Annotated in this window: 38 protein-coding genes (1 of these 38 cut by a window edge); 12 read left to right on the top strand and 26 right to left on the bottom strand. The window is 34.4% G+C overall.

What is annotated here, in order from left to right:
- Positions 1–387: 387 nt before the first annotated feature.
- Positions 388–774 carry a hypothetical protein gene (locus IC221_RS11080; RefSeq protein WP_188169032.1) on the bottom strand — a complete coding sequence of 129 codons (387 nt, stop codon included), beginning with the start codon at positions 772–774 and terminating at the stop codon, positions 388–390.
- A 320-nt stretch (positions 775–1,094) separates the two neighbouring features.
- On the opposite strand from IC221_RS11080, the gene IC221_RS11075 reads away from it, so the two are divergent.
- Positions 1,095–2,072, top strand: coding sequence for a calcium/sodium antiporter (locus tag IC221_RS11075; protein WP_188169031.1), 978 nt, complete (start codon positions 1,095–1,097; stop codon positions 2,070–2,072).
- Positions 2,073–2,200: 128 nt separating this feature from the next.
- On the opposite strand, the gene IC221_RS11070 is transcribed toward IC221_RS11075, so the two are convergent.
- The 3 genes from IC221_RS11070 to IC221_RS11060 all read right to left on the bottom strand — a co-directional run bounded on the left by IC221_RS11070 (position 2,201) and on the right by IC221_RS11060 (position 4,587).
- Complete coding sequence (locus IC221_RS11070; protein ID WP_188169030.1) at positions 2,201–3,049, bottom strand: AraC family transcriptional regulator; 849 nt, start codon at positions 3,047–3,049, stop codon at positions 2,201–2,203.
- A gap of 9 nt (positions 3,050–3,058) precedes the next feature.
- The gene (locus IC221_RS11065) at positions 3,059–3,637 is read right to left on the bottom strand and encodes an SRPBCC family protein (protein ID WP_188169029.1); all 579 of its coding nucleotides are present in this window, start codon (positions 3,635–3,637) and stop codon (positions 3,059–3,061) included.
- 101 nt (positions 3,638–3,738) lie between these two features.
- Positions 3,739–4,587, bottom strand: a complete 849-nt coding sequence (locus IC221_RS11060; protein ID WP_188169028.1) for an AraC family transcriptional regulator — start codon at positions 4,585–4,587, stop codon at positions 3,739–3,741.
- A 244-nt stretch (positions 4,588–4,831) separates the two neighbouring features.
- Between IC221_RS11060 and IC221_RS11055 the strand changes: the two genes are divergently transcribed.
- Both IC221_RS11055 and IC221_RS11050 read left to right on the top strand, forming a co-directional pair.
- A complete protein-coding gene (locus IC221_RS11055; RefSeq protein WP_044201123.1) occupies positions 4,832–5,563 on the top strand; it encodes an ABC transporter permease in 732 nt (243 codons plus the stop codon).
- Positions 5,564–5,566: 3 nt separating this feature from the next.
- Entirely contained in the window at positions 5,567–6,316 is a 750-nt protein-coding gene (locus tag IC221_RS11050) for an ABC transporter ATP-binding protein (protein WP_188169027.1), read from the top strand.
- Positions 6,317–6,486: 170 nt separating this feature from the next.
- Here the strand turns inward: IC221_RS11050 and IC221_RS11045 are convergent, their stop codons facing one another.
- The 5 genes from IC221_RS11045 to IC221_RS11025 form a co-directional block, all read right to left on the bottom strand.
- The gene (locus IC221_RS11045; protein ID WP_188169026.1) at positions 6,487–7,332 is read right to left on the bottom strand and encodes a hypothetical protein; all 846 of its coding nucleotides are present in this window, start codon (positions 7,330–7,332) and stop codon (positions 6,487–6,489) included.
- 105 nt (positions 7,333–7,437) lie between these two features.
- Positions 7,438–8,175, bottom strand: a complete 738-nt coding sequence (locus IC221_RS11040) for an endonuclease V (protein WP_188169025.1) — start codon at positions 8,173–8,175, stop codon at positions 7,438–7,440.
- A gap of 3 nt (positions 8,176–8,178) precedes the next feature.
- Positions 8,179–9,234, bottom strand: coding sequence for an endolytic transglycosylase MltG (gene mltG / locus IC221_RS11035; protein ID WP_188169024.1), 1,056 nt, complete (start codon positions 9,232–9,234; stop codon positions 8,179–8,181).
- 28 nt (positions 9,235–9,262) lie between these two features.
- A complete protein-coding gene (locus tag IC221_RS11030) occupies positions 9,263–10,522 on the bottom strand; it encodes a pitrilysin family protein (RefSeq protein ID WP_188169023.1) in 1,260 nt (419 codons plus the stop codon).
- Positions 10,523–10,865: 343 nt separating this feature from the next.
- The gene (locus IC221_RS11025; RefSeq protein WP_188169022.1) at positions 10,866–11,840 is read right to left on the bottom strand and encodes an AraC family transcriptional regulator; all 975 of its coding nucleotides are present in this window, start codon (positions 11,838–11,840) and stop codon (positions 10,866–10,868) included.
- A gap of 227 nt (positions 11,841–12,067) precedes the next feature.
- Between IC221_RS11025 and IC221_RS11020 the strand changes: the two genes are divergently transcribed.
- From IC221_RS11020 to IC221_RS11010, 3 genes are all read left to right on the top strand, one after another.
- On the top strand, positions 12,068–13,315 hold the full coding sequence (locus IC221_RS11020) for a C45 family peptidase (protein WP_188169021.1): 1,248 nt from the start codon (positions 12,068–12,070) through the stop codon (positions 13,313–13,315).
- 522 nt (positions 13,316–13,837) lie between these two features.
- Positions 13,838–14,983 carry a C45 family peptidase gene (locus tag IC221_RS11015; RefSeq protein ID WP_188169020.1) on the top strand — a complete coding sequence of 382 codons (1,146 nt, stop codon included), beginning with the start codon at positions 13,838–13,840 and terminating at the stop codon, positions 14,981–14,983.
- Positions 14,984–15,208: 225 nt separating this feature from the next.
- Positions 15,209–16,327 carry a porin gene (locus IC221_RS11010; RefSeq protein WP_188169019.1) on the top strand — a complete coding sequence of 373 codons (1,119 nt, stop codon included), beginning with the start codon at positions 15,209–15,211 and terminating at the stop codon, positions 16,325–16,327.
- Positions 16,328–16,378: 51 nt separating this feature from the next.
- On the opposite strand, the gene IC221_RS11005 is transcribed toward IC221_RS11010, so the two are convergent.
- The 6 genes from IC221_RS11005 to IC221_RS10980 form a co-directional block, all read right to left on the bottom strand.
- Positions 16,379–16,711 (bottom strand): septum formation initiator family protein, encoded by a 333-nt coding sequence (locus tag IC221_RS11005; protein WP_188169018.1) that lies wholly within the window; start codon positions 16,709–16,711, stop codon positions 16,379–16,381.
- Between the two features lie 12 nt (positions 16,712–16,723).
- Positions 16,724–18,568 carry a M1 family metallopeptidase gene (locus IC221_RS11000; RefSeq protein ID WP_044201104.1) on the bottom strand — a complete coding sequence of 615 codons (1,845 nt, stop codon included), beginning with the start codon at positions 18,566–18,568 and terminating at the stop codon, positions 16,724–16,726.
- A 120-nt stretch (positions 18,569–18,688) separates the two neighbouring features.
- Positions 18,689–20,023 (bottom strand): carboxypeptidase-like regulatory domain-containing protein, encoded by a 1,335-nt coding sequence (locus tag IC221_RS10995; protein WP_188169017.1) that lies wholly within the window; start codon positions 20,021–20,023, stop codon positions 18,689–18,691.
- Positions 20,024–20,150: 127 nt separating this feature from the next.
- Entirely contained in the window at positions 20,151–21,863 is a 1,713-nt protein-coding gene (locus IC221_RS10990) for a hypothetical protein (RefSeq protein ID WP_188169016.1), read from the bottom strand.
- A gap of 12 nt (positions 21,864–21,875) precedes the next feature.
- Positions 21,876–23,498 carry a glycoside hydrolase family 31 protein gene (locus IC221_RS10985; RefSeq protein ID WP_188169015.1) on the bottom strand — a complete coding sequence of 541 codons (1,623 nt, stop codon included), beginning with the start codon at positions 23,496–23,498 and terminating at the stop codon, positions 21,876–21,878.
- 105 nt (positions 23,499–23,603) lie between these two features.
- The gene (locus tag IC221_RS10980; RefSeq protein WP_188169014.1) at positions 23,604–25,484 is read right to left on the bottom strand and encodes an alpha-galactosidase; all 1,881 of its coding nucleotides are present in this window, start codon (positions 25,482–25,484) and stop codon (positions 23,604–23,606) included.
- Between the two features lie 649 nt (positions 25,485–26,133).
- Here IC221_RS10980 and IC221_RS10975 point away from each other — a divergent pair.
- Positions 26,134–29,031 carry an MBG domain-containing protein gene (locus IC221_RS10975; RefSeq protein WP_188169013.1) on the top strand — a complete coding sequence of 966 codons (2,898 nt, stop codon included), beginning with the start codon at positions 26,134–26,136 and terminating at the stop codon, positions 29,029–29,031.
- Between the two features lie 378 nt (positions 29,032–29,409).
- On the opposite strand, the gene IC221_RS10970 is transcribed toward IC221_RS10975, so the two are convergent.
- The 4 genes from IC221_RS10970 to IC221_RS10955 form a co-directional block, all read right to left on the bottom strand.
- The gene (locus tag IC221_RS10970) at positions 29,410–30,966 is read right to left on the bottom strand and encodes an arylsulfatase (RefSeq protein WP_188169012.1); all 1,557 of its coding nucleotides are present in this window, start codon (positions 30,964–30,966) and stop codon (positions 29,410–29,412) included.
- A gap of 42 nt (positions 30,967–31,008) precedes the next feature.
- Positions 31,009–32,100, bottom strand: a complete 1,092-nt coding sequence (locus IC221_RS10965) for an aldose epimerase family protein (protein ID WP_188169011.1) — start codon at positions 32,098–32,100, stop codon at positions 31,009–31,011.
- A 4-nt stretch (positions 32,101–32,104) separates the two neighbouring features.
- Positions 32,105–35,098: a two-component regulator propeller domain-containing protein gene (locus IC221_RS10960; protein ID WP_188169010.1), complete on the bottom strand. Its 2,994-nt coding sequence runs from the start codon at positions 35,096–35,098 to the stop codon at positions 32,105–32,107.
- A 107-nt stretch (positions 35,099–35,205) separates the two neighbouring features.
- Complete coding sequence (locus tag IC221_RS10955) at positions 35,206–36,771, bottom strand: sulfatase (protein WP_188169009.1); 1,566 nt, start codon at positions 36,769–36,771, stop codon at positions 35,206–35,208.
- Positions 36,772–37,550: 779 nt separating this feature from the next.
- Between IC221_RS10955 and IC221_RS10950 the strand changes: the two genes are divergently transcribed.
- The 3 genes from IC221_RS10950 to IC221_RS10940 are packed head-to-tail and all read left to right on the top strand — an operon-like array spanning position 37,551 to position 44,353.
- Positions 37,551–40,721: a TonB-dependent receptor gene (locus IC221_RS10950; RefSeq protein WP_188169008.1), complete on the top strand. Its 3,171-nt coding sequence runs from the start codon at positions 37,551–37,553 to the stop codon at positions 40,719–40,721.
- Between the two features lie 26 nt (positions 40,722–40,747).
- Entirely contained in the window at positions 40,748–42,391 is a 1,644-nt protein-coding gene (locus tag IC221_RS10945) for a RagB/SusD family nutrient uptake outer membrane protein (RefSeq protein ID WP_188169007.1), read from the top strand.
- Between the two features lie 18 nt (positions 42,392–42,409).
- Positions 42,410–44,353: a hypothetical protein gene (locus tag IC221_RS10940; protein WP_188169006.1), complete on the top strand. Its 1,944-nt coding sequence runs from the start codon at positions 42,410–42,412 to the stop codon at positions 44,351–44,353.
- 501 nt (positions 44,354–44,854) lie between these two features.
- Here the strand turns inward: IC221_RS10940 and IC221_RS10935 are convergent.
- Entirely contained in the window at positions 44,855–47,920 is a 3,066-nt protein-coding gene (locus IC221_RS10935; protein ID WP_188169005.1) for an InlB B-repeat-containing protein, read from the bottom strand.
- A gap of 359 nt (positions 47,921–48,279) precedes the next feature.
- Between IC221_RS10935 and IC221_RS10930 the strand changes: the two genes are divergently transcribed.
- Positions 48,280–49,155 carry a DUF6624 domain-containing protein gene (locus IC221_RS10930; RefSeq protein ID WP_188169004.1) on the top strand — a complete coding sequence of 292 codons (876 nt, stop codon included), beginning with the start codon at positions 48,280–48,282 and terminating at the stop codon, positions 49,153–49,155.
- Between the two features lie 31 nt (positions 49,156–49,186).
- Here the strand turns inward: IC221_RS10930 and IC221_RS10925 are convergent, their stop codons facing one another.
- The 5 genes from IC221_RS10925 to IC221_RS10905 form a co-directional block, all read right to left on the bottom strand.
- Complete coding sequence (locus tag IC221_RS10925) at positions 49,187–49,576, bottom strand: hypothetical protein (RefSeq protein WP_188169003.1); 390 nt, start codon at positions 49,574–49,576, stop codon at positions 49,187–49,189.
- Positions 49,577–49,585: 9 nt separating this feature from the next.
- Positions 49,586–49,975 carry a GtrA family protein gene (locus IC221_RS10920; RefSeq protein WP_044201099.1) on the bottom strand — a complete coding sequence of 130 codons (390 nt, stop codon included), beginning with the start codon at positions 49,973–49,975 and terminating at the stop codon, positions 49,586–49,588.
- 98 nt (positions 49,976–50,073) lie between these two features.
- Positions 50,074–51,879 (bottom strand): DEAD/DEAH box helicase, encoded by a 1,806-nt coding sequence (locus tag IC221_RS10915; protein ID WP_188169002.1) that lies wholly within the window; start codon positions 51,877–51,879, stop codon positions 50,074–50,076.
- Between the two features lie 314 nt (positions 51,880–52,193).
- Positions 52,194–52,769, bottom strand: coding sequence for a hypothetical protein (locus tag IC221_RS10910; RefSeq protein ID WP_188169001.1), 576 nt, complete (start codon positions 52,767–52,769; stop codon positions 52,194–52,196).
- 84 nt (positions 52,770–52,853) lie between these two features.
- Positions 52,854–54,395: a S8 family serine peptidase gene (locus IC221_RS10905; protein ID WP_188169000.1), complete on the bottom strand. Its 1,542-nt coding sequence runs from the start codon at positions 54,393–54,395 to the stop codon at positions 52,854–52,856.
- Positions 54,396–54,513: 118 nt separating this feature from the next.
- Between IC221_RS10905 and IC221_RS10900 the strand changes: the two genes are divergently transcribed.
- A complete protein-coding gene (locus IC221_RS10900; protein ID WP_188168999.1) occupies positions 54,514–55,806 on the top strand; it encodes an aminopeptidase P family protein in 1,293 nt (430 codons plus the stop codon).
- Positions 55,807–56,099: 293 nt separating this feature from the next.
- Here IC221_RS10900 and IC221_RS10895 read toward each other — a convergent pair whose 3' ends face one another.
- Positions 56,100–56,130 carry the final stretch of a hypothetical protein gene (locus tag IC221_RS10895; protein WP_188168998.1) on the bottom strand. The gene runs 512 nt beyond the window's last position, so 31 of the gene's 543 nt are visible here — the last part of the coding sequence; its start codon lies beyond the right edge, outside the window; the stop codon is at positions 56,100–56,102.

The raw sequence follows: 56,130 nt of genomic DNA, 5'->3' as shown, positions 1-56,130 counted from the left end.
GTAATTAAATATCTCCTTTCAGACTTTTATTTCTAAATGCAATACGAAATATTAAGATCTATTTTTAAATAGCTTCTTAGTAATACTTTTTTCATTGTTCTATTTGAATTGATTAATAATGTTTGAATTCTATGAAGAATTTCATCCTAAACATCATGTAGTTACTTAAAGAAGCATTTTGTGTTTCATTCTACAAGCTTTTGTAACGCTATTGAAATTCAAAAAGTTACATCAAAATATTATTTTAACTTACTTTAGTAGTCGTGAATTTTAGACATAAAAAAAAGCCTTCAGAAAAGGCTTCTACAAATAATGGTATTATCATGATGGTTGGGGTCGTAAAAATTAATGAGTTAATGTGCTCCTCATGTAATTAAAAAGGTTAATTTATTTTTTCTCGATTTGGGAAACAATCACTGGAATCACTTCATTAAATGACTTTCCACTTAGTTTAGCCATTGTAGTACACATATCAAAGATATCTTTACCTCTCTGACTTTTCATCAATTCAAGTGCCGAGACATAATCGTAATGCTCATTTTCTTGAGCAAGGTTTAATACAATACGACTAAATTTCATCAATTTTGTCTCTTCAAAACCTCCTTCAAACTCTGGAATTTCTTGCAGAATTGTACTGATCATCAACAGGTCATAATTATCTGGTATAGACTGTTCATATCCTCGCATTGTCTTTTTGTATTCATCATGCAATTCTTTATTGACACGAATAGACGAAGATTGATTTTTTAAACTTCCTTTATTTTTACTGGCCATACTTTTCTATGATTAATGCAACACGAAAATACTAAATTGTAATCACCTACAAAAGATAAAAAGCTGTTCACTCCCTCAAATTTATGATAGTAAAGACAATAATTGCGATTGAAAATACATTTTAAATAAAGGAACGCAGCACTACATTATGAAATGTTGTTGTATATTACTTGGTAAGTGCAAGGGTCAAAATTTATAACGACTATCGTACATTCATTTTGATTGCACCTATCTTATTTTTTAATAGTCTATCTTTTGAGTCGACGTCTCAACTTAAAAAATTTTTAATAGTCTGAAGTGCTATACACGCAGTTATTATTATGGAAAATAAACTAATAATTAATATCCTAGAACTTATTGGTGGTCTTATTGTCTTGATTGGTGGAGGGGAATTTCTTGTAAATGGTGCAACAAACATTGCATTACGTTTAAAAATACCTGCCATCATTGTAGGACTTACCATTGTTGCCTTTGGCACTTCTGCCCCAGAACTTTTTATTAGTTTACATTCTGCCTTATCAGGAAATGCTGACTTGGCTATAGGAAATGTGGTTGGTTCAAATATCTGCAACCTCGGAATGGTGTTAGGAATTACGGCAATCATTTATCCTATTAAAGTTAGTGACACAACACTAAAATTTGATTGGCCCGTAGCAATGGGGGCTTCACTCCTGTTATTCTTACTTACTTTTGACAATGTGATTTCGTCTAGAGAAGGTGCTGTATTTTTTGGATTATTAGTCATCTATCTGTTTGTCCTCTTTAGAAGAACAAAATCAGACATTGAGCTTCAAAAAACGACGAATGAAGAATTTCAATTAGATGAAAGTGAAAAAGGAAAAAGCTCAACTTCACTTTGGGTGAAAGATATTGCGTTTTTAGTCACTGGTATAGTTGCTTTAAAGTTTGGTGCAGAGTGGTTTATTGATGGTGCCAAATCTATTTGTCTGGAGCAATTAGGGTTAAATGAAAGAATTGTAGGGATTTTGGTTTTAGCCATTGGAACTAGTTTACCTGAATTAGTAACCTCATCTGTTGCAGCTTTTAAGAAAGAAACAGACCTCGCATTAGGGAACCTGATGGGATCAAATATCTTTAATGTGCTATCTATTTTAGGTATTACGAGTATGGTCATCCCTATTAATGTCAGTAAAATTATGCATGGTTATGATATGGTTTGGATGCTGGGAATTACACTTCTTACTATTCCTTTAATGATATTAGGAAGGGATTTAAACCGATATGAAGGTATGTTGCTACTCATTACATATTGCTATTACATATACACCATTTTCTAACGAAATAAACAAAAAACTTCTACTCAAAAAGTAGAAGTTTTTTACTTTCTCAATAAATATTCTGTATTCTCTAATAATACTATTGTGTTCTCTCCTATTAACTAATTACAAACTGTATTTCGCTCGCTTTAAATCATTTCTTTTTTTCTGAAACTTGACGGGGAAAAACCATAATGTTGATGGAATACTTTAGAGAAATATCCCACATCATTAAACCCACAATCATAACAAATTTCAGAGATTCTATTGTTGGTTTGAATTAATAGCTCCGATGCTTTTTGAATCCTCTTTTTGTTGATGTACTGCTTAGGACTTTCATCAAAAGTCTGTCTAAACTTCCTTTTAAAAGTAGACAAGCTCAAACCAGTCAGAATTGCAATGTCATCTATTGATAAATCTTCATATAAATGGCTATGGATAATTTTCTTGAATTGCGTTTCTTCTGGTTGAAATAATGAACTCAATAATGCTTTGATATTATTTCCTTCTTTGGCATTGGAAAGCAATAAAACCAACTCTTTGACTTTCAATTTTATTAATTCCTCATTGACCATTGATGGATTATTGAAATAAAATAAAAGGCTATCGATATAAGTTGTGATCATTTCGTCTAATGGAATTTTCTCCACATTGTAACTCACTTTTCTAGGATACTTCAACACTTCAGGCAACCCCTCATCATAGACATATTTTAAAGTATCTGGGTAAAAATGAATCAGAATGGCCTCATAAGATTGTTCTTCTTGTTGCTCAACCCAATGATTAACATAGTTACCGCATTTCATCAAAAAGCTATCTGAAGAAGTGAAAGTGTACTGTTCATTGGTTGCATAAAGCATTGCTTTTCCATGAAGTACATGTATAAAGCAAGCTTCATTGTTCATTGTTGCATCCCTTTTTAATGGAGGTTTAAAACTTGCTTTTTCAAAGACAGGTTTTCCATTTAACCGAAAATGATCATAACTTAAAAAACTCATAGAAAAACCTTATCTCGTTTCGTATTGTTTCTTGATTTCATCAAAATTATCCGCATTGATTTCTTCGCCTGTTGTGACATAGTGCTCCACGGCCAACATATAATTACTCAATTGTTTTCTGAACTTCCCTTTGGCTAGGCCTCCCATAAATGCCGGTTTAGTTCTATAGTTAAATTCAAAAACCAACTTGCTTGTATTGGCATCAAGTGGAACTACTTTATAAATGGCATAAGAGTATTCGGGTACTAATGGGATCCCTTGTGTAGTAGTGATTTGCACCTTAAAAGAGTAATTTTCAGGATCATAATCCACCTGCGTTTCTTTGACGTATTTTGATCCATCTAAGTTGAGGTTGCAAACTCTCTCTGCTCCTTCACAACCTTTGTGCTGGTCATTTGTATAACTAGAACTAACGACAAGAGGGTGTGATTTATGAATATCTCCGAACTCTTCTCCGACTACTTTCCAAACTGCAGCTGCAGGTGCTTTAATGGTTCTTTCTACCGAAATAAATTGTGTTTTCTTTTGAGCAAAAAGACTTGCTGAAAACAGTAAAAAATAGAATGTGAAATAGACCGTATTTTTCATAGTGTAATGTATTTAAAAGCTATAATTGTTTTTGTTGACATTACAAATATGGCAGGTCTATAAATGGTTTATAGCGACAAAAAGTTCAATGATTTGGAAAATCAGACCAATGACTTTTTATAGTCAGAGGGAGAAACCTGATAAGTAGATTTAAAGAGTTTGGAGAAGTAGCCAATATCATTGAAACCACAATCATAAGCAATTTCGGAGATACGTTGATCAGTTGTTTGAAGTAAACTAATGGCTTTTTCTAATCTTTTTGACTTGATATATTGTGTTGGGCTGGTATTGAAAACTGTTTTGAATTTTCTTTTAAAAGTAGATAAACTGAGCCCTGTAAAAAAGGCCAAATCTTGTAAACTTAGGTCTTCATACAGATGAGCATGGATGATCTCCTTAAAATCATAGGCATTGGCTTTAAACAGATCACTAAACATATTCTTGATAACACCGGTATGGTCTGAATTCAGCATTACTTGAATCAATTCTCTTACTTTTAATTTGATTAATTCATCATTCATTAAAGAAGGGTTTTGAAAATAAAACTCCAAGCTTTTCATATAATTTACCAACATTTCATTGGTCTTCAACTTCGCAACAGGACCATGAGGTTTTACATCAGAAGATTTAAAAACTTCTGGAATATTATTGTCATAAATATGCTTCAATACATCTGGATAAAAATGCATCACCATCACCTGACTTTTATCCTCATCTTCATTTTTCTTCCAAACGTTAACAAAGTTGTCACATTTCATCAGAAAGCAATCTGATGTTTCTAAAGAAAGCGTATCGTTGGGTACATATAAATTGGATTGTCCTTTAATGATAAATACAAAACGTGCTTCATCTACAAAAGACGAATTAGCCTTAAAAGGAGGTTCAAAAACTGCTTTTCCAAAAATAGGTTTATCTAGAAGTTCAAAATGAGTAAGATCAAAAGATGACATAAAATAAGAAAGGTGTTTAACTTCTGAGCGAAGTAGATTTTCATTTAAAAAATTGCGAATCTATCCTCAAAATAGTGAATGATCAACAACCTAATTAATTAATTTTTATGAAAATGAACAAATAAACCGAAATTGCTCTTTAGTTAATGCTAAAAAAATATGTAATGACAAGAAGATCTTTATCTTTGTAGGGTGGAAATCTGATATAAGGTTTCTAATTTTTTTTAGAAATAAGACTAATCACATGAGACGCTTAGGCGAATATATTCTCTTTTTGAAAAAGATGTTCTCCAACAGGGAGCCTCTTACCACTTACGTTCGTTTATTTTTTCAGGAGTGTATCAACATCGGTATCAATTCCCTCTTTTTAGTAGGCTTCGTCTCTCTTTTTGTGGGAGCCGTAATTGCATTACAAATGGCTTACAATATTGTTAGTCCATTATTACCAAAGTACATTATTGGCTTAGCCACAAGAGAAATGATGATTTTGGAAATGGCACCCACATTATCAGCTATTGTATTTGCTGGTAAGGTAGGTTCGCAGATTGCCGGTGGAATTGGTACTATGCGTATCACTGAGCAGATAGATGCTTTAGAAGTGATGGGTATTAATTCAGCTTCTTACTTGGTTCTCCCTAAAATTATTGCAGGCATGGCTATGCTTCCTTTGTTAGCAATTTTGTCAGCGGCATTGGGTATTTGGGGTGGATATCTCGCTACAATTTTTGGCAACTTATCTCCTACGGAAGATTATATATATGGTATTCAAAATACATTTGTTTCTTTTGAGGTACCTTTTGCCATTATCAAAGCATTTGTTTTCGGTTTTATCGTCACTTCTATTTCTGCTTTCAAAGGCTACAATGTGAAAGGTGGAGCTTTGGAAGTAGGTAAGGCAAGTACTGATGCAGTAACAGCTTCATGTATTGCTATACTTGCAGCAGACTTTATTCTAGCAGACACTTTACTTTCGTAGACAATGATTGAGATTAAAAATGTAGGGAAATCTTTCCAAGGAAAAGAAGTACTAATGGGTATTAGTGCCACTTTTGAGAAAGGCAAAACAAATATGATCATCGGTGCCAGTGGTACAGGTAAGAGTGTTTTGCTGAAAACAATTGTAGGTCTCTTCTCTCCTGACAAAGGTTCGGTGTTATATGACGGAAGAGATTTCCATGCTTCGACAATTAGAGAACAAAAGATTATTCGTGGAGAAATCGGTATGCTTTTCCAAGGTAGTGCATTGTTTGACTCACTTACCGTAGCAGAAAATGTTCGTTTCCCTTTAAATATTCACTCTGATATGTCAGAAAGTGAAAAGGACGATAAGGTCAATTTTTATTTGAAACGAGTAGGTTTGGAAAATGCCGCACACAAAATGCCTTCTGAGATCAGTGGTGGTATGCAAAAAAGGGTGGGTATTGCCAGAGCCATTGTGATGAACTCTCAATATCTATTCTGTGATGAACCTAACTCTGGTCTTGATCCTCAAACAGCGTGGATGATTGATCAGTTAATTCATGAAATTACGCAAGAATATAATCTTACAACAGTTATCGTATCACATGATATGAACTCTGTAATGGAAATTGGAGAGTACATCATGTTTATGTATAAAGGTCTTAAAATTTGGGAAGGTACTAAAGATGAAATTTTAGATGCTGAACCTAAAGAATTAAAGGATTTCTTATTCTCAAATAAATTAGTGAGGACATTTAAAGGAATTTAGTGAGGAAAGAATGCTGAGGGGAGTAAATCTCTTTCAATTTATCTTTTCCCAAAAAATATACAACGAGCATCAAGATTGATTTTTCTTGATGCTCGTTTTTTTTAAGGGAAGTACTAAATATCTTTGAGTACTTATTTTTTGCGTGAACACGTAGCAAAGGCTGCAGGAGATCACATCTTAATCGCTTTTTTACTCTCCGTTTCCACTCCGAAAGACTCTAAAAGTAAGTCATTCATCGCATCACTGTTTATAATAGTATTAATTTTACCTTCCACATCTATCGGATGAATTTCTTCACCGTACCATTTCACTTGTATTTTGGCTTTTTTTCCATCTAAATACTTCTTCCCTTCTTCCATATCTCTACGTTTTTGGGGTTTCAATAATTGATAAGGAAAACCATAGGTATATTCTTCATATACATAGGTTTGTTTTTCTGAAATAGAAGCTTCTAAGGCTTGTTTAAATCGACCTGGCGTAGCAGAATCTCTCGTATCTCTTGACATTCTTACTGCTATTTGTACACTATCCACACCTTTGATAGGGACATTGTGAATCGTAATACGTTCATATTTTTCAGTACTTTTATTAGTGGTATAAGAAGACATAAACAAAGAAATACTGAATACTAAAGTCAGCAATTTTGCTCCGATAATCAAGGATTTACTATTTCTATGATTGCTTTCTAAAACCACCTGATCTACTTGAAAACCATTTCTATCTACTTTATGAACTGCCAACTTTTTATCAGGTATTGAATAAGGCAACAACAAGGATAGTACTACCATAAATAGTATTGTGAAATAGAAAGGTTCTTTGTAGCCAATGGTCTGATTAAATGTCACTTCCAAGGTTCCATTTAACAATAAAGCGAAGCCTACAATCAAAAAAGTATACACCACTGACAATATAAAAGGGCGATACTTAAATGGGATATTAGAAACAGTTTTATGGACTAAATTTGATTTACCTTTATCTTCTCTGTTATATGTAGAGTTAGTCGTGACTTTAAACATAATTCAATCTTTCTTTCGGGTTTATCTAATTTAATATCAAACAAATATACGTATAGACCTCCCAAAGGATTATGAATTATCGTTAATTGTATTTAATGACCTTTCTCAAGTAATCAATTCAAAATCGCCACTTTCGCCCTTTGAAGCTCTTCTGACCGCTTGATCTGCTCTACGGACTGGCTCAAAGATTCTGTACTCTCCATGGTACTTTTTAATAATATGAATCGTGTTTTCGATACTAATTAAGTGACCTGGACTGATAAAAATGGGCTTCACACCTGTATTACTTCTCAGTGCAACACCTACCACTTCATCTTCCAAAAGCATCGGGGAGATACTTCCTTTTTGTTTTCCGAGCTCTCTTTCATATTTGACTAGTGGCTTTTTTGCACACCCAATTGTAGGAATGTTCAACTTTAAACCAAGCCAACTTGCAATTCCAAATCTTCTTGGATGAGCAATTCCATGGCCATCCACAATGACTAATGCAGGTTTTAATTTTAGTTCTAAAGCTAGTTGCTCTAAGCATTCTACCAAAAGAGGCCCCTCATAATAAGCAAAATACCCTGAAGTATAAGGAGTGGTTGGCAGCGGATGAATGGTCACAAAAGTGTTGACCCACTCCCCTGTTTTCCCTCTCATGATATCACAAGAAACAAATGCACAATCATCCGTATAGGCTACGTCCATTGTACACACTGCATCTTCCAGTCCTAGTTGTAATCGGGGAGTATCATCAGGGTAAATGATGACTTTTTTTGCTAACTCCTCTTGCTCTTTATCTTTTATTTTATCCATAAATGGAATCAAAAAAGACGTTACAATACCATTGTAACGTCTCATTTATTATCTATATACTCGTTTTTTATTCAAAGCATTTTGATAGATTCTCGCATATCTATTGTGCTCTGTCAATGTCTTAGAGAAGTGATGGTAACCTGAAAAATCAGCATCTGCTACCATATACATGTATTTGTGCTTCTCTGCATTCAACACCGCATTAATGGCTGTAGTTGATGGTATTCTGATGGGTCCTGGAGGCAAACCAGAATACTTATATGTATTATAAGGAGAATCTACTTCCAAGTGCTTGTTCAACACTCTTTTTACGTCAGTAAATTCTTTGACCATTCCCACTTCTACTGCGGCATATACTACAGTAGGATCAGATTGTAAAGCCCAATTTCTATTTAAACGGTTTACATACAGACCCGCTACTTTGGGCATCTCATCAGATTTAATGGTCTCCGATTCCACAATTGAAGCTAAAGTAGACACTTGATAAGGTGTCAATCCAATCGCTTCCGCTTTTGATTTGCGGTCTGTATTCCAGAAACGATCGTATTCTTTTTTCAACCTTCTCATTAATTGTTTTGGAGAAATTGTCCAATACACTTCATAAGTATTAGGTAAAAAAAGTGCTTTAACTGTCAATGAATCAAGTCCCAACTCTTTCAACAATTCTGCATCTGTTGCCGCTTCATAGAATTGCTCCGATGTCATTTCTAAACGTGGAGTAATTCTATCTGCCACATCTTGAATTGTTCTAGCGTTGTTGAAAGTGATTTTGATAGGTGTCTGAGCTCCTGATCTTAAGAAACGTACGGCCTCCAAGTTGGTCATATCAGGTTGTAATACATACAAACCGGGCTTTACGTTCTCATTATATTTTAATGCTTTACTTACAAAACGGAAAGGCACTAACTCTGAAAGAATATCGTACTTCATTAAAGTATCCGATACGTTTTCAATCGTTGCACCGTGAGGAACTCTGATTACTGAAGGTTCCTTGTCAACTTGTATGTTAGGCGTATAAAAAACTTGATAGATATAAACTAATATCGATATTGTAAAGACTGAAAATCCTACAAATAAAAAAATACGTAAGTTACTTTTTACCATTGTTATTTAGTTTTGGCACTTCAAAGATTTAGGTGTTCTTAGAGTGACTTTTTAATTCTGGATGGTAAATTAAAGTACTCATCCTTTCTTCTGCAAACATTTCATTGGCAACTTCAAGTAAATCTTCGGCGCTGATCGCTTTGATTTGCTGGAAGACCTCCTCTATTGTTTCAAACTTCTCTTTGTCTAGCAGTGCTTTACCCATCCCTAACATTATAGACAAGTTGCTTTCACCTGACATGGCAATTTGACCCATTATTTGTTGCTTCACGCTTCGAAGTTGTTGTACCCCAAGCTTCTTCTCTCTCAGCTTTGATAACTCTCCGTGTACCAACTTCAAGCATTTATTCAAGCTTTTATCTTCTGTAGCAAAATATATACTGAACTGTCCGCTATCTAAATAAGAAGTTGACCCTGCCGAAATATCATATACATAACCGTACTTCTCTCTGATCCCCAAGTTCAATCTTGAATTCATAGCTGGGCCTCCTAATAGATTGGTCAGCAAGAAAAAAGTCAAACGTTTAGGGTGGTGCATCTCAAAAGCATCTGAACCAATCATTACATGTGCTGAATTGATGGGTTTATATCTTTCGATAAATTGTGGCTTATACCCTGTAAAAATTTCTCTTTTACGGTCTTTCTTTGCCTCTTTAACACCTCCAAAGTACTTCTCCACCAATTTCACCACCTTTTCAAAAGACAAATTTGAAATAGATGAAATGACTACTTGATGTGTATCAACGTTCTGCTCTAAGAAATCAAAAAAATCCTTCTGCTGAAAGCTATTCACACTTTCTACCGTACCTAAAATATTTCTTCCTAGCGGGTGATTCGGGAAAATAATTTCATCAAACTCATCGCCAATTGCATCCGTAGGATCATCTTTATACATAGACATCTCCTCCAGAATTACCGAACGTTCTTTCTCTATTTCTTTTTCTGGGAAATTGGAATTGAAAGTTAGATCTGAAAGAACATCAACCGATTTTTCAAAATGTTCTACTAATGTGGAAGTATAAAAAGTGATTTTTTCCTTGGATGTATAAGCGTTTAACTCCCCTCCTACAGAATCAATGCTATTAAGGATATGGTACGTTTTTCTTTTGTTCGTCCCCTTAAAAGCCATATGTTCCCAGAAGTGAGCAATGCCCTGCTGTTCTAGCGTTTCGTCCCTGCTACCTACATTCAAAACAACACCGCAGTGTGCTAGTTTAGTTGTTTTTACTTGCCTGTGTATTAGTCGAATTCCGTTATCTAAACGGTGAATCTGATAATTTTTATCCATTGACTATTTATTTCCCACAAAATTGACCTCATTTTCTCACAAAAATGAGCCTGCAAATTTACTGATTATCATCCACTCTTTTATCTAATGCTCTCAAAAAAAAAGGCCCTTAGATAGATTTATTAATAAAAAGAGATAAAATGATGAATTTCAAGCAAGGACGAGTATTAATTTAATAAATGATGAAAGTATAATTTCGTTCAACTTGTTACTCTAAAATGACCAAATAAGTAGGAAGTAATGAATGAAATATACCAAAAAACCTTAAAATAAAAAATTGCGGTTATCCGGTATATTTAAATTTTAAAAAATTGATTTTCAATGATTTACTATTAATATACAGTTATTTTTTATTCTTATCTCTTAACTCAGAAGGAGCGTAACCATAGTATTTTTTAAAGACTTTACTCATATGAGCGATATGACTAAAGTTTAAATCGAAAGAAATTTCAGTAAGTGTTTTATCAGTATAAGTGATTTGTCTGAAAACCTCCTCTACCTTCTGCTGATTGTAGAACTGTAAAATAGGTTGATCAAATATAGACTTAAAAATACGGTTCAATTTAGAAACACTCATACCATACTCTTCACTTAGCTCTGTAAGATTAGGTTGTTCTGAAAAATCAGATAGATAGGTATCCTTTAATTGCATCATCGCTTTTAGGTCCTCGGGATGTATGTTTGTCTTCACCTTAGAAGATAAAGCTTCCATCTTTTCCACAATCACCCCCATGATATCTGCAGATTTACTAAAGAAGGCAATGTGTCTTCGTTTGTCTCTATCTACATTAGCAATAATGGTTTTGACATAATTCTCAATTTCAACATCGAGAGAAAAATACTGAAACCAAGGGGATTTATCATCAAAAAGGGTTTTCAGTTTAAAATCAGGATTTGCGGAATTAAAACTATTGAAAAGTTCTAATGAAAATCGAATAGTAACCCATTCGCATGTTTCACCATAAGGAAATTCTATCTCAAAATGTTGATTAGAGTTATAGATAAATACTCCTAGGTTATTGAAGTTCTTAGATTCATTTTTACTAAAAAAAGAACCTGTAAAACCTATCCTAACAATAATATAATGTTTATCGTCACTTGGAATGTACTTTGCCACAATAGGCTTCTTTGCATGCATTTTGAAAATATCTACATACATATCATTCAAAAAGCATATTGAGGATAACTTTAGATCACACCAACTATTATTGACTACTAACTCTTCTCCATTCCATGTCCCTCCATTATCTTTTGCAAATTGTACGTACCCTTGTTGGTGATCTGTTTCACTCGTCTCTATTATGTATTTATCTTCCATATTATTTATATCCAATCCTATATCTAATATACAATTCTATCTTTCTAAATCATATCACAAGCTCTTTTTTTGAATTGACGATAATTGACAACCGCTTAAATAAAACGTACAAATCATTGCCTTGAAAAACCTAGACATTTGTAATGTAATCAATCGGGAAACACGCTTAAAACATTACTCCTGAAGACATTACTAAATTATTTTATCATTGTTAAAAGAAATAGAAAATGAAAAATTTAAAAAACTACTTGTCAATCATTTTAGGGTTTATCTTTTCAGTAAATGCTCTTGCTCAAAATGAAATTAATATTGAAGATAACCTTTCAAACTTAAACTTAAAGAAAGAATATAAGGGCGGTAAACTTTATGAAGCTAATGGATTTTTGATTCCTGTTATTGAAGGTTCAAATGAAGAAATGGGCGAACAATATGGTGCATTGATGAAAGAGGAAATGCAAAAAGCCTATGATTTCTTAATCAAACCAGAATTAAAAGAAGGAAAATTGGATCAAGAAACGATTCAGTTTTGGGTAAACAGAGCTTACGGTACAGGATCATTAAGAACGAAACAATTCTATAATGGTGTTGCAAAAGGAGCCGGTTGGTCATTGAATGATGTTGTTTTCCTAGATCAAGTGATGGAATATGGTATCTACTATGGTAAACTTCACTCTTTTGCAGGTTGTACATCAATCGCATCTTGGGGTGAGCAATCAAAAGACGGTGAAATGTACATCGGTCGTAACATGGACTGGAGTGAAGCGTTCTTAAACTTCCCAACAGTTTTAACAGTAAGAAAACCAAATGACGGTTCTTTTAAAATGGCGACTACAGGATGGCCTGGTATGTTCTGTGCATTCACTGCCATGAACGAAGAAGGGGTTTACATTGACTTACACGACGGTACTAGTATGGGCGGTTCTTTGGTATTCTTAGAAAGACCTTCATTGATCAACACTTTGACTGACTTCATGAGTGAGTCTCCAAACTTAGACGCTTTAAAAGCAAGATTCAACGGCATGAACAACAGTACTTCTACCATCTTCACAATTGCGGATAGCAAAAGTGCTGCATCAATGGAATGTTCTTCATTGAACGGTAACAGAGTTCGTTTGCCAAAAGGTGATGCGATCACAGTTGTGAACTCATTCTTAGTAGATGATTGGGGATTAGGAAAAAGAGAAACAGTAAGTAACTCTTTAAGAAGATACTCTAACATGGAAGAGCGCTTAGCTGAAAATAAAGGTAAAGTTGATGCTCAATTAACAAAAGATTTAATGGACATCAGAATCTTCAACGAAGATGGTTCTTTCAAAGAAAACGGTGGTTGTACTAAACCAGCTTTACAAGACGCTGACTTAACAGTTTACCAAACAGTTTTCGATATTCACAATCAAAAAGTATACATGAAAGTTCCAGTTCCAGAATACTACGCTGATTGGACTGAAATCAACTTGAATGAGTTGTGGAAATAAGTCTTTGAGAGGAAAGAATTAAAAAGGAAGAGGGATGGGCAAATTTTGTTCATCCCTCTTTTCTATTTCATTTATAATGAAGAATATAAGTTGACGATATTACATAACTAGATGATCAAATCATATAACTACTTCTCTATTAAAAACAAGATATTTGTAAGGTAATCAAAAGGGAAATGATGATACCTTTCTTTTGATTACAAAACAGATTGCTATTCATTCACTTTCTTTCATTTATTGTTTGAATACAATCTGAAGATGATTTAAAAAATAATAGTTTTTGATTTATTACATAAAGCGGATTCCAGTTTGGGATCCGTTTTTTTATTGTACAGATAAAAAAACTCCATTTTAAAATGAAATTCTAAACTGACGATAATTGACAACCGCTTAAAGAATTCGTACAAATATTTGCCTCAAAATACCGCGACATTTGTAATGTAATCAATCGGGAATAACAATTAAATCTCTTCACCTGAGGACATTACATTAATTATTTTATCATTGTAAAATTCAAAGAAAATGAAATTAGTAAAAGAATTCAAAGCGGGTAAACTTTATACAGAAAATAACTTTTTAGTTCCAGTGTTAGAAGGTTCTAACCTTGAAATGGGGGAACAATATGGTGCGCTTATGTTGGACTCTATGCAGCAAACATTTGACTTAGTGGTTAAACATGAAATAGAAAGTGGAAGTTTAGACCAAGAAGCGATTGACCTTTGGGTGAATAGAGCTTACGGTACGGGATCTATTAGAACAAAAGAATTTTATCAAGGTGTTGCATTAGGAACAGGATGGACATTGGAAAATGTGGTATTGCTGGACCAAATCATGGAATACGGTATTTATAAAGAGAAATTACACTCATTTGCAGGTTGTACTTCTATCGCTTCATTTGGTGATCAATCAAAAGATGGCGGAATGTACATCGGTCGTAACTTAGACTGGAGCCCAGCTTTCAATAAATTCCCTACGGTATTTACAGTAAGAAAACCCAATGATGGTTCTTACAAAATTGCTACTGCTGGATGGCCTGGTATGTACTGTGCATTTACTGCGATGAACGAGCACGGTGTTTACCTTGATGTTCATGATGGTACAAGTATGGGAGGTTCTATTGTATTCTTAGAAAGACCTTCATTATTGAATACTTTAACGGACCTATTGAGTGAAACTGCAGATCTTAGATCGATCAAAAGTAGATTCAATGGTATGTTGAATAGCCTTTCAATCATCTTCACTTTAGCGGATAAAAATGAGGCAGTATCTGTAGAGGGTTCTTCATTAGGAGGTAATAGAATTCGTAAAGCTACGGATGACGCTTTAGTGGTTGCCAACTCATTCTTCAATGAGGATTGGGGATTAGGTAAAAGAGAAACAGTAAGTAATTCATTAAGACGTTTCTCCAACATGACAGAGCGTTTAGCGGAAAACCGTGGCGAGGTAGATGCACAATTGACTCGTGATTTAATGGATCTTAGAATCTTCAATGAAGACGGTTCTTTCAAAGAAAATGGTGGTTGTACTAAACCGGCATTACAAGATGCTGACCTTACCAACTATCAAACTGTATTTGATATCAATGATCAAAAAGTATGGATCAAAATTCCAGTGCCAGAATACTTCGCGGACTGGACTGAGATCAACTTAAAAGAGTTATGGAAATAATAACAATGAGATAATAATTAAATGGGAAGAGGGAAACTTCTTCCCTATTTCTTTTATAAAGAAAAATAGAAGTTGACGATAATCGATAAACGCTTGCCTTATTCTTACAAAGCCTTGAGAAAGATAAAATGGATATTTGTAAAGCATTAGAATCTATGTAATCAAAAGGGAATTGAGGAAAACTTTTGAAAACTTGAATTTCACACTCCACTAAATCTATTCAAAATGAAAAAGCTTATTCTATTCTACATCACTTTATTACTGTCTAGTCTTACAGTTTTTGCAACGGATAATGATCCTAATCAAAACAAAGAAGATAGTTTAATACAGAAGAAATCAGAATTACATAAAAACTTAAGTTTTACTTTAGATAGTCGTTTGGATTTCAGACATATTGGTTATAAAAATCAATCCAATGATTATGCGAATGATCAACGTTTTCAATTTTCTGATTTTAGAATCGGTTTAGAAGGAAACTTCAATAACAGTTTAGGTTTTGAATTTTTATACTCTCCTTATGATTCAAGAATTGCAGTCAATAAAATCTCCGGAAACATATTGAAGGCAAATGTAACCTACCGAACACAAGATAATCGTTGGTTTTTTCAGGCGGGTAGAAACTTTGTAAAAGTAGGTACAATTGAACAAACCTATAATCCTAATGATGTTTATACCTATTCGATTATTGGGAACAAATTAGATATATTCAAAACAGGTATTACAACTCAATATACAACTTTGAGTGGGCAACAATTCGGTTTACAAATTGTCAATGCAAACGAGGACTCATTAGGAAATCAACTCAATTTGCAATACAATTTTTATTGGTATGGATTCATTGTGAAGGATAAGATCAAAACGTATGTTAGTTATACTTACATCAATGATCAATCTGGTTTATCTTCTAGTACACCTTATGCTATTAACATTGGTATTCAATGGAAATATAGACAATGGATTATTGATACGGATTATGCCTACACTTTAAATATGCCGAATTTTCAAGACAACGCTTATTATAAATCCGTCCCCATAAAAGTGATGTATAACGGCTCAAAATTCAAACCTTATATCAAATATATCTATGACCAAATCAGTGTGTTAGAAAATACAATAGGTGATGAAGTCATTGATCCGAAGACTACCAAAGCACATACTTTTGAATTAGCATTACAGTATTACCCTATTCCTGATAAAAACCTCAGACTGCATTTAGTAAGTAGTTATTCATCAGACGGTAATTTCAATAATAGTAGTCCTACGCATGGAGATGAGCGTTATTTTAATAAAATGACGATTATGGCTGGTGTAAGAGTTGGGTTTGATATTTTGAAAGGGTGGTAAAGAAAAAACCTCTATCTGAAAATAAATCAAATAGAGGTCTTTTTATATATTTTAATCTTCTTTCGAAAGATCTTTAATCACGTAGACGTCTTCTCCTTTTTTGTGGAAAAGATATTTTTCTCGTGAAAATTTCTCCAACTCTTGGTTGTTGGTATGCAACTCTCTCATTTTTTCTTGAAGGTCAACAATTTCCTTTTCATAAAATGCTTGCTGACTTTTCAGTTCAAACTCCTTCTCTCTTTGGTTCTTTCTTCTTAAAAAATTGTCGCTATCAAAAAACAACATCCATACTAAGAATAATGTACCAACGAGGACATAAAAATTTTTGAAATAATTAAGCCAGTTCGGATAATTTGTTGAATTAAGTTGCTTATTCTCTCTCATCACTTAAAAATTCTATAAACCTGCTCCTTTCTCAACAAGGTAAGATACTTCAAGAATGTTATTTGTTCTATCAATATCAGCCACCTTACCAGAAGGATCGATTTCTACTTTCTTCAATTTAGCATCTTTTGTTGGAATAGCAATGGTATAAGTCGGGTGTGTCCAAGGCCAATCTTCCAACTGTACCCACTTCCCTTCAATTTCAGACTTTTTGGCTCCACGCATCACACGTAAAGGCATATAATAAGTCGTTTCATCACCATTACTCAACGTTATTTTCACTTCCGTAGGCATTGGCATTTTACCCACTCGCTCTATGGTCACATAAGTTGTATCACCTTCGATGAAAGTGTTTTTCACACCATAATCAATGGTTTTAATGGAATTGACAAAGTATTGCTTATACCATTGTAATTGCAACCCTGATTCTTTTTCCATTACACGCATGAAGTCATTCACATTAGGGTGTTTGAATTTCCATTCCTCATAATATCTTTTGAATGCTTTATCAAATGTTTCCTGCCCCATAATGTAGCTTAATTGATGAAGGAAAACAGCACCTTTAGAATAAGAGGCGATAGAGTAAGCTGCATTTTTTTCGAAATGATCCGCATGCGTACTCAATGGTTCTTCGATACCTCTTTTTACTACATAAAAATAAGAATTGTAAGATCCTCCGTGAGCATCTGCTTTTCCGTTGACATGCGCTTCAATTTCGTTACCAATATAAGAATTGAACCCTTCGTCCATCCAAGCATATAAACTCTCGTTCGTTGCAAGAACAAATTGGAACCAGCTATGTAGCATTTCATGAACCGTTACGCCTACTAAACTATTCAAGCTTCTTTTACCTGTAATCAAAGTAAGCATGCCGTATTCCATACCGCCATCACCACCTTGTACTACATTGTAAACTTTATAAGGATATTTCCCTACTCTTTTATTCGTATATAAAATGGCTTGTTCTAAGTAAGCAGGAAGTTTATTCCATACTTCATCAATACCTTGATCTTTTTTCCAGAAGAAATGAAGCTCAGGCCCCTCTTTCATCGGTACAATTTTGTGTTGGAAATCAGGATCTGCAGCAAATGTGAAATCATGTACATTAGGAGCTACAAAGTGCCAAGTTAGTTTACCATCTTTAGGTTGTCCTTTCTTGATACCCTCATAGCCATATCCTACTTCTTTTGCATTTTGGATATAACCTGTAGCAGCCACTACATACTTTTCATCGAGTGTAAGCTTTACATCAAAATCACCCCAAATACCATAAAATTCTCTTCCTACATAAGGATCTGGATGCCATCCCTCATAATCATATTCAGCTAATTTAGGATACCACTGCGCCATAGAATAAGCTACACCTTCTTTGTTATCTCTACCTGTTCTTCTGATTTGAATAGGAACTTGTGCATCAAACTCCATTGCAAATACAGTTTTTGTATTTGGGAGAATCGGTTTATTCAGTTCTACTTCCAAAATAGTACCCACTGTTTTATACTTCAGCGACTTACCATTTTGTTTCAATGACAATACCTTTTGATATCCGATTTCGTTCGGCTGTAATTTAGAAATTCTATCTTTTACTCTTCCGTCAGGATCTTCAATTGTTCTTGAACGTACATCCATCATACTTCCCGGTTGGAAAGCATTGAGGTATAAATGATAGTATACATTGTGAAGTGTATCTGGAGAATTGTTGTAATACACCAATCGTTGTGTCCCTCCGAACTTGTGTGTTTTCACATCAAGCTCAACCTCCATCTCGTAATCTGCTTTTTGTTGCCACCTATCAGATTGTGCAAATGTACCCAAAGCAAAAAGGCACATCGACAACATTAGAAAATACGTTTTCATTAAAAAGATCCTCACTGTTTGTTCTATACTGTGTCTACTATGATCTCGCAAATTACAAAAGAATTAGATTGAAAGTCGACTTTCATCTTAAAAAATAAGAGCACTAAATCTGAAGAAAAGTTAATTCAACTGTTGTACATCACTCAGAACTTCCTCAGAGGCAGGAATTAAAGGATATGTCGTCCAAAAAGGATCATCAAAAGCATCACTTAGTTCCACCAAAGAATCTTCTTTTTTCAGCCTGTTTTCCTCTTCAATTTCCTGTATATCTTCAGTGGTTACGTCTGTAATAAAGAAATCCGCCTTAATGCCAATATCCGTTGCAATATCAATCTCCTCTCTAGGATATCTTACTTTTAAGAAAAATGAAAAATCACCGTTTTTATATTTAGGATACCACTTATTATCTACAAACTGATACGATTCACTTCCTCTGATATGATTAATATGAAAATTGAATGATAACCCTCCAAAAATCTTCAACGCACCAATCAACAACCCCTTTCCTATACCTCTAAGGGGAATGATGTATTTCAAATAAGGTTTAGGAACATTATAATCCACATGACAAAAAGCCTTTGTATCTTCATCCAAAATGATTCTTCCTTCAAACATACCAAGATCCATTTTCCATCTTGGTTTATAGTCAATGACCATGGCAGAACGCCCTTGATAAGTGGTCATCTCCACAAATTCAAATGTGTAATAATCCATCGTTTTCTCGTTGAGGAACATTACAAACCTTGAGGTCATCTCTTCATCATCTCCAAACAAATTGCCATTATCCTTTACCAAATCAGACTCTAACATTTCATGTGCCATCCCTGTCATATCCATGTCCATATCCATGGAATCATCATCAAACTGAAAGCTTTCCCAAGCAGTGGAATCCGTCAAACTCCTTGCCTTTACCAATTGCAGTTGGTTTTTCTTGTCTTCTTCTTGAATTCCTTGAAGATAAATATCCATAGCCGCTTCTATATAATTCGCCGTACTTTCATTAAGTGACGTTCTATTTCTGTAAAACCCATGTACTTTAGCAGGGTTCAAAGCATAGTTTTCTGGAATTTTACGAAGAGCCTCCTTCAATATTTCCCTCATATCTTTGGGGGTTATGACTACTTCATCCAGTTCTGTGACAAAAGACTTCAATGTCACTTTATTCTTCTTTTTAGTAGACAGATCTGAAATATTTACTCTAACCATTTCAAAACCCGTGGCAGAAATTTGTAACTGCTGATCTGCATACTTTTCTGAAATGTTGATAGAAAAAGCCCCTTCCAGATTGGAGAATGTCCCTTTTGAGGTATTAGAAATCAAAATATGAGCATATGGAATAGAGTTTCCATCATTATCCATCACAACGCCTTTGATTTCTTTTGTAGATTGAGCGTACATCATTTCTGTTATACAGATTAATAACAGAAGTGTACTTGTGAGTAACTTTGAATTCATAGTTTTTGTAAGTTTTTCAATTATTATTTGACACGATAGTAAAGTAAACAAATAAGGGAAGTATTAGCAATACCTCCCTTTAATTAATCACACAAACACTATGTTATTCAATCTAACATGTCAAGTTTTATATTTTTACCACTCTCACCATCGACACTACTATTTTACTGTCTTTATTTCCTGATTCAATTGTAAAATCAAATTGATGATCCATACTGTTCTTCTGGAAATCTGAGATCATAAATGTGGTTGTCTTTAATTGTCCATCACCAGTTAACAGCTGTTTCTTTTGCTGATTACCTTCATTACACTTTAAAAGCATTTCACCTTTTTCCTTATCAAAATAGGTGATTTTGATTGCTAACTTGTCTTTATTCCAACGGTCATCAATATCAAATCCCATTTTTTGACCTTCTCTAGCAATGTAATCGTAGTATTTACCTTTCTGCATCATCCACATCTCAATAGGGTGATTTATTTTTACTGCTGGTTTTGTCTCAAATCCTTCTGCATCTCTTTGATAAAGCCACCTTTCTAAATTTTTGAGCTCAATTCCTTCTTTTTGCTCTAATTCAGAAATACTTCTGTTCTTATAATCATGCGACTGATAATACTTGCTATTGATATAACTTGTATTTAAAAAAGTCCATACATCTGGCGTATCTTCAACTGTTCTCCCGAGTTCCAAGGACATGAATGGCAACATTTCTGGAATTAAATGTCCTGTTGTATGGATATAAGTACACCTCATCTGTAACGCTCTTAATGTACTGATAAAGTATCTATAAGGATATGGATTCGTTGTTTTTCCAAATCTGAAATTTCGTTTAGGTGTTGCCCAATCTTCTTCATATTCTTCATTAACTTCTCCATTGAATGTTTTATTGATCAAAATAGGTGAAGTTTCATCTACACTCAAGTAGCCCCTTTCATCAAGGTATTGCCCTAAATCGTAATTAGGGATGTTGTAATAGTACATCTCCACGAAACCTCTTCTTACACCAAATCCTTTTTGAAAACCATACTCACAAGGCCCCCCCATAAATACTTTATGCTCCTGCCCCACAAATGCTGCATGCCAAGCATCTAGTCTGTCTCTTACATGCGGAACGGTGTCATTGGCTGCACTATTTTTTTCACCGTAAGGACCAATTCCTTCATCTCCAAAACTTGGAGACGCATATCCGACATAAGCCGCTTTTACCAAGTCAGGAATTTCTGTTCTTCTCAACTCATTGACCAACTTTAAATAATGGCTATGAAATATAGGGTGAGAAGGATCAAAATTAAGATTATGTTTAGGTGTTTTTGGGGGTAAAAGGTTGACTCCTTTAGCTTCTAACCAAAGGGGAGCGTCTCCTCTTTTAAGTGCTTTATCATCATTCCCTCTTGATTTAGAATGACATAATATTCTCAATAAAACATCTGTCTTCGCTTTTTTGGCTTGTTTTATTCTGTCGATAATAGGTTCAAAATTGTATTCTCCTTCTACTTGTTCTATATCCCTCCATTTTACCCAGAGTATACCTACTGAATTACTCTCAAATTTCAATTTCAGTTTTTTAAAATCTTTATATAGACCTATATTTCTTTGTAACCCAACCAATGAATTGGGTGCTGGCTTTACTTCTGGAGGTAATGACCAATCCCATCCCTCAACCACACCTTCCTCAGTTACCCAAGGTTGTGGTGTTATCTTAGATAAATCCTCAATTTCCAAATAATTATAAGTCGGCCAATAAAGATAATCACCTTCAGGTAACAACTTTGGGTTTCCTGCACTAGTCAATCCAATAATGAGAAGAAAACTAAGTATATATTTATTATAATCTATTTTCATTATTTAATTTATTTATCTTTTCTTAAAATAGGGTAATACATGAAGAGGAGCATCAACAACTATTATTTTTCCTCCTTTGTATATTTTTCCATCAACACCTTCCCATTTTCCTTTGGGTAAAATTACTTCTCTACTTCGCATACCTTTCTCTAAAACAGGCGTTACAATGATATCATTTCCCAATACGAACTGATCATTTACTTTTTCAAAACCACCCTCAGGAAAAGCCAAAGCCATTGGTTTTACGATAGGTTCGCCTGTTTTTGAGGCCTTCTTTGCCAAAGCTACAAAGTGTTCTCCCATACTTTCATGCAGAAGAGCGGCTTCTCTACATAATTGTGCATTTTCTTCTGATAAAACTCTCCATGGAGATACTGAAAACTGCATCATGGGCATCAAGGCATGTACCTGTGCTGAACGGACTATTAATTCCTGATCTATTTCATCAAGATTTAAAAATGAAGTATACTGTCCTCCTCCTATCATATCTGGGCATGTATAAGCATAGCCCATTACACTTTGAGCCATTTGATCACCTACTAATTTTTGAAGATCTTCCCAATGATGATTTTTATCTCTGAGTCGTTGTACCAAAGGTAGCCCTGCCATTTTCCATGAAGCCCTGTATTCATTGAAAGGATATTGCAATCCGATTTCAGCAAAGTAAGTAGTATGGTCATTGGGTGTTCCTTCTATTTTTGAAACTACCCCTTCCTTATAGAATCGAGCGTCACCAGCATCAAATTTAAAACCATCCACACCGTATTCATCCACTAAAATATCTAATTGTTCCTGAAACCATTGTCTTGTTTCAAGGTTACTTAAATCCAAACAGGCACTGATACCATTCCACCATCTTACAGCTGCCGCTTTGTTTTTAGTATTAGCCCACAATATATTTTGTTTTTTATCTGGAGCTAGTAAGAGTTTATTTTCTTCTGCTAATTTCCTGAATATCTGAGAGTCTGGACTTATAAAAGGACAAACCCACAACATTACTTTAAAACCCATTTTATGGAGCTTTTCTATCATTCCTTTTGGATCTTTGAACCGTTTGGAGGAAAATTGCCAAGTACCATAATCTTCCTGCCAATTATCATCAATCATCAGCACCCCTGGAGGATAGCCATTGTCAATAATTGACTGGGCATAGTTTAATATATCTTCTTCATTCTGCTCATACATCAACTCAATCCAAGTATTATACTGAGGATTAGTAAACATTATTTCTGCTGGAATTTTATCATTAGACGGAAAATAGGTTTCAGAAACAAAGTCATAGACAGACTTTAAGGTCTCACCTGCTTGCCCTGTAATAATCTCACCTTCTCTTACAGTTACTGTCAACTGTCCTTTTTCAAAGCAATATTTGATTGGTGACTCACTCCAAACAAAACGACCTTTGCTAGACAGTAACAAGGGTTGTGCTTGATTACCTTTATTATCTCCCCACAAATCCCATTCAAATTCTGTTGTTTGATCATAAGGCATAGTATGCCCTAGAGAACTCAATCCTCCCCACCAATATTCTCCTTCATCAATGCTGAGTTTTACCTCTTTTTTGCCTTGTGCTTTCACCAAAGAAAAAGCAAAACATAAAATTAGTAAAACAACTATTTTCTGTGTCAGTCTCATATCATAAGTAATATTTCAATTCTAATCATTTATAGGAAGTGATAGGAATTAAAAGGCTACATATATAATAAGTAGCCTTTTAGTTACTAATCGCAGTATGCTTTGCTATAAAACCTCTTTGGCAGAATGTTTTAAGTTTTTTATCAAGCCAAAAATGTCCTCTTTTTTATCCAAAGCTATAATCAAGCAATCTTTGCCTTGAATAGTCACATCTAACTCACCATTTTCGATTGAAAAATTATCATCTCCGTAGTATGCTTGTCCGTTTTTAGAGATGAAACCGTCTATCGTATATTTTTGTGCTTTTTTACCCCAATTGAAAATAGAAACATAAGTCTTCTCACTATCTTCAGACAATACAATGTGAGGTGAATCTTGATTGGAAGTATAATGTTCCCAAGAGTCTAATGCAATGATTTTATCCATTCTAGGGAAATCAAACATTTGAGGTAATAATGCTTTCTTGTCTTTTCCAAGAATACCCACTTTATCACTATCCAGTCTAGTATTTCCAAATAAAGCAGAGAACTTAGACCAAATAATTGTTTCAGCTTTAGATAAAGAAGAATGTTTATGAGGGTCAACTGTAATTGTTTCATCCTCTTCTGAACTCTCTCTTAGAATGATATAATCTGCGTCCGTATTCATCACATTACCATGTAAATATGAATTACCTAAGTTTGCAGCTGCTCTTCTTGGTACTGCTGAATATCTAGGAAAAATATCACCACCCGTTCTCAAACCATCAATATGACCGAAAGTTGGGCCAAACACAGCAGAGCAACCAAGGAAATAGTTTTCGTCACCAATTGCTTCACGAATAGCAGAGATACCCAATTGAAAACGTTCGGCTGGTGTAGTACCCTTTACAAAAGGAATACCCGGTTCCAAACCATAACGCATAAAGTCTACTTTGAAATATTTCACCTTCCACTCCTCACGCATATTTTTCACCATCTTTTGGATATAAAGACGTGCTTCAGGATTAGAGTAATCAAAAAATGTACAGCTTAATGTATCTCCATTTCCTCTGATTGAAGTATGTACTTTATACTCTCCGTCAAAGTCTTTTAAAAAATACTCAGGATGTTCTTTGAATACTTTTGCTCTTGTGTCTCCTCTAAAACCATCAAAATGAAGACCTACACTGTATCCGTTATCTGTAATATTATTTACTACTTCTTTCATGTCATAACCGGCTTTTGTTTGATCATAGTCTCCTCTTTGAGGCCACCATCCACCATCAAGCTGAATAAGATTAGAAGAAGTGTTTAATGCATTTAAAGCTTGAATATTATCATCCACATCTTTTGCTGTAAAATCTCTTACATAGTAATCCCATGTAGCCCAACCCTTAAAAACAGTATCGTTTTTCAACGCTCTTTTACCATTTTCTTTATAAATCAGTTTACCATATTGATCTAAAAGTGAAGACCAGTTATCTCCTTTCAATACAACAATTTTTTCAAAGTCTACTTCCTTTTCATTCCCAACAAGCTTACCATCACCTTCAGCAGTAACATAGATACTGTCATTTTCAATGGTAAATGATGGCAAGAAAACATTCCATGTCAATAAGCCAGCTAAAGTATACTGTTCTTTTTCTTTCACAATAACAAAGTTCTTTGAGTAGTAGTCAATCTTTTTATTATTGGAAAAAACACGGGTAGGTTGTCTACCCATATCTGTACACCCCATCATGATTTGGGCATCTTTTGAAATCGTATAACCGATATCTAACTTGAACTTAATATTTTTAACTTCTTGCTCTTCACCTGAATGGTTGGCAATATCTACTTCAATAAGTTTTTTCACACTACCCTCTTGTATTCTTACTTCAGTAGTAAAAGGTTTATTCACTGTTAAGTCGTCTACCCCTGAAACCTTTTGAGAGGTATTAATAGGAGCATTACAGCCAACAATGAAACTTGTACAAGTCAAAGCTAATGCTGATATCAGGTGTGTATATTTAGATAGTCTTTTCATGTTTCTTTTCAATCATACTTAAGAGTTTAAAAAAAATTGTTTCGATACTCAAAAGTAGTTTTACTAAAAAAAACAAAAGCCTCAATTATCGGCCAAATTTGTAACAAATCGACCTTTTAAGAGGTTTACAACTATATTGAGCGATTTTTACACAGGGGTAATAATTGTTCAAAAACAACTACAAAACACTGCATAACAACACTTTAAATACGATCTACTTACTTTTCAAATACATCTATTCTCACATCATAATTTAGTAAGAAAATCAGGTTTATATATTCAAAAATCACATCAAAAAAACTTTATCAATAATCCATTTCTCAAGATTTTCATCATGATGAAAGTTTACATCGAACTATCTGGCTTTTTTAATTGCATGAGAAATGTAAAATTGAATCAACTTGTTTATCTCTTATAGAAAACTGCTGTTTCCAATCAAAAAAAACACTCCCCTATTAACATTTTACACGATAAAAAAAGAGTCTATTTTCAGTTCAAATAAAAAACACAAACCACTGATTTTATGTCATTTACTCCTTGAACTGTTTTTTATACTTCTCATTTTGGAAGATTATTCACCCCACCTCCCGACTTAATAAATGCAAATTACGAGTGAAATGAATTTTATCACTTAATTTTTTACTCTCTTATGAAGTCATTTTACTATTGGAGTTGTTCTTTACTCCTTTCTGTACTGTTTATCAGTATTAATGTTAATGCTCAAATATATAACTATGAAGCACTTTCTGTTTACAACGGTGGTTTTGAAATGGGTAATGAAGCTTTTGTTCAAGATCCTGATAACAACAATAAATGGAGCGTAAACGGTATTTTCCTTCATGTAGATAAAGGAGCAGATTTAGCCAATTCGGGAATTGTTGACACTGAAAGTTTTGAAGGTTCACACAGTTTAAAGTTGGTTACAAATACAATTGACAATTATGATTGTGATTTAAGACTTTGGGGTACTGCACTTAACGGAGCCGGTACTTATGTTTTTGGTTTTTATGCTAAAGGTGACCAAAACTATAGCGAAGTGAATATTAATGGTATTCTCGCAAAACAATCAAAATACAGTGGCTTTATATCTGCAACAAAAACAACCCACAAACAGATAGCGATTGATGATGAATGGAGTTTTATATTCCAGGAATTTACAGTATCAGAAGATAATATTAATAATGGTTATGCTTTCCTTGGTTTTAATATTGACTATAAATCCTCACCTGGAAGAGAACTCTACATGGATAATATGACCCTAGTAAAAATCAGTTCACCAGCATCCAGTAGTGTTGCATATAGAAATGACTTTACAGATCCTATTTACATCAATCAAATTCTTCCAATCAAAACCTATATTGGTATTGATGAAGGAGCATTAAATGTACGTGTCAAAGACCCAGACCAATACAAAACTTTCTTTTCTAATGTAGGATTCGGACAGCAAGTATCATTTAAAACAGACTTTGATCTTGAAGCTGATAAAAGCTACAGAGTAAAATTTAAACTAAAAGTAGAAGACACTGAGAAATTATACCCTAGACTAGATGGCACCACCAAAAAAGAAAAAGTATCAGATGATTTTTCATGTGACATTAAGTTAACTTATGGCAGTGGGGGCAGTGATTTTATAAAGAAAACCACCAATATTAACACACTTACTTCAAATGAATATGCTGACTATGAGTTAGTATTAACAGAAGATCAGACAAGAACTATTCAATCTGTCAGTATTTCTATGGGTAATAATTTGAACGCTTACACTGGAAATATCAAAATCGATGATTTATCCATTGAAGCCATCACAGAAGTAACACTAAATATAACTGACAAAGTATATGCATATTCTGGTTCACCAAGATATCCAACGGTAGAAGTAATTGGTGATAATAATATGGTAACAGAAGATATGATTACTTATTCTTTTAAAAATCAAATAACCGGTGAGGTAAGCAATGAGGTAACAGAACTAGGTGATTATGATTTTACGATTTCTGTTGATCAAAATGGATTTGTTGGATCTGCTACAGGAACTTTCACTATAAAACAAAGAACTACTACCGTTTCTATCTCAGGCGGTAAAGAAATTACTTATGGAGGTACACCATCATTTGAATTTAGTTTTACAAACCTTTTAGAAGGAGACAGAGATACGATGGAACCGACGAATGATTTTGTACCTCCTACAGTAGAAATTGAAACAGCTGACAATTATGATGTGGGTACTTATAAAATCAAAATTGTAGGAGGATCAAGTAAATATTATTCTTTCTTATATCCTGAAGAAGATGAAAATGGTTTTCATGACGAAATGATCGTCACACAAGCAACAGCTACTGTAACAGCTCAAAACACTTCTTCTGAATATGGTGATCAAACAAACTCGTCTTATATCATGAGTGGTCTTCTGAATAATGAAGATGAAAGTGTGATTGATCAATTACCAAGTTTAGAAACTGACCTTTCTGTCTTGAACGTAGGTGAACATACTATAGATTATAATGGAGCCTCTGACAACAACTACACCTTTATATATGTAAGTGGTACTCATACCATAACAAAGGCTACTGCCACAGTATCGGCTCAAAATACTTCTTCAGAATATGGGGAAGAAATCACAACAAATTTTATTGTTGAAGGGTTGAAGAATGATGAAGACGTAAGTGTAATTGATGTACTACCAACTCTAACTAATGATATAACGGCTACTGAAGTTGGTGAGTATACAGTGGAGTATCAAGGTGCTTCTGATGAAAATTATAATTTTGAATATGTAGCTGGTACACATACCATCTCTAAAGCTCAATTAGTTGTTACTACTGAAAATTCTACTTCAGTATACGGAGAAACTATCAATGCTAGTTATACAGTAGTAGGTTTTGTAAATAATGAAAATGAAAGTGTTATTGATATAGCACCAACGTTAAGTACTGACATTGAAGGTAGTAATGCAGGAGAATACGAAATTAATCACCAAGGTGCATCTGATAATAATTATAGCTTTGAATATGTAGCTGGTACTCATACTATTACAAAAGCTACCCCTTCAATTATCTCTGAAATTGTTGATACTATTGATCTTACTGAAGAAACTGTACTTTTAAGTGTTACTTCAGCATCTGATGGTAACATCACATATAATGTAGATGATGTGTCTTTAATGACGATAGAAGGCAATACGGGCACACTTATTAAGGAAGGGGAAGTGATTATTACGATCATTATGGAAGAAGGAACTAATTACACTGCTTTATCCATAGAACATACCCTAGTGATTACAAATGATGGTGATGAAAACCCTGAAATACCTACTTCTATTGATCCAAGTGAAATCATTGTGAATGTTTATCCAAACCCTGCTTCTGACTTTATTTCAATTGAGGCACAAGTGAACCAAGTGATCATTTACAATACACTTGGACGTGTAGTAACTACTTTTGATAAAGCTCAGAAAACATACGATATTTCAGCTTTAAGTGCAGGACAGTATTTTGTATTAATTAATACACCTCAAGGTTCTAAAACAAAGAAACTAATAGTTCAATAACTTTAGAGTAAGCGATAGTAATCAAGGTGCCGTAATTCTATTGCGGTGCCTTTTTTTGTGTATGATATTAAGCTAATGAATAAAAAATTATTCGTGTTGTAGTTCGCTAGGCAGTCGTATTACAATTAGAATAAACTATCAAAAAACAGCCATCTGTAAAACGAAATAAGCCAATCAATTTGTAATACCACCATATTATCTTAAAGGAGTATTTGTTTTAATCAAAATAAAGAAAAAGGAAACTTGAAAAGAGTTTGATTGATTGTTGACGATAATTTTAGTTTACAATACAATCTAGTGAATATAAAAAATCACCTCATCAATTCTAAAATTAATGAGGTGATAAATACCGTTTAATCAACTGATAAACACTCTAGTTTATTTCAATTCCAAAGCAGATGTATTTTTATAGTCTGCACCTCTTTTTGATTCAAATTCTTTTAAAAGAGAAGCGACAAGTTCAGGATTATCTTTTGCTAAATTGTTTTGCTGAGCAGGGTCTTTTTTCAAATTATAAAGTGCTAATTCTTTTAAATTGCCCAACTCAATATTCACCTCATGATTAACCTCAGGTCCTTCATATGCGGGAAGTAATACATAATCACCTTTTCTGTAAGAAGTACGAGTGGTCGCTTCAAGAATAAGAGATTCTCTACCTTTCTTAGACTCCCCTAATAAAGCAGAAAGTACATTCTCTGAATCTTCAGACTTCATGTTACTACCCACCAATTCGGCTAATGAAGCAAATAAGTCCATTTGACAAACTAAAGCATTAGATACTGTAGGATTGATTTGTCCTTTCCAGTAAGTAATAAAAGGTACATGAGTTCCGGCATCATACAAAGAGTATTTTCCACCTCTAAGACCTCCATTTGGATCATGATCACCCAATTTTTCTACTGCATCATCATAATAGCCATCATTAAGTACAGGTCCATTATCAGAAGAGAAAACAATCAACGTATTTTCCTCAATACCTGCTTCTCTGATCGTTTTCATCAATTCACCAATACACCAATCCGCTTCTGCAATTACATCTCCTCTTGGTCCTAAAGTAGATTTACCTACAAAACGGGGATGCGGAGTTCTTGGTACGTGCGGCTGTTGCATTGTATAAGTTAAGAAGAAAGGTTTATCTTCTTTTGCTTTCTCATTGATGTAGTTTTTCACTTTACCCAGAAAATGATCCGCCATATCCACGTCATTCCAGATCGCAGATTTACCACCTTTCATATAGCCGATTCTAGGGATTCCATTAATGATCGTGCTGTTGTGACCGTGGTGCCATTTCATTGTAGTCAACTCAGGGTTATCTTTTCCTGTAGGTTGTCCAGGGAAGTTTACGTCATAGTTAATTTGAATGGGATCATTTTTATCCAAACCTACTACATCACCATCTTCAATATAAACAGTAGGCACACGGTCTTGTGTTGCTGCCATTATGTAAGAATGATGATAACCTACGTCATTTGGATTAGGATAAATATGCTCATTCCAGTCTTTATCATGTGTACCCAGACCAAGATGCCACTTACCGATGATTGCAGTATTATAACCCGCTTCTTTTAGCATCCCTGCCAATGTCACTTGGGTAGTATCAATCAGCATTGGTGCTGAACCTGGTAAAATTTTAGCATTTTTTCTCCAAGGATACTGACCTGTAAATGCCGCATATCTTGATGGTGTACAAGTTGCCGAAGATGCATACCCATTTAAAAAGTTTACGCCTCCATTGGCTAAACCATCTATATTGGGTGTTTGAACTCCTTTGGCACCATTGACCCCAATATCTCCAAAACCTAAATCATCGAGATAAACAAAAATAATATTTGGCTTTTTTGAGACCGTCTTTTCTGATGTTTGCTGTTGACTATTTTGGCAGCTTACTCCAAAGAAAGCCACCAATAGTAAATGAAAAAAAATAGAGTTTTTCATAAAAAATATTTAAAAGGATTTTCGATTATCGTTATTAAGTTATTACTCATTCATGTTCTCTACACTTACTTTATAAGTGGTGGAATGTCTATATACTTCACCTGCTTTTAGTATAGTATTAGGAAAGTTGGAATGCTGAGGTGAATTGGCAAAAAATTGAGCCTCAAAACAAATAGACTCTCTTGCTTTAAAAGCTTTACCTTCATCACTTTTATCATTTCCTGTTAAGAAATTGGCAGTATAAATTTGTACTCCCGGAAGCGTTGTCGTCATCTCCATTTTTATTCCAGAACTAGGGTCAATGGCTGTAATTAGCGGGGCGTTCACACCTTTACTTACAAAGTTATGATCCAAACCATTTGCAAGTTTGATTTGAGGGTCATCGCTATTGACTGCTTTTCCTACTTTTTTAAAATCTCTGAAATCAAAAGCTGTATTAACGACATCAGCAATTTCACCTGTAGGCAGACCTCCTTTTTTTAAGGGAGTGTATTGATCTGCATTCACTTTAAGCAACAGATCTAGGACTGTACCATTTCCTGCTCCTTTAAGATTAAAAAAGGCATGATTGGTTAAATTGACCGGTGTTGACTGGTCCGTCTCTGCTTTATAATTAATCTTCAATTCATTACTTTCTGTAAGCACATATTCTACCTCCACTGTAAGATTTCCAGGAAAACCTGCTTCACCATCTTTGGAATAAACAGATAACACTACCGAATTATTAGTTACTTTTTTAATTTTCCACATTTTTTGATGGAAACCTTCAGCCCCACCATGTAAAATAAAATCGTCATCCGTTAGATGATACTCTTTTCCTTCTAATGTGAAGTTTTCAATTCTGTTAGCATACCTTCCCACAATAGCACTGTAAAAGGAGGCATCCGCTTTTTCGTATTGTTTCTTTGTTGAAAAACCAAGAACAATATTTCTCAAATGGTTTTGATTATCTTTTACATACCAAGAAATAATTCTTGCTCCATAATTAGTAATCTCTACTTTTTGTCCATTTCCATTCCTTAATTCAATGATTTTGAACCCATTTCTACTTTTACATTCCGAAATATTAGGCAATAAAGTCCCAGACACTATCACTGTTAATAATAGTATTACATATTTTAAACTACATTTCATATCTCTAATTTTTGACTTCTACTTTTCGTTGCTTTTCAGACTGTTCATACTGACTTGGCGTTTCTCCAAAGTACTCTTTAAAACACTTGCTGAAATATTTTGGGTTGTTAAACCCTACAATATAAGCTACATCAGATACTCTATATTCTTCTTGAGTAATAAGGAAAGCGGCCTTTTTTAATCGAGCTTCTTGAAGAATATCTTTTGCTGATCGACCTGTCACTTTTTTCACTTTCCTGTAAAAATTGGAATGACTCATCCCTAACTCTCTTTCTAATGTTTCTATTGTAAATTCTGAATCTGAAAGACCTTCAGCAATTGCTTCTGAAAGTTTGTTCAAGAACTTTTCATCTTGTATAGAAAGCCTTGGTTTATCCTCATTAACTACTTCAGTTTCCTTCTCTTTCTCGACCTCCTTACCTTCTTCATTATCTAGGGTAATTTCCTTTTTCTCCTCAGTGTCTTTGACTACGGGTTCTTCTGAAGACACCACCTCTTTCTGTATTACCTCCTTCAGTTTAGTCTCTAGCTGATGATTAGCTTGGATATTAATATTTTCTTCTGCATCATGCTTAAATTTAGACAAATACAAAATGTATAATATACCCAATAGAATAATGACATAACTTAGAAAAGCATACCATTTTAAGTAATAAGGTCGATCAATATGAATATTTAGTGACTGATATTCTCCATCAAAAATACCGTCTACAGAAGACGCTTTATAAAGTAAATTATAAGTACCATAAGGCAAATGAACATACTCTATATGTCTATTCGTATTTGTAAGGAAGTGCCAATTCTCATCATAACCCTCCAACTTGTAAGCATAACCTACCCTTTTTGCTCTTCCCACTTCATTGACCATAAAATCAATAGAAAATGAAGTTTCATTAGGTGAAAGAATTATTTTTTTCAGGTCATTCGTTAACACCGTTGTTTTAATTTCTCCATGGAAATCTTCATTTGGATTTATTCTTTCACCTAGAATATGGAACTTATCAATAGAAGCTTTAAGCCCCTTTCCACTCACTACTATATCATCGCTCCTAAAAGAGAAGAAAAGGTGATTTGTACCGAAGAAAATTTCACCACTTTCTGTTTTACTTGAGGCGTGTTCAGAAAATTCATTGCTTGGTAATCCGTTTTGTCTATAATAATTAATGATACTGGTCGACTTATCCTTATTGATAGTCAATCGACTCAATCCATTATTCGTTCCAAGCCAAATATTTCCATCTTTGTCTTCCTCAATACTTTGAATCATGTTGGATGGCAGTCCATCTTTTTTAGAAATAATACTATTCTCAAAAAGATCATCCCCTATTCTTTTTAAAATATTAAGTCCATTGTAAGTACCCACCAAATATGCACCCGTTTGGGTTTTACGAATGGACCTTACAAAGTCGTTGGAGATTACTTTTTCACCAATTTTAGCGTTGATGATATTTACATTTCTAACATTCTCCTCTTCATCAAGAGACAAAATATTTAAGCCTCCACCTTCAAAACCTACCCATATCTCCTTGTACTCCTCATCATAAAAAAGGACTCTTGCGTTTCTCCCTGAAAGATTGGGTACTGATTCTCTATTATAGAGTTTAGGAGAATAACTATTATCACTATTCTTTTGAAATTTATAAACCCCATCCAAAGAAGCAATCCACAGATTTGAAGGGTCTGAACTTCTCAAAATATTAGTACAAGTAGATGGGATAGTAATAATTCTCTCAGCTATATATTTGTCATTTGCTTTATTGACCTTATAAACACCTTGTTTACTTCCCACTAATAATTCTCCATTGATCTTTTTGATATCAAAAACAAGTAGTTGGCCCAACCCTACTTTTTGTGTCGATCTTGTTTCTAAATTATAAACATACAGTCCACCATAGTGCAATCCGAAATAAATACAGTTTGTTTTTTCATCTTTATAAACCGAACGCACAAAGTGTGTAATTTTTTGATTTTCAATGAATTTGGAGACATTATAAAGCTTAAACGGATTATTATCTACATCAAGGTAGTTCACTCCTTCACCAATTGTCCCTATCCATAAAGTCCCATCTTTACTCAATAATAATGATCGGATAAGAGGTGTTGAAGTACGCATTAACTTACGGATATTGGCATCTTTGTTTTCAAATTTTGAACTATCTAAATAAAACAAACCACTTGTTACTGATGAGACCCACAGGTGACCATTATTATCGATCTGCAGATCAGAAATAGATGTTATATCCTTCCATTTTTCAACCTTATCATCAGAAATTGAATATTTATTCAGAGCATTTACTGTCGAAAACCAAATATTACCATTAATATCAAAATCCAAAGCTGTAATTTTCACATTCGATAAGCTTTGAGGCTTTGATAAAATTCTTATTCTCTTCTTTTTGTGATTGTATTTAATCTTTGCCATTCCATCGCTTGAAGCCACCCAAAGTACTTCTTTGTCTTTTGGGTCAATAACTATATTATTAATGGAAGACTGAGAAAATATTTCATTGACTTTAATAAAATTATCTTCTTTAACCTGATCCGTTTCTTGATTGATATTAATGATATACAATCCCATCTGTGTACCTACAAAAAGGTAATCTCCTTGAATCAAAAATGTATTGACACGCTCTTTTCTGGAGATATATTTATTGAGAGAAACCTGAGTGAAGCGATCATAAAGAGGTTCGTAAATGTTCAATCCGTCATTTGTTCCAATCCAGATCCTACCTCTTTTGTCCTCTGCTAAAGCATAAATGGTATTGTTCGAAAGTGAGTTTTCTTTATCATCACCAATATTAAACACCTTTATATCATAACCATCATAATAATTTAAGCCATCCAGGGTGCCAATCCAGATATAACCGTTATGATCCTCCAGCAATGAATACACTTCACTGTTCGATAAATACTTTGTGAGAGCATGTATCTTAAATGCATTTGAAGCGTAAGAAACATTGAGAAGGAATAGAAGTAATATGGTAAATAAAGATCTCATTCTATTTTAAAGTAACCCTTTCATGAATAGTGATAATTTAAAAATTCAAATTTAACACTTAAAAGTTTTGAACATTCACTTTAGGTGAAGTATCCTTCATTAAAAAATTAAAAGATTGACATTTCAATTACATTAGAATCTAAAAAAAAGGGATTTTGGATATAAAGACTTGAAAAAGGCAACCTTTCAAATACTTCCTCATTTCCAAACATCCTTGGATCGTTTTGTTCTATCAGTTTTTCATTCATAAAGGAAGACATTTCAGCCACACGATTTTTGTAAAGCGGTAGAGATATAAGGTTGTTGATACAATCCGGATCATTTTTTATATCATACAATTCATACCTCGTATTTTTCCCAAAAGTCATCTTCCAATATTTATCATTTTCATTTTTCGCTTTCAATATCCAAGATTGTGTTGGACTCATATCACCAGATAAATCCACAGCATTGATATTACTTTCATCAAAACTTTCAGAGTAATTGTGAAGGTATAAATACCCATCCATAATAATTCCTCTGACAGGATGATCATTTGGTATCACTTTATGAAAGTTATTTCTTTCTTTACCGAGTAAAACAAAATTTCTTTTTTCATTGACAAACCCTTCTTTTGTAGAGTATAAGAGATCTGTCAGTGACTTTCCAGTCATTTTTTTCATATCGGTTTTTGAGGGGTCAATACCTGCTACTTCTAAAAAAGTTGGAGCAAAATCAGCAAAAGACACATAATCATTAATGACTCTTCCAGGGTTGGTAATTCCTTTTCCCCACATCACCGCCAAAGGTAAATGAGTGCTTCTTTCATAGCCCATTCCTTGTACCCTTGGGAATGGCATTCCGTTATCCGATGTTACAATAACAATTGTATTGTCTAACTGATTATTTTTCTCCAGGCTTTCCAGCATTAAGCCTAGATGATAGTCACTGTATTCTACTTCAAGAGCATAATCTAACAAATCATGTCTTACGGTATCATTATCAGGCCAGAATTTATAAATTTCTTCTGAAGGAATATCCGACAGCTTTTTCCCTCCTATCTCCACACCTGACCTGAAAGTATACCCTCGTTGAGGTTCCTTTGATCCATACCAAAATGCCCATGGCTTTCCATCTTCTTGCTGGCTTAAGAAATACTCAAAGTTCTTTGCATAATTATCAGATGAAATCATTTTAGTTGGGGGGATCATCTTATATTTATTATATGACCTCCCCGTTAATAATCTCGACGATTCATTCCTTAATTCATTTTCATCTGATTCCCATCCTCTTCCTGTAAAACCTACATTATAACCATGCTTATTCAACGTTTCCACATAGGTTGTAAATTTTTCAGGAAAAAATATACTCTGACCTCCTCCTTCTTCCAACTGCCAAGTGTTTCTACCAGTAAGTATGATACTCCTTGATGGTCCACTTTTAGGAGTTGGAGTATAAGCATTCATAAACAATAATCCGTTTTGAGCCACTTTATCAAAAGCTGGTGTATTCACAAACTTTGATCCATAGGCACTCATAAACATACCTGCATCATCTGCCACACAGAATAGAATATTAGGTCTATTTTCTAATGGTTTATTTATTCTACTGCAACTAAACGTAAGTACTGTAAGAATTAGATAATGAATGAAATTAGACTTAAAAAATATGTTATAACGCTTTGTAGTAGACATAATTCAATATCAATAAGATTTCATACTTTTTTCGCTTTTGACAAATATTACCTTCCATCTTAAAAAAGACGTAACACTTTTATTCCTTTTTTTATGAAAAACATCTCCTAATCAACGGTATCGTACATTTCATTTTCGTATAAAACACCTACTTTTTAGTACAATAATAGTTCAAAACAATAACATAAAACACTGATAAACAACATACAAACTCAAAAGAACTATTATTACCCTGATTCATTTATTTATGTAACAGCTTCATGGCTATTTCCATCAAATCTCAATGTTGCTTTAGGAAAAGTCTAAACATATTTATTAAAAAAAACACAAGCACACAACATTAAGCATTGCAACCAATTACAGATAAATGGTCTTGTAAATAGAATGGAATATTTCAATATAACTTACATCTAGAGTAGCTTTAAGTACAACTCTTTTTACAATAGTGTTAATTATATCAAAAAGTGTTTATTTTGGTTGATTTTCAAATAATGTTTATTAAAACAAGCATTAACTTTACTGTATAAGTTTCGCTAAATAATAATTCTAATCCGTTGATATTCGAGTATATGACCATTAAATAAGCTACACAAAAAGTTCAGGGTTTTAATAGTTAAGAAAATGTTCTTTGAAGAGGTTATATCACATAATGACCATTTTTTGATATCTAAAAAGACTACTTTTTCAGTTTTTGACCTAAAATCCGCCCCTCTGACCTAAATGTCAAAAGTACATTTGTAGAAACAGTAAACTTATTTTTTTATTTATTTTAAGATGAAATGAAACTACGAAAAAGACATCACTGGCTCTTATTCTGCATGATTTTATTATCATTCAATTTCTCACAATCCGTCTACGGACAAGATCTTGTGCTAAAGGGTGTGATAAAAGATGCTGACACAGATGCACCTTTGCCATCTGCAATAGTTACGATTGATAAAACAGATAAAGGCACTGTTACTGACCTTGACGGTAAGTTTATGATTTCTGGACTTGAAATGGGGCAAACACTAAAGGTGAGTTATATAGGTATGAAAACCATCTATTGGGTTTTTAATGGAGAAACAGAAAAAAACTTTATACTAGAGAATGAAGAACAATTACTAAATGAAGTTGTAGTTGTCGGTTATGGTACTGTCAACAAAAGAGATTTAACAGGCGCTATCAGTTCTGTAAAAGAAGATGAAAACATCTCAAGACAGTTTAATTCTGTTGACCAATTACTACAAGGTAGAGTATCAGGTGTACAAGTAAGTGGTAACAGTGGTAACCCAGGAGGAGCTGTTTCAGTAAAAATTAGAGGAGTCAACTCTTTAAGAGGTAACAATGAACCTTTATATGTTGTAGACGGAGTAATTGTAAGTAGTGCAGGTGAAACTATGGAAAATGGTTCAAACGCTGCAACTGCATCTGCTGCTCCTATTAATGGTCTAGCAGGTATTAATCCACGAGATATTGCAGACATTGAAGTATTAAAAGATGCTTCTGCAACTGCAATCTACGGTTCAAGAGGTGCTAATGGTGTGGTATTAATCACCACTAAAAAAGGTGAAAAGGGTGATGCTAAAATAAATGTATATGCACAGACATCAATTAGTCAAAGTGCTAAAAACATTGATGTTTTAGACGGATATGAATTTGCGATGCTTTATAATGAAAGAAATATTCAAGAAGGATGGCAACCCATTTATAAATTAGACCATGACACCAGAGAAGTGTATGATGCTGCTACTGGTACCAAATATGATCAACACAACTGGCAAAATGAAGTTTTCCGTGATGCTGTAACATACAATACGGGTATGTCGATAAGCGGCGGTACAGAAAAGAGCAAGTATTACTTTTCAGTAGGATATGAAAATAAAGAAGGCTTAGTGCAGAGAGCACATCAACAAGGTGGGGATATGACATTCAATCTCAATCAAAAGCTTTCAAGAAAGTTTTCTTTAGATTTTAAGAATACCTTATTCTTTATGGAGGGAATGTTTCCACAAACCGGAAATAAAACAGGTGCTAATAACTCTTTGATCCACAGAACTGTTGCTCAAAACCCGTTAACAGGAGCAGGAATACAAGATGATGATAATAACGGTGAAGGCATTCAGAACACTCCAATTCAATTCTTAGAGAACAACGACGATATCACCAAACAACTTCGTAACATCACCTCTGTAAAACTAAACTACGACATTTCAAAGGGATTGAAATTCCAACTGAGAACTGGATTAGATTATAGAGATCAATCAAGAAAAATCTGGTACGGCCCTGGTACTTTCCAAGGTGATCAGTACAACGGTCTCTACAGTGAAATGGGACAAGATAGAACTAGTTACAATGTTGATGGTATATTAACTTACAGAAAGAGGTTTAATAAAAAACATAGAATCAATGCTACAGCAGTAGTTACTTTCGACAATATTGATAAGAATAATACCACTTATGTCATTTCTGATTTTGATAATAAATCAAGAAGAACTGAATCTCCTCAATTGGGTAAAGTAGTATTATCTCCTTATACTTATTTACCTTATAATGAAAACGTATTTTCTTATTTAGGTAGGGTTAATTATACTTTCAACAATAAGTATACACTTACAGCCAACTTTAGAGCAGATAAATCTTCTAAGTTTGCCGAAGGACATCAATGGGGCTTCTTCCCATCAGCATCAGCAGCTTGGTTTATCTCTGAAGAAACATTCTTAAAATCATCGGAAGTAGTTTCAGATTTAAAAATGAGAGCTGGTTGGGGTAGAACTGGTAATCAGGGTATTCCTCCATACAATACATTCCAAGGATATAATACTAACCTATATAGTGGTATTTCTAATGGTTCTATTGTAGGAACGATTCCTTCTAATATTCCAAATGCAGCCTTAACATGGGAAACAACAGAACAACTTAATATTGGCGTTGACTTTGGTTTACTCAAATCAAGAATTAACGGTACTTTAGATGTTTATCATAAAAATACACAAGACCTGCTACAAAGAATTGCTGCTCCTGCTTCTACAGGTTTTGATTTCTTCTATGTAAACAGAGGTCAGATGTATAATAGAGGTATCGAATTAAACCTTGAAGGTGTAATTCTTGATAGAACAGATTGGGGAATAACAGTAGGTGGTTCAATTACTAAAAACGTTACTGAATTAGGAGATCTAGGTTTACCTACATCTGGAATCTATATTGATGGTCAACTTATTCAAGAGCAATATTATTTAGGTGATAATGTTTCTAATACAATGGATGCCGCCAACATCTTCATCAAGGGACAACCTATTGGATTATTCTACGGCTATAAAACAGATGGTATTTATACATCTGATGAAGAAGCTAAAGCTGGGCCTACCTTCGGAACTGAAAATAAAGCAGGCGACCTTAGATTTGTTGATCAAAATGGTGATGGCAAAATTACTGCAGAAGATAAAACAATTATCGGTGACCCTAACCCTGATTTTATATACAGCTTCAGAACTACTTTCCGTTACAAGGCACTTTCATTAAGCATGTTATGGAGTGGTGTTCAAGGAAATGATGTATTAAATGCTAACAAAATTTTCTACACTTATACAAGGGGTGGTACTCAGTGGAGTATGAGCAAGGATGCCTATTATAATGCATGGTCTGAAGAAAATCCTCAAGGTACTCAACCAAGAATTCTTTTTGGCCAAGAAAATGTAATGGATAACTATGTTACTGACCAACTTATAGAAGATGGCAGTTACTTAAGGCTTGCCAATATCACATTATCTTATGACCTGCCAATCAAGTCATCTACTTTAGAAAAGATCAACCTTTACTTTACAGCATCAAATCCGTTTACGTTTACAAACTACAGCGGTTATGACCCAGAAGTAACGAATGATCTTTATAACGGTTCATTGATAGGAGTTGACTGGGGTGCCTATCCAAACGTGAGGTCTTACTTAGTTGGTTGCAATCTTACTTTTTAATTCCAACAACATAAAAACTATTCGAAATGAAATCAATATATAAACTAATCATAATTGGACTTTTGGGTATTGGATTTGGATGTTCCAACGAGGTTCTCCCTGTACTTACCGAAGATGAAGTCTATGGCACTATAGAAAGTCAAAAATCTGCTGTACTGGGAATGTATGGTACCATGTTGGACTTTAAGGGGTATGCCTCACAACAGCATGATGTCACGATGAATTCAGGCTTTTTCTATTCAGGTAAAAAAGATTATAATTTCACTATTGCCTCTTTAAATGCAGTAGCTACAGATATTCCTATCAATGATTCTTGGTTGAACTATTACAAAACGATCAATAGTGCCAATGATATCATTTATAATATCGAAAAAAGAAATGGTGGTGATATGTTAGCTGATGGTGTACCCACTGCTTCGAAAAACTATGTTGGCCAAGCTTATTTCATCAGAGCACTTAATTACTACAGGATCTTCCAATACTGGGGTGGAGCTCCGTTGAGAACATTGCCTGTTTCTATGGAAGAAGTTTACAAGGGCAGAGCGACAAAAACTGAAATGTTAGACCTTATCATCTCAGATTTAGAAATGGCTTCTGAATTAATGGCCGGTGAAGAACAAGAATTAGGTCTTCCAAAGAAATATGCAGCCAACTTCTTATTAGCAAAAGTATACAGTACGATTGCCTATGCTGCAGAAAGCAATGACGAATGGCTACAAGTGGAAGGATATACTGATCAAGGAAGTTCTGTATTCTGGGATAAGGCTTATGAAGAAGGTATAAAAGTACATCAAAAATATAGCTTAGTACCTCGTTATGGAGATCTATGGGAACTACAGACGGGTAATAATACTTCTGAATCTATTTTTGAAATACAATTCAGTATTACATCTGCTACTCAGACTTCTTTTTATAGAACTTACACACCTAAATCATATACAATGGGAGTTAACAATTTTGGAAGATTGTATGCAAACCCTGAGTTGTATGACAAAATGGTAGAAGAATCTCCTGAAGATCCTCGTATCGGTGAAACATTTATGAACAGATATGTTGGTTATAAAATACTTGACGATGGTAGTATTGGACAAAATGGTTGGGAAACACTTCACTATCCTGAAAGAAAGGTAGGAGGTGTAGTATCTAGAACTAATTTGGCTACCGGGTTTGTACCTTTACATAAGCTCATGCAAAGAGATAGAACTGCTACGACAGTTACAGCAAATAAGAACTGGGTGGTTTTCAGATATGCAGATTACCTCTTGATGATGGGAGGTATTGCTAACAAAAAAGGGTTGTCTGGTGAGGCTACTTCATATGTCAATGAAGTATTAGGAAGAGCTAGAAACTCGGGTGAAACAGCTACCGAATTTCCTAAAGATTGGGCTCCAATGGGACAAGATGAATTTGACTTAAAACTTTTCTGGCAAAGAAGATTAGAGCTTGTAGGTGAAGGAACTGATTGGTTTGATGCAAGAAAAAGAGGTTACAACTTCTTTAAAACAAATGTGATTGACAGACATAATGACTTTGTACAAGGTCCTTTAGGTGTTCCATCAATAGACGTTACTTACCCTGATAATACAAAAGTAATGTATTTGCCTATTCCTAACGATGAAATTAATTCCAATTACCTTATCAGTGGTGCTGATCAAAACCCTGGATACTAATATTAAATTGACACAAGTATGAAAAATAGATTTATATATATAGGTTTTCTTTTCTTTTTGACTGTAAATTTTCTGAGCTGTCAAAAAGAACTTGAAACTCCGGATCATCTAAAAAATATCAATGCACAAACACCTTATAACTTAAAGTATGAAAATGTAGATATAGGGTATGTGGATACGATTTTTGTACCCAATCCTACTTGGGATGGTACTTCGTATGTAAACTTCTTTTTAGATTCAGTTTCTTCAGATGTAGAAGATTTTGATCAGGAACAGTTCCAAAACTTAATTCAAGTCGACAGAGCTACTGGTGAAATTATTCTAACTTCTACTGCAAATGTTGATCTAGGAAAACAAGCATATGGAAACTATGTGATGAAAATAAGAATGGATTACAAAGGTGGTTCTGTTTATCAAGATAGTGCTTGTACAGTTCAAATAATGGAATTACCATTTACTTTTGATTATTCTGAAGCTCCTTCTGAAATAGCTTTTACGAAAGAAGGTTTATTTGCAACTCCAAAATTCAATGACCTAGAAGGTTATACTATTACAGAAATCACATACTCTCCTGCGATTGAGGGTATTTCAATTGATACGTTAGGACAACTTTCCAAAACAGGTTTAGAAACACCTGTTGGTGATTATACTATCAGTCTTCAAGTAGAAACTGACCGTGGTCCTAAGACTTTATCTGAAGTTTATAGTTTTACTTTAAATCCAATTGCAATTGATCTTACTTATGAAGATACTGAGGTTGATTTCATGACAATCGGTGAGATTGCTTCACCTACTATAAGTACTGAAGAAGAAATTGATCTTGCTGACATTACTTATTCAATTACTGACAATAAAGGTAATGAAACAGGTGACATCAGCATTGATGAAAATACTGGTATAATTTCTAAAAATGGATTTAATGTACCAAACGGTACAACCTATTACAATGTAACATTGACAACTCCTGTTGGAGAATTGGTAGTAGAAGATGCTTTAAAAATGATAGTCGCAGATAAACCTGTTATCACTTACTTAGGTAATGGTCAAGTTGGGGATCAATTGACAAAGGCTAAGTTATCACCTTGGACGGCAATGAATGCTTCTATTAATAGTGATCCTGTTACAGAGAATCCAGTTTATAAATTAAAATCTACTCCATTTGAAGGAATTTCTATTGATGCAACTACGGGAGAAATCAGTGTTGTCGAAAACAGTAATATTCCTGATGGTAACTACCCTATTATTGTAACGGTTGAAATAATGTTGGATGGAGAAACTTATCCAATTGATTTTGAAGTTTTTGAAATTGAGGTAACTACTACATGGGAAGATCACTTCTTTACAGATTTTGAATTTGCGAGTGACGCACAACAAAAATTCAAAATAGATTCTGACAATGCGTATGGTTTCAGATCTCAAGAATTTGGTGACTATCATTTTGTTAGAACCAATAATGGAGTAAAATTAGAGTGGGTAGCAGGTAAGAGAGAAAACTTTGGAGAAACTGTCACAAAGTCTGCTATGAGTAATGTCTTCGAATGGTCATCTTCTGTAGATAGAGGTAGATCGGGGTTAATAAAAAACATTGATGTTGAAGCAGACTGGAGACGCGTTGAAGTAAGTTTTACGGAACAATACAATAACCAAACGCCTGTTTTTGATAGATATGTAATGTTTGGATATAATAATGATCCTGCCACAGTTTACAATGAATCTGATTGGACTACTATTAACGGTTTGACTTGGAGTTCTAGTGCTAATTGGCCTGGAAATGCTAATGATTTAGACGAAAGAAACCTAATAGAATTAACCATTGAAGGTGACGACCTTGTAGCTAATCAAACTCTAAATGTAATGAGTATGATAGAAGTTACTGAAAAAGCTTCAGGCGTCAGCCTAGCTTGGGGACTTGACAATTACTATGTAAAAGTTGCTAAAACTTTTGATGTAGAATATGAATAAGTAATCAACAATAAATAGAGTGTTTATATAGCTTAATCCCTCAGGTCTTTATGATTTGAGGGATTTTTTTATAAATAAAGTAAATGCATGTTGAAAATTGATTTAACCGTAATCATAGCTCATATCTTGATTAGATTATTTCATTAGTTACCCTAGGTTTAAACAATGACAGTTTACAGAATTATTTTAAACTTATTATTCAAGAATCAAAAGCATTTTAAAAAATCAATTATTAGTACTTATCAAAGCTCTTGATCATGTTAAAAGTTATACTTCAATGATATGGATGATTAGTCTTTAGACAAAAAAAGACAACTATCACTTCTCCTAGATTATATTCCTTTGGAATGTTTTTGGTGTAATTTCACAATGTTAGAATAACTCTACCTTTAATGAAAAAAAGGCACCCCTAAAAAGAAGAGATGCCCTAAAACAAATTGAATTATATCAGTACTAGAAAAATAGTTTTCAGCTTAGTACTTGATATTCTATTGTTACTAATTATTTAATGATTAACTTCTTGGTAAGTTTCTGATCATCAATCAACAGCACTACATGATAAACTCCTGGAGGTAAATCACTTAATTTATAATGGGACTGAGATTGTCCAAAATGTTTTACTTGAATACCGTTGATGGTGTAAATCGTAAGTTGATCAACTTCTTGGTTTATTCTAAGATATTCGTTTGCAGGGTTTGGATAAAGGGTAATTGACTCTAATAAAGGGTCGATTGAAGTGATTTCACTTAATTTCCATTTAGCATAAAGAGTCAAATCACCAATATTTCCTTTTTCTATTGAAGAAATTGGCTGAGTGAATTCTTCATCCATAAACCATCCCATAAATTTATAATTGTCTTTTTGAGGGTCTAGAAGGTTAATTTCAGAAAGAATAGTATAATTAAGAGGGTTTTCATGAGTACCTCCATCATTGTAATTAATAGAATACTCTGCAATGGAAAACTTCGCATATAAAGTTAAATCACCTGTAGTACCCGTAGTAATTTCTAAGATTTGTTCTTCAAAATCGGAATCATTAAACCACCCCTCAAAATGGAACCCTTCTTTTGAAGCATCTGTTAATACAATAGTTTCTGAGTTGGAATTATACTGAGTTACATTTGTATGCTCGCCTCCATCTGTATAATAACTTATACTAAAAGTTTGTACAGACTCTTGCAAATAAGTATCAAAGTCGAATACTTTTAAATAATCCTCGGTAACATTTTCAATTACAAATGCTGGGGCATAAAAACCTTCCGGTAGATTATCCAATTGAGGAGTTAAAGTAACTAAACTTCCTTCTTCCACATAAAAACTTACCACACCCAATAATGGGTATGTTGACTCAAACGGGCCTTCAACGAGTAAACTACCACTTCCATTTTCAAATTCTACACTTATCAACACCGTATTTTCTGCTTTTGGAACAGCTTCGTATGAGGTCTCTAAATTACTCGTATTTCTTGCATATAGAGTTCCATTACTACCATACCATACATCAGTGGGTTCGCCATCTAAAATCGTTGAAGGAAGTGTAATGGAAGTGAAATTATTTTCTAAAAATGCATTCTGACCAATCAATAATAAATTATTGGGTAACTCTACTGCATCTAAATCATTTCCATAAAAAGCTTCTTCTTTAATTTCTTGTAATGTACTAGGCAATGTAACACTTGTTAGACCAGAATTTCGGAATGCTCCCACGCCTATTGATGTCACTGTCATATTATTAATTGTAGAGGGTATTTCTATAGCTCCAACAGGACCATAATATTCTTTGATTTCCCCATCTTCAAATAAGTAATCATTGAGTTTTATAGCTCTAACCATTGATACTACTAATTCATTGCCCTCTTGATCAGCTTCTAACGTAAAATCAAAATTATGATCCATACTATTGGCCTGCATCTTTGAAACTATAAATGTGGTTGTTTTCAATTCTCCATCACCTGTCAATGCTACTTGATACTTTTGCTCACCTGCATTCGATTTCAACACCAAATTTCCTTCCCCTTCATCAAAATAAGTTACTTTAATGGCCAAACGATTTTCTTTTAACCATCTATCATCAATATCAAAACCTATTTTAGCTCCTTTTCTAGCAATGTAATCATAATATTTATCCTCAAATACCATCCACATTTTAATGGATTGTTGAATTTGAACATCAGGAGTAGTAGTATACCCTTCTGCATCCCTTTGATACAACCACCTTTCGAAGTTTTTCATCTCAATTCCTTCATTTTTTTCTGTTTTTGTAAAGGATCTTTTGGGGCTTGCTGTATCGTTATTTTTATATGTTTTATGGTCCATGTAAGATGTACCAAGGTAAGTCCACACATCAGGTGTATCTTCTACTGTCCTCCCCAATTCTTGTGCTATAAAGGGAAGCATTTGTGGCATAAGGTGACCAGTTGTATGTATATAACTACACCTCATCTGCAATGCTCTTAAATTACTTATAAAATAACGATAGGTAAATGAGTTGGTCGTTGCCCCAAATCTGTAACCTCTTTCCGGTGTCGCCCAAGCTGGTTCATATTCTTCATTGACCTCACCATGAAAGCCCCCATGACTAACAATTGGTGACGATTCATCAAGTATTAAATATCCATCTTCGTCAATAGATTGTCCCAAATCATGATTGGGTATATTGTAAAGGTACATTTCTACAAAACCTCTCCTTACACCAAAACCATAATCAAACCCATAATGACTCGTACCTCCCATAAATACTTTATGTTCAATACCATCAAATGCATTCTGCCATGCATCTAGTCTCTCTCTAACATGTGTTTCCGCATCATTTTTTTCCCATTCTTTCTCACCGTGAGGACCTATTCCTTCATCTCCAAAAGAATGAGATGCATACCCTACATAGGCTGCTTTTACCATTTGAGGAATACCACTTTCTGCTAGCGCATTTACTAACTCTAAATATTGTGCATGAAATATAGGGTCTGATGGATCGAAATTCAGGTTGTCGCTTGTCTTATCTCTTGGTAATAAACTTGCTCCCAAATCCTCCAACCAAAGTGGAGCTTCTCCATCCACACCGTTTCCTCTTTCTTTTGAATGTGCTAGAATCCTCAATACAATATCTACTCCTTGACTATTGGCTTGTTGAATACTCCCTATGACTGTAGAAAAGTCAATCTGCCCTTCCACCTTTTCTAAATCTCTCCATTTTACCCAAAGAAGCCCTACTGGATTTCCTTCAAATTGTAATTTCGGAGCATCGAAGTCTTTAAATGACCCATCATCCTTAAAATAGATATTTCGTTGGAGAGCAATTAAACTATTTGATGCTGGTATAACATCATTAGGCAGTGACCAATCCCAACCGTCGACTGTATGTGGAGAAGCGTTCCATAATTGAGCTTCAATATTTTGTACATCAGAAAACTCAAGATAATTATAAGATGGCCAATAAGGATATGTACTTTCTGGTAATACATTAGGGTTGATATCAAGGATATCTTGTGGAACATCTTGTGATAAGAGAGAAAATGGAAGGAAATAAAAGAGTCCCAACCAAATAAGTAACTCATAATTTTGTTTCATACTTTCTATGTTAGTTAAAAAAGCCAATAGAATAAATCTATGTTATTAGGTGTACAATTTCTGATTTTTAAGATTTTGGAAAGGGATTGATTTTAGCCATTTATGACAAAAAATAGTGCAAGATGAGGGTAAAAAATGTTCACGAATTTGTTTTTAAATGACTTAAATAAATTGAATAGGCAATCACAATAACCTTTGCTTTTTTTTAATGCTTATTTCTACCCCTTTTCTTCTATCAAAGCACCTACCCTTCTACCTCGTAAATCGCACATCACTAAGTTATTATTGGATTTTATCACGAAAATTTAAAGCTTTTTTATTATTCAGGAATCTTTTTTATGCTAAAGGGAGTAATCACTATGTATAAAACTCAAGAACCTAATACCATGCTCAAAAACAAAACAACAACATTATTATTATCGCTCTTTTTATTCTTTACATCCTGTAATTTAAGTGACCCTCACGGAATAAAGAAACTCGTTAAATTAGATCAAGAAGACGTTATAGAAATCACTCTTAATAATTTTGACAAAGAAACTAAACCACCGATCTACAGGTATAAAAGTGGTGAAGTTATTTCTCTTGATAAAATAAAAAAGACCGACCCGTTAGAATGGGGATATGATTATTATGCATCATCCAACCATGAAATTAAGGTTGTGATACTAAGAAAACCTACCCATGAAGACACTTTGTTTCAAAGACGATTAATCGCCGCTATTAAAGAAAGAAAACGTACAGATGTTGAGTTAGTAGATATTGATTGTGATAAAATTGATAAGATGTTAGCACACATTCGCTTTATGGATCAGGAAAATAGATCAAGTGGAATGGTGAATGAAAATATCGAATTAGAAAATCTCACCAAAGTGGTAAGTATTTTAGAAATATGCGGAATGCCTACTGTGGAAGAAGTCGGAAATAATGGTATAAATACGGTTTGGATTATCATTCAGCACGCCGGACCTCATTACCGCTCTAAATATTTCCATCTGTTTGAAGATGCAACCGAAAGGGGTGATTTGCAACCTTATAAGCTTGCCATGATGGAAGATATGATATTCCTTGATAGTGGAAAACCACAAAAGTACGGTTCTCAAATTGTTTTTAATTCAAAAACAGGTGAGATGGAAATCTATTCTCTTCAAGACCCTGCCAATGTAAATCACAGAAGAGCACAAGTAGGTTTGGAACCTATTGAAGATTACATGGGGCAATTTGAGAGTGAAGAATAAGTAATTAAAATCTGCTCTAAGGAAGGTTGACTTATTTTTTCAGCAAAGTCTCAAGCTCTGCTAGCTTCTGTTGTCTTATAAATGAAAAAGTAATAAGGTCTTTTTGTTCTATCTCTGATAGTATTTTGTAAGCAGCATTGAAGTATTTTTTGTCTTGGGTTAGCTTTCCTTTATAAATTAAAACATCATTTAAAAGTTCTAATTCCTTGAAGTCTGTTTTAGAAGAAAGGTCCATCATTTTTAATGTTATCTCTTCTTCTGAATCAGACTCATTGACTTTTAGTACCTCTACTAAGTATTTGTCTATGGTCAATGCCATTTCTTCAAAATGAAGCTCAAGGTCTATTCCTGTAAATCGGAGCATAATTTTCTCCAAGCTACGGATCATCCTCTGTAAAAAATCTCTTTTATCTTGTAACATAACTAACTGCTATTCAACGAATGTGAACATTAAGTTAGCAAAGAAATTCCATAACATTACTACTCCTACTGCTAAAACTTTAGCAATGTAAAAATTCATTTTAAAACGCTCGTGTAACAACCAAATAATGGCATTACTAAAGAGAAGACCAATTATGGAAACACCAAAAAACTTCATGTATTGAAGCCCAATATTGGCATCTTGACTTTCAAAAGTCCAGTTTCTATTCAGTATATAATTACTTGTTGCCGCTAATATAAAACCAAGGCTATTGGCCAAATATTTATGTCCCTTTAGCTTTTCTTTTACAAGGTAAGTAGTTCCAAAATCAACAAATAAGCCAGAAAAACCAACTACACCAAACTTCAGAAACTTATAGAATAAGGCTTCCCAATCCATTTTGTTTGTTATACGCTATGATTAATTTGAGTAAAAGTAAAAAGAAGGTCTTATTTCGAAAAATAATGACCTTCTTTTATTATTTTGTTCAAAGAAAATTAATCTTTGTGACTTTCTCTATTGCTGTTTCTACGTCTGTTTCCACCGCCGCTATTACGACGATCTCCACCTCCGTATCCATTTCTACGGCGATCTCCTCCGCCACCATTGTAGCGACGACGATCTCCTCCGCCGCCACCGCGACGGCCACCACCACCGCGACGGCCACCGCCACCACCAGTAGTGTTAGATACTTCAACATCAATTTTTCTACCATTGAATTCTAAAGTACCCATACCTTTGATTACATCATCCTCTCTACCTTGAGCAACCTCAAAGAATGAGAAGTTTTGTTTCAAGTCGATTCTTCCGATATCGATACGATCACCACGAACACCTTTGTTGATCAAGTCAATAAGGTCCCTTGGAGATACTTCGTCACGCTTACCTAAGTTGATAAAGAAACGAGTGAAACCTGACTCTGCATTACGTCTGAAGTTTTCACCTCTTTCACGAGAGTTCGTATTATCTCTACGATCATGAACGTTAAGGTCTCTTGCACCTCTGTAGTACTCTAAGAAACGGTTGAATTCTAAAGCAACGAAACGATTGATAATCTCCTCACGGCTTAAGTCTTCTAATTTCTCATATACTTTTGGTAAGTACTCCTCAATTTCCTCTTCTACCATCTCCACACTGTGCATACGGTCTACTAAATGGAATAGTTGACGCTCACAAATTTGAGGACCAGAAGGAATTGGATCCATGATGAATGATTGCTTCAATACACGTTCGATCGCTCTCAAACGGTGCTTTTCACGCATATGAATGATAGCAATTGAAGTACCATCTCTACCAGCTCTACCTGTACGACCTGAACGGTGATTGTACGTTTCGATATCGTCTGGCAAGTTGTAGTTGATTACGTGAGATAAATCGTTTACGTCCAAACCACGAGCCGCAACGTCAGTCGCTACTAGTAGTTGTAAAGTACGCTGACGGAATTTACCCATCACATAATCACGTTGTGCTTGTGATAAATCACCATGCAATGCGTCTGCATTGTAACCATCTTGCATCAAACGCTCTGCTACGTCTTTTGTTTCTTGTCTTGTACGACAGAAAACAATACCGTAAATATTTGGATTGTAATCCACTACACGTTTTAAAGCTTCGTATCTATCTTGAGCTCTTACAGTGTAGCAGTAGTGTTTTACATTTTTGTTACCCGTATTTTTAGTACCAACAGTTACCTCTTTAGGATCTGTCATGTAGTTTGAAGCAATACGAGCTACTTCTCTTGGCATAGTTGCTGAGAACAACCATACATTTTTGTCTTCTGGAGTTTCTTCAAGAATCGCATCAAGCTCATCTTTGAAACCCATTTTCAACATTTCATCCGCTTCGTCAAGTACTACTGTCTCTACTTCAGAGATGTTTACTTTGTTTCTACGGATTAAATCGTGCATACGTCCTGGAGTGGCCACAATTACATGTGCACCTTTGTTCAACTGACGGATTTGTTGGTCAATTGGAGCACCACCGTAAACGGCAACGATTTTTAAACCTTTAAGCTTTGTAGAGAAGTTTTCAAGATCTTTTGCGATCTGAAGTCCAAGTTCACGAACTGGACATAGAATTAACCCTTGTACCTTTTTGTTTGAGACATCAACACGGTGTAGGAGTGGAAGGCCGAATGCTGCAGTTTTACCCGTTCCTGTTTGTGCTAAACCTACTAAATCAAGTTCTTCTGTTAATAAAGTTGGGATTACTTCTTCTTGTATTGGTGTAGGTTGTTCAAAACCGAGCTCTGCTACTGCTTCTTGCAATTCTTCTTTAAGCCCTAATTCACTAAATTTTGTCATTTTTTGTTTTTTAAGACGCTTCCTTCCATACTACTATAAGTTTAAGTACTAGATTGAATATTACTTCTCTCATAATCCTTATTCTTTGTCGGCGGACAACCAACAGTTATGATGATGCGGACAAAAGCGCTACAGTTTCCTAATTGAACCGCAAAGGTAGTCTATTTATTTTTTGTTTTGCTAGTTAACGACACAAACGTTTATAAATGAGAGCAATTATTTTTACTTTTTTTCCATCATTAACAAAAAAAGAGCTTATTTCAAGCTCTTTCTTCAAATATCTCTTCTTAAAAATGACAATATTACAAGTGTCTCTAATACACTAGGTTACCTTCAATAGAATAGTGTTTATCGCCTAAAAAGACAATCGTCTGTATGCCTTCAATGGCATAACTTTTTAACTTTTGACCTTCAGAAAACACTAACTGCCCTTCTTTTTCTGTAGCGTAAAGAGAATTATCGGTCAACATTTTGAAAGCGATCTTCAGAAGTTCGCCATCCGAATTTTTCTCTATTTCCATCCATCGGACTAATTCTCTTGGACCACTGGCTTCAAATCTTGTAAGTGTTCCTCCATCAGATTTATTCTGTATTGATTTCTGATAGCTGTTTTTTAAAATGGGCTTATTGATATCCGCATCTTCAAAAACTTCCAATTCATCCTCCCAATTAATAGTAGAGGAAGCAACTTTGTCTTCTTGTCCATCATAGAGTACTTTTTTCTCTACAGCAGGCGATGTTCGGCTTAAATCCTTTACGGCTGAATCAACAACACTTGTGAGATCGAAGTTATAAACTTCTTCAGTGTCTTGAATTTTATCTAATTGGGCACAGCTAAATAAAGAACTAAGTATAAAGTGAATAATGGTAATTTGAACGAACAATTTCATGTTAAATAGTAAAGGTGATAGTAGAATAAGTACAAAATACAGAAGTTGATTTTCAATATTTTATCTTTTGAAGATGTACCTATATTATTTCCAAAAAATTTCAATATGACGGTCTCCCGTCCAAAGTGTAGTGCTTATGGATTTTTTAGTTTTCTTAACTTTCCATGCATCGTTATTCAAATATATGAATTCTTGCTTAATAACAACAGTTTCTGATACTTTATGATAAGCAATTAACAAAGTGCCTTCACCTTCTTGAGGTATAATTTCAATATTTTTCTCATTTTGAGCATGAATTATTTCGGTCTGATTTTCTAGCGGTATCCCTTTTAAAATATTGATCGCTTTGCCTGCATTCGGAACACCGTAACCTACATAGTTATTACCGTAAGGGTAAAACCAAGAAGACTGAATAATAGCTCCCCTAATTTCTTTCGCTGTCGCCTCTGGTTTCATTTGCCACAAACAAGCCGCAAGACCCGTAATTACTGGAGCTGAAAAAGAGGTTCCAAACAGTGAATAACAAGAAACTTCGGGTTTAATATACTCCAGGAAAGTTGGTCCGAGACTACTGTAGCTTGCCTTCACTCCTGATTTTGTTGTTGCCCCAACACTCAATACTCCTTTGGCATCTGCGGGAGCACTGATGATTTTCCAATTGGAATCTCCTTCATTCCCTGCCGAAACCACCAACAACACATCTTTTTCTTGAGTCGCTACTTCTGCTGCTTTCGTCACCATAGAAGTTTCTCCATCCATCTGAGAAGGAAGATAATTTTCATCTTTAAGATCAAAACCATTCGTATAGCCCAAAGAGCTATTGATCAGTTTAATTCCTAAAGAATCTACCATCCATTCCAAAGCCATAATCCAATTTTCTTCCTCACTCCTCGATTCTTTATCACCGTGATCTGTTCTCGCTAAATAAAAATTACTTTTATCTGCCAATCCGTACCTCATATTACCTTCTTGCCCCGCAATCATTCGTAAAACGGTAGTACCATGACTATCTGAACTCGTCCTTTTGGTTCCAAAGAAAGTTTGGCTTGTCGTTGATGGACCTGACAGGTAATCCTTAAAACCTAAAACTCGTTCGTCTTTAAAAATATGTTTTAGATAAGTATTTTTAGTGGCATTATAATATCCTGCATCAATCACGCCTACCGTTACCCCACTTCCATCCAACTTCAAATCATAAATGCTTTTAGGTTGGATTTGCTTTACTGTATAGGAGGACTGCTTAAAATCACTTTCTTGATGAATACTCGCTAGTTTCCAACCTCTATTGACGGGCTTAACTTCTTTGATAAAAGAAAGGCTTTTTAGCTGATCTAACTCTTTTTTTGATGTAATCTCAACTGTCACGGCATTAAGCCAATTGGATTTCGTTTGGGCGAAAAAGTCTTGCTCGTGCAATGCTTCAATATATTCTTGGCAGATGGATTGGTTAAAAATTTCTAAATCTTCATTATTACACTTATCTACAAAAACAACCCAAAAACGTTGGTTTTCGTCAGCGAAAACTGGAAAAACAGTAAAAAGGATGAAAAAATAGCTTAAGAATAGCCTTCTAAGCCGTTTTTCTCCTGAAAAAAAAACAGAATAAATATCCAGTCTTATTGTCATCTAGTTTTGAAAATTCAATGGAAGAAGTAAATTCGAATTAAGTAGCAGTACAAGCGTATTGCCGCTTAACTTGACGAAAAGTTAATCATAAATATTAATATATACACATAGATCAATCATGAGATACGAAAAAATCGACTCGACATTGTTCATTGAGAACCGTAAGCGTCTAGTAGAGAGATTAAAACCAAATTCAGTTGCTGTATTCAATTCAAGCGACATCATGCCTACTAGTGCAGACGGTACAATGCCATTTATTCAGCAAACTGACATCTTCTATTTAAGTGGTATTGATCAAGAAAAGAGTATTCTTGTGATCAATCCTGACGCCAAAGATCCTGCTCATAGAGAAATGCTTTTCTTAATTGAAACGAATGAGGAAATTGCCATCTGGGAAGGAGCGAAATTGACAAAAGAACAGGCTACTGAAGTTTCTGGAATCGAGTCGGTGTACTGGTTATCTGATTTCGATACAGTATTCAAAACGGTTGTTTTCGATTCAGAACACATCTACTTGAATACAAACGAGCACCTTCGTGCTGATACTACTGTTGAAACGCCCGATGATAGATTTAGAGTGGAATGCATGAAAAATTTCCCTCTCCATAAATACGAGCGTATTTCACCAATCATGCACGACTTACGTACTGTAAAGTCACAAATTGAGATTGATGTCATGCAAAAAGCTTGTAACATCACTGAGAAAGGTTTCAGAAGAGTTTTAGAATTCACGAAACCAGGTGTGAAGGAGTATGAAATCGAAGCAGAAATCACACACGAGTTTGTTCGCAATGGCTCAAGAAGACATGCTTACACACCAATTGTTGCTTCAGGTTTCAATGCTTGTGTATTGCACTACATCGACAACGATCAAGTTTGTCAAGACGGTGACTTGTTATTAATGGACTTCGGTTGTGAGTACGGTAACTACGCTTCTGACTTAACACGTACCATCCCAGTAAATGGTAAATTTACAGAGCGTCAAGCAGCAGTTTACAGTGCTGTATTGAGAGTTCACAAAGCAGCTGCTAAAATGCTTATCCCAGGCAACAACTTGATGGACTACCATGTAGAAGTTGGTAAATTGATGACAGAAGAATTAGTCGGTTTAGGTTTGATCACTCGTGAAGATATTGCGAACGAAGATCCAAAATGGCCTGCCTACAAGAAATACTTTATGCACGGTACTTCTCACCACATCGGCGTAGACGTTCATGACTATGGCAACAGATATAAAACTTTTGAAGCTGGAATGGTATTTACAGTGGAGCCAGGTATTTATATCAGAGAGGAAAACATGGGTATCAGAATTGAAAACGACTTCGTTATCCAAGAATCAGGTGAGCCATTTGACTTGATGAAAAATATTCCAATCGAGATTGAAGAGATTGAAAGCATTATGGCGAAATAATTCACTTTAGAGCTTTAATATTTATTGCACCCTAGTTTGATGTAAGACATTGAGCTAGGGTGTTTTTTAAACATACAGATTCAAAAGAAGTGCTACTGTTAAGATTAGACATAAAATGATAATATTAATCTTTCCCACCCCCTAAATCAAGATTGTATAACTCCTTTTCTTATTGTTCTTCTCTTAAGTCATCTAACCTTCGATTATCTTTCATTCGAACTATTATTTTAAGTATATAAAGTTGTTCCTCAAATGAAAATAAATTGGGATTATCCTAAATTTCTTAATCTTATTCATCTTATAAGCAGATTTTCATCTAGAATA

The organism is Flammeovirga sp. EKP202, from assembly GCF_014534745.1.
Taxonomy (GTDB): domain Bacteria; phylum Bacteroidota; class Bacteroidia; order Cytophagales; family Flammeovirgaceae; genus Flammeovirga.
The sequence above is the reverse complement of the archived record's forward strand: the minus strand, read 5'-3'. Positions and strand labels throughout refer to the sequence as shown.

What these genes read in the sequence shown, in the direction of transcription:
- IC221_RS11080 (WP_188169032.1), bottom strand. Translation starts at nt 774, where the DNA reads ATGGCCAGTAAAAATAAAGGAAGTTTAAAAAATCAATCTTCGTCTATT.
- IC221_RS11075 (WP_188169031.1), top strand. Translation starts at nt 1,095, where the DNA reads ATGGAAAATAAACTAATAATTAATATCCTAGAACTTATTGGTGGTCTT.
- IC221_RS11070 (WP_188169030.1), bottom strand. Translation starts at nt 3,049, where the DNA reads ATGAGTTTTTTAAGTTATGATCATTTTCGGTTAAATGGAAAACCTGTC.
- IC221_RS11065 (WP_188169029.1), bottom strand. Translation starts at nt 3,637, where the DNA reads ATGAAAAATACGGTCTATTTCACATTCTATTTTTTACTGTTTTCAGCA.
- IC221_RS11060 (WP_188169028.1), bottom strand. Translation starts at nt 4,587, where the DNA reads ATGTCATCTTTTGATCTTACTCATTTTGAACTTCTAGATAAACCTATT.
- IC221_RS11055 (WP_044201123.1), top strand. Translation starts at nt 4,832, where the DNA reads ATGAGACGCTTAGGCGAATATATTCTCTTTTTGAAAAAGATGTTCTCC.
- IC221_RS11050 (WP_188169027.1), top strand. Translation starts at nt 5,567, where the DNA reads ATGATTGAGATTAAAAATGTAGGGAAATCTTTCCAAGGAAAAGAAGTA.
- IC221_RS11045 (WP_188169026.1), bottom strand. Translation starts at nt 7,332, where the DNA reads ATGTTTAAAGTCACGACTAACTCTACATATAACAGAGAAGATAAAGGT.
- IC221_RS11040 (WP_188169025.1), bottom strand. Translation starts at nt 8,175, where the DNA reads ATGAGACGTTACAATGGTATTGTAACGTCTTTTTTGATTCCATTTATG.
- mltG (WP_188169024.1), bottom strand. Translation starts at nt 9,234, where the DNA reads ATGGTAAAAAGTAACTTACGTATTTTTTTATTTGTAGGATTTTCAGTC.
- IC221_RS11030 (WP_188169023.1), bottom strand. Translation starts at nt 10,522, where the DNA reads ATGGATAAAAATTATCAGATTCACCGTTTAGATAACGGAATTCGACTA.
- IC221_RS11025 (WP_188169022.1), bottom strand. Translation starts at nt 11,840, where the DNA reads ATGGAAGATAAATACATAATAGAGACGAGTGAAACAGATCACCAACAA.
- IC221_RS11020 (WP_188169021.1), top strand. Translation starts at nt 12,068, where the DNA reads ATGAAAAATTTAAAAAACTACTTGTCAATCATTTTAGGGTTTATCTTT.
- IC221_RS11015 (WP_188169020.1), top strand. Translation starts at nt 13,838, where the DNA reads ATGAAATTAGTAAAAGAATTCAAAGCGGGTAAACTTTATACAGAAAAT.
- IC221_RS11010 (WP_188169019.1), top strand. Translation starts at nt 15,209, where the DNA reads ATGAAAAAGCTTATTCTATTCTACATCACTTTATTACTGTCTAGTCTT.
- IC221_RS11005 (WP_188169018.1), bottom strand. Translation starts at nt 16,711, where the DNA reads ATGAGAGAGAATAAGCAACTTAATTCAACAAATTATCCGAACTGGCTT.
- IC221_RS11000 (WP_044201104.1), bottom strand. Translation starts at nt 18,568, where the DNA reads ATGAAAACGTATTTTCTAATGTTGTCGATGTGCCTTTTTGCTTTGGGT.
- IC221_RS10995 (WP_188169017.1), bottom strand. Translation starts at nt 20,023, where the DNA reads ATGAATTCAAAGTTACTCACAAGTACACTTCTGTTATTAATCTGTATA.
- IC221_RS10990 (WP_188169016.1), bottom strand. Translation starts at nt 21,863, where the DNA reads ATGAAAATAGATTATAATAAATATATACTTAGTTTTCTTCTCATTATT.
- IC221_RS10985 (WP_188169015.1), bottom strand. Translation starts at nt 23,498, where the DNA reads ATGAGACTGACACAGAAAATAGTTGTTTTACTAATTTTATGTTTTGCT.
- IC221_RS10980 (WP_188169014.1), bottom strand. Translation starts at nt 25,484, where the DNA reads ATGAAAAGACTATCTAAATATACACACCTGATATCAGCATTAGCTTTG.
- IC221_RS10975 (WP_188169013.1), top strand. Translation starts at nt 26,134, where the DNA reads ATGAAGTCATTTTACTATTGGAGTTGTTCTTTACTCCTTTCTGTACTG.
- IC221_RS10970 (WP_188169012.1), bottom strand. Translation starts at nt 30,966, where the DNA reads ATGAAAAACTCTATTTTTTTTCATTTACTATTGGTGGCTTTCTTTGGA.
- IC221_RS10965 (WP_188169011.1), bottom strand. Translation starts at nt 32,100, where the DNA reads ATGAAATGTAGTTTAAAATATGTAATACTATTATTAACAGTGATAGTG.
- IC221_RS10960 (WP_188169010.1), bottom strand. Translation starts at nt 35,098, where the DNA reads ATGAGATCTTTATTTACCATATTACTTCTATTCCTTCTCAATGTTTCT.
- IC221_RS10955 (WP_188169009.1), bottom strand. Translation starts at nt 36,771, where the DNA reads ATGTCTACTACAAAGCGTTATAACATATTTTTTAAGTCTAATTTCATT.
- IC221_RS10950 (WP_188169008.1), top strand. Translation starts at nt 37,551, where the DNA reads ATGAAACTACGAAAAAGACATCACTGGCTCTTATTCTGCATGATTTTA.
- IC221_RS10945 (WP_188169007.1), top strand. Translation starts at nt 40,748, where the DNA reads ATGAAATCAATATATAAACTAATCATAATTGGACTTTTGGGTATTGGA.
- IC221_RS10940 (WP_188169006.1), top strand. Translation starts at nt 42,410, where the DNA reads ATGAAAAATAGATTTATATATATAGGTTTTCTTTTCTTTTTGACTGTA.
- IC221_RS10935 (WP_188169005.1), bottom strand. Translation starts at nt 47,920, where the DNA reads ATGAAACAAAATTATGAGTTACTTATTTGGTTGGGACTCTTTTATTTC.
- IC221_RS10930 (WP_188169004.1), top strand. Translation starts at nt 48,280, where the DNA reads ATGTATAAAACTCAAGAACCTAATACCATGCTCAAAAACAAAACAACA.
- IC221_RS10925 (WP_188169003.1), bottom strand. Translation starts at nt 49,576, where the DNA reads ATGTTACAAGATAAAAGAGATTTTTTACAGAGGATGATCCGTAGCTTG.
- IC221_RS10920 (WP_044201099.1), bottom strand. Translation starts at nt 49,975, where the DNA reads ATGGATTGGGAAGCCTTATTCTATAAGTTTCTGAAGTTTGGTGTAGTT.
- IC221_RS10915 (WP_188169002.1), bottom strand. Translation starts at nt 51,879, where the DNA reads ATGACAAAATTTAGTGAATTAGGGCTTAAAGAAGAATTGCAAGAAGCA.
- IC221_RS10910 (WP_188169001.1), bottom strand. Translation starts at nt 52,769, where the DNA reads ATGAAATTGTTCGTTCAAATTACCATTATTCACTTTATACTTAGTTCT.
- IC221_RS10905 (WP_188169000.1), bottom strand. Translation starts at nt 54,395, where the DNA reads ATGACAATAAGACTGGATATTTATTCTGTTTTTTTTTCAGGAGAAAAA.
- IC221_RS10900 (WP_188168999.1), top strand. Translation starts at nt 54,514, where the DNA reads ATGAGATACGAAAAAATCGACTCGACATTGTTCATTGAGAACCGTAAG.